Raw genomic sequence first — 55,125 nt, 5'->3', positions numbered from 1 at the left:
GCGCTGAACAGCCAGAACGCGCCGGGACTGGCTTCCACGCCATGGGCCCAACCATGGAACAGCGCGAACAGCGGCATGGCCAGGGCAAGCCACAGCTGACGGCCAGGCACCAGCAAGGCGGCGGCCGCCACCAGCAGCGAGCCAATGATCATCTGTTCCATGCCGATCACGCCGCCGAACAGGTGCCCTAGCACGGCCCCGCCGAACATCGCGCCCAGGGTCATCAGCGGCAAGGTCAAGGTGCGGCCGGTCAGCGCAGCGAGCACGCCGGTGCCCAGCAACATGAGCAGGTGGTCGAGGCCGGTAAGTGGGTGCAGCAGACCGTCCTGCAGCGGATGCGTGTCATGGCCGGGATGGGCGAAGGCAGGGACGGCGACCAGCAGGAGGATCAGGGCGAGGGACTTTTTCATGGCAGGTTCTTCTTCGGGTGGAGATCAGGAGTGAGCGTGGCCAGGGAGTCGCACGAAGGGGTGATCCTGGGCGTGATCATGGCTGTGACCGTGACCGTGTGGTGCACTCTGGTAGGCCCCGGCCTCGGGCTCGAACGGCGCCTGCTCGGTCTCGACTGCGAGACCCAGCCCGCGCAGCATGTCGTCCAGCACATGGTCGTGCTGGTAGCGCAGCAGGCCGGACTCGATCTGCAGCGGCACGTGCCGGTTCCCCAGGTGGTAGGCGGCGCGGGCCAGCAGCAGCGGGTCGGCGCAGCGTACGGTGGATACCGCTTCGTTTGCTGCGAGCACGCGGATCACGTGTACGCCCTGCTCGTCGCCGAGCAGTTCGCCGCCACGCAACAGGTGGCCACGCTCAAGCATCAGGCCAGCATCGCGGCCATCGTCTAGCTGTACGCGCAGGCGGCTCTTGATGCGCGCATCCACGCTCAGCGTGACGCTGCCGGTGGTCGCGGCACCCTCGGTGACACGACGGGTCAGAACAATCATGTAGCCTCCATCAGAACAGGAAATAACGCTGGGCCAGCGGCAACTGGGTAGCCGGTTCGCAGACCAGCAACTCGCCATCGGCGCGCACCTGGTAGGTTTGCGAGTCGACTTCGATCACCGGTTGCAGACTGTTGTGCACCATGTCTGCCTTGCGCACCTGGCGACAGCCCTTGGCCACGCCGATCAGACTGCGCAGGCCGAGCTCCGTGGCAAGCCCACGGTCCATCGCAGCCTGGGACAGGAAGGTCATGCGCGTGGCATGGCGGGCCGCGCCAAGGCTGCCGAACATGGGCCGGTAGTGGACCGGTTGGGGAGTCGGGATCGAGCCGTTGACGTCGCCCATGGGCGCCGTGGCAATCATCCCGCCCTTGATCACCAGCGCCGGTTTCACCGCGAAGAAGGCCGGTGCCCAGAGCACCAGGTCCGCCAGCTTGCCTACCTCGATCGAGCCCACTTCATGCGCGATGCCATGGGTCAGCGCCGGGTTGAGGGTGTACTTGGCGATGTAGCGCTTGACCCGGAAGTTGTCGCTGTAGTCGCTGTCGGGCTTCAACGGCCCTCGGCGCAGTTTCATCTGGTGGGCGACCTGCCAGGTGCGCAACACCACTTCGCCGACGCGGCCCATGGCCTGGGAGTCGGACGAAGTCATGGAGAACGCCCCCATGTCGTGCAGGATGTCTTCGGCGGCGATGGTCTCACGGCGGATGCGCGACTCGGCGAACGCCACGTCCTCGGGAATGCTGGGGTCCAGGTGGTGGCAGACCATGAGCATGTCCAGGTGCTCGTCGACGGTGTTGACCGTGTAGGGCAACGTCGGGTTGGTCGAGGACGGCAGCACATTGGCCTGACCTGCTGCGCGGATGATGTCCGGCGCATGGCCGCCACCCGCACCTTCGGTATGGAACGTATGGATCGTGCGGTCACCAATGGCCGCCAGCGTATCTTCGATGCAACCGGACTCGTTGAGCGTGTCGGTGTGGATCGCCACCTGCACATCCATTTCCTCGGCCACGCTCAGGCAGCAGTCGATGGCCGCCGGGGTGGAGCCCCAGTCTTCGTGCAGCTTCATGCCCACGGCACCAGCGTCGATCTGTTCGCGCAGGGCTTCAGGACGCGAGGCGTTGCCCTTGCCCAGCAGGCCGATGTTGATCGGCAGGCTGTCCGCGGCCTGGAGCATGCGCGCCAGGTACCAAGGGCCCGGTGTGCAGGTCGTGGCGTTGGTGCCGGTGGCCGGGCCCGTGCCGCCGCCGATGAACGTGGTGATGCCGCTGGTCAGCGCCTCTTCCACCTGCTGTGGGCAGATGAAGTGGATGTGCGAGTCGACTCCGCCTGCGGTGACGATCTTGCCTTCGGCGGCGATGACTTCGGTGCCCGGCCCCACTGGCACGGTCACGCCCGGCTGCACATCAGGATTGCCAGCCTTGCCGATCGCGGCGATGCGCCCGGCCTTTATGCCGATGTCCGCCTTGACGATCCCCCAGTGGTCGATGATCAAGGCGTTGGTCAACACCAGGTCCATGCACTCGGCCGAGCGCATCTGGCCCTGTCCCATGCCGTCGCGGATCACCTTGCCGCCGCCGAACTTGACCTCCTCGCCGTAGACCGTGAAGTCCTTTTCCACTTCCACCCAGAGGGCTGTGTCGGCCAGACGCACACGGTCGCCGACCGTGGGCCCGAACATGTCGGCGTAGGCTCGACGCGACAGCCGGCTCATGCCTGCTCCTCCAGCGATCCCATCACCTTGCCCTGGAAGCCGTAGACCTCTCGTTTGCCTGCATAGGCCACCAACTGCACGGTGCGAGCCTGGCCGGGCTCGAAGCGCACTGCGGTGCCGGCGGGAATGTCCAACCGGTAACCACGGGCCGCGCCGCGGTCGAACACCAGCGCGTCGTTGACCTCGAAAAAGTGATAGTGCGAGCCGACCTGCACCGGTCGGTCGCCATGGTTGGCCACGCTGACGCTGGCGGTCGGGCGACCAGCGTTGAGTTCAATGTCGCCGGCGGCGACCTGGATTTCTCCTGGGATCATGCTGCGCTCCTGCGGCTGTCAGACGATGGGGTCATGCACGGTCACGAGTTTCGTGCCGTCGGGAAATGTGGCTTCGACCTGGACGTCGTGGATCATCTCGGGGACCCCCTCCATCACTTGCTCTCGAGTGAGTACGTCGCGCCCCAGGCTCATCAGCTCGGCCACGGTACGGCCATCGCGCGCGCCCTCCAGCACCGCGGCGCTGATCAACGCCACGGCTTCGGGATAGTTGAGCTTCACGCCACGGTCGCGGCGACGCTCGGCCAGCAAGGCTGCGGTGAACAGCAGCAGCTTGTCTTTCTCTCTAGGGGTCAGCTCCATCGTGCCTCTCTCAGGTAGCCCAGATACGCGGCGGGCATGGTGCCAGGCCGATCACGGCCGGACGCAGCACATGCCACAGGCGTTGCAGGGTGTGTTGCAGATGTTGGTTGTCGTGGTCGAGCAGGCGGATCACCAGCAACTGCCCTAGCAATGTGGCGCCAGCGGGTGTCGTCACGTCTTCTAGTTCGGCGCGCACCATGTCCAGCGTCGTGCCGTCGGCGGGTCCGGCGCAGAAAGTGGCCAGCAGCGGGTGGCCGGCAAGCTTGTTCAGGTTCCCGCCCTCGATGCGCAGGCGCTCATGCAGGCCGGGGTCGCCGGGCATGTCGATGATCAGCCGGCTGTCCAGCGTGCCGTGGCTGAACGTCTCGTTCATCACCGGACGGCCCAGGCACAGGGTTTCCCAGGCCAGCAGGCGCGCACCGGGCTCCAGGGTGAAGCGGCTCTGCAGCGCGGCGCGGGCACCCGCGAAGAAGATGCTGTCCTGTGGCAGCCACTCCAGGGTGCTGTCCTGCTCCAGGTGGAAATGCTGTGCAAGGTGGGAGGTCGGCCCGGCACTGCGGTAGAACTTGCTGGCACCCGGCATCGTCAGCAACGCATGGCTGCCCTCCTCCAGATGGATATCCAGGGCCAGACGATCGCCGCCCACAATGCCTCCTGGCGGGTGAAGTACGTAGACATGGCAGGGCGCGCCCTCTGGATAAAAGGGTCGCTGCACCAAAAGAGGTCCGAAGTGCGCGCGCGCACCAATACGGGTCTCCCGCTCGCGGCGCACGAAGCGCAGCTTGAGCTCCGCGCTCCAGCCTGACTGCGCATCCTGTTGCGTGATGGTTTCCGGCAGCGACATGCCTTAAAGTCCCGGTAAACACGGCGCACTGGGCGCCATGGTTGAACAACCTGCATGCGCTCGAGAACGCATGCCTGACCAATCGATCAGCAATCGACAGTCAGGCGTTTGCAGGTTGCGGGCCAACTCGGCAAGCGCCCTGTTGCGAGGCATTCACCGCCGTTGAGCGGGTGCGCGAACGCACCGTTGCGGAGCGCTTGCCACCTCACTTGTTACTTCAAAGGATTTGAAAACATGCAATTAGCCCCTGCCATCCCGGTGCTGCGTATCTTCTGCGTCGACAAAGCCAAGGCGTTCTACCTGGAATTCCTTGGTTTCACGCTGGACTGGGAACATCGTTTTGCCGAAGACCTTCCTCTCTATGTACAGATCCACCGGGACGGTTTGATCCTGCACCTGAGCGAGCATCATGGCGATGCCACCCCAGGCTCCACGGTCTTCGCGCGGGTTGAAGACCTGGTGGCGTTCGAGCAGGAACTGCTTGCCAAGCGCTATACCTATTCCCGTCCCCAGGCACAGCGGGTGGACTGGGGGTTGCAGATGGAGATCGCCGATCCGTTCGGGAATCGGTTGCGGTTCTGTGAGCAGCAAGAGTAAGGGCAGACCCGGTTTCGAGAGCACCGGGGTCCAATTCGTTACTGGCCGTTTCCGATCGGTGGCGGATGTATTATCGTGGCGGGGTGCGCAAATAATGGCGGCCTGAGCGATCAGGTATCAGCAAGACAATCGAGGGTGTCATGAGTAACGAGATCAACTGGGACAAACTGGGCTTCGACTACATCAAGACTGACAAGCGCTACCTGTCCTACTGGCGCAATGGCGAGTGGGACCAGGGCACCCTGACCGAAGACAACCAGCTGCACATCAGTGAGGGCTCGACTGCCTTGCACTATGGCCAGCAATGCTTCGAGGGTCTCAAGGCCTATCGCTGCAAGGACGGCTCGATCAACCTGTTCCGCCCGGACCAGAACGCCGCGCGCATGCAGCGCAGCTGCGCCCGCCTGCTGATGCCCCATGTGTCCACCGAGGCATTCATCGAAGCGTGCAAACAGGTCGTCAAGGCCAACGAGCGTTTCGTCCCGCCGCACGGCAAGGGTGCCCTCTACCTGCGCCCGTTCGTCATCGGCGTCGGTGACAACATTGGCGTGCGCACTGCACCCGAGTTCATCTTCTCGATCTTCGCCATCCCGGTCGGCTCGTACTTCAAGGGCGGCATGAAGCCGCACAACTTCCAGATCTCCAGCTTCGACCGCGCTGCCCCGCAAGGCACCGGTGCCGCCAAGGTCGGTGGCAACTATGCCGCCAGCCTGCAACCAGGCGCCGAAGCGAAGAAAGCCAACTTCGCCGATGCGATCTACCTCGACCCGCTGACCCACACCAAGATCGAAGAGGTCGGCTCGGCCAACTTCTTCGGTATCACGGCCGACAACAAGTTCATCACGCCGAAGTCCGCTTCGGTACTGCCAGGGATCACCCGCCTGTCGTTGATGGAGCTGGCGCAATCGCGTCTGGGCCTGACCGTGGTCGAAGGCGACGTACTGATCGACAAGCTCGACCAGTTCAAGGAAGCCGGCGCCTGCGGTACCGCTGCAGTGATCACCCCGATCGGGGGCATCGAATTCGACGGCAAGCTGCATGTGTTCTACAGCGAAAGCGAGGTCGGGCCGGTGACCCAGAAGCTCTATACCGAGCTGACTGGCATTCAGAGCGGTGATGTCGAAGCGCCGGCTGGGTGGATCGTCAAGGTCGACTAGATTCATTCGAGCGCCAATCGCGGCGGTCCGACGCCCCGACAAGCCCGCTCCTACGGACCTGTAGGAGTGGGCTTGTCGGGGTGCCGAACCGCCGCGATGCTTTTGACACCCACATGAATTTTTCTTAAACCGGGCGCGGTCTATTCTTTGGCACAATCAGACCTCTACTCGCTGCCCAGGTATTAGCATGCCCCGCGTACTGACCATCGAAGACGACGCCGTCACCGCCCAGGAAATCGTTGCCGAGCTCACCAGCCACGGCCTGGAAGTGGACTGGGCCGACAACGGCCGCGAGGGCCTGGCCAAGGCCATTGCCGGTGGCTTCGACCTGATCACCCTGGACCGCATGCTCCCGGAGGTCGATGGCCTGACCATCGTCACTACCCTGCGTACCCTTAAAATCACCACGCCGATCCTGATGATCAGCGCGCTCTCCGATGTCGATGAGCGGGTGCGCGGCCTGCGCGCCGGTGGCGACGACTACCTGACCAAACCGTTCGCTTCCGACGAGATGGCCGCGCGCGTCGAGGTGTTGTTGCGGCGCAACAGCGTACCGACCACCCAGACCCGCCTGCAGGTCGCCGACCTCGAGCTCGACCTGATCAGCCACGAGGCGCGTCGCGGCGCGCAGACACTCAACCTGCTGCCCACCGAGTACAAGCTGCTGGAATTCCTCATGCGTCACGCCGGGCAGGTCATCACGCGGATGATGATCTTCGAGGAAGTCTGGGGTTATCACTTCGACCCGGGCACCAACCTGATCGACGTGCACATCGGCCGCTTGCGCAAGAAGATCGACGCCCCCGGCCAGACGGCACTGATTCGCACGGTGCGGGGCTCGGGCTATGCCATTGCTGAACCCGTCTAAGGGCTGGAGCTCGTCGACCAGCCGCCTGCTGGCCCTGTACAGCTTCCTGTTCGTGGCCTGGAGCAGCATCCTGATGGGCGTGCTGTATTTCGAGGTGTCAAGCTACCTCAACAAGCTCACACGGCATTCGATGCTGCAGCGCCAGCACCTGTTCGCGCACATGAGCGGCAAGCAGCTGGATGATGCGCTGATCGCCAGCCAGGCATTCGAGGACCGCAGCTTCGACGCCTACGGGCTGTTCGATGCCCAGCTCAATCCGATCGGTGGCCGTATCCGGCAGATACCAACGGAGCTGCGACTGGACGGCCAGGTACATGAGCTCAAGCGCTGCCTGGACGCCGACGATCCTCACCTGCCGCGCGATAGCTGCGACGCCGTGGCGATAAAGGCCAATGATGGCCGTTGGCTGGTGCTGGTGCGTGACAACGGCTCGTTGTTCGTGGTCACGCGGATCATCCTGCATGCCCTGCTCTGGGGCCTCTCGCTGACTATCATCCCCGGTGTCGCAGGCTGGTACCTGTTGCGCATGCGCCCGCTCAAGCGCATCCGTGCGGTGCAGGCCAGCGCCGAGCTGATCGTTGCCGGGGATCTTACCCGGCGCCTGCCACTGTCTGCCCGGCGTGACGAGCTGGACATGCTGGCCGCGATCGTCAATGTCATGCTCGACCGCATCGAGCGCCTGATGCACGAGGTCAAGGGCGTGTGTGACAACATTGCCCACGACCTGCGCACCCCGCTCACCCGCTTGCGCGCCCAGCTGTATCGGATTCGCCAGCAAGGTGGTGACGACGGGCCCCAGGCCGAGGCGCTGGAGCAAGCCATCGGAGAGACCGACACATTGATGGCGCGTTTTCGTGGGCTGCTGCGTATCAGCGAACTCGAAGACCGCCAACGCCGGGCAGGATTCGTCGACCTCGACCCGCATGCGCTGCTCACCGAACTGCATGACTTCTATCTGCCCCTGGCCGAAGACGGTCAAATCCGCCTGGAGCTTGAGCAGCCGACGCAGTTGCCAGCGCTGCATGGCGATCGTGAGTTGTTGTTCGAGGCATTGGCCAACCTGCTCGGCAATGCGATCAAGTTCACGCCAGAGGGGGGTGTGGTGCGCTTGCGTGCCAGCCAGGATGCGTCAGGCGTACACATCGCCGTGGAGGACAGCGGGCCGGGTATTCCCGAGCAAGAGCGCGAGGCGGTGCTGAAGCGCTTTTATCGTAGCGAGGAAGGCCACCGGCATGCGGGGTTCGGGCTGGGATTGTCGATCGTAGCGGCGATCGTGGATCTGCACGGATTCAAGCTCGAAGTGGGGAACAGCGAACTGGGTGGGGCGGGGTTGGTGCTGCATTGTCCGATCGGGAGTGCCAAGTAGGCCCCATCACGGCGGGTGAAACAAACCCGCCGTGATGAGGTGGGCGCCGGTCAGTCGGCCAGGCGCCAGGTAGTCCCGCCCTTGCTGTCTTCGAGCACCACGCCCATGGCCGTGAGCTGATCACGAATCCGGTCGGACTCGCCCCAGTTCTTCGCCGCGCGGGCATCCAGGCGCGCCTGGATCAAGGCTTCGACCTCGGCCGCATCGACCTTGCCTTCGGCACCGGCGCGCAGGAAGTCATCGGCATCGAGCTGCAATACGCCCAGCACGTCCGCCAATTCGCGCAGCCGCGCGGCAAGCCCTGCGGCGGCCTCTGGCTCACTCTCGCGCAGGCGGTTGATCTCGCGGACCAGGTCGAACAGCACGGCGCAGGCTTCGGGGGTGCCGAAGTCGTCGTTCATGGCGACCTTGAAGCGCTCAACGTAAGCCTCGCCACCCTGCGCAGCCACGCGCGGCAAGCCGCGCAGCGCATGATAGAAACGCTCGAGGGCGCCCTTGGCGTCGCGCAGGCTGTCCTCGGAGTAGTTGATCGCGCTGCGGTAGTGGCTGGCCACCAGCAGGTAGCGGACCACCTCGGGGTGATACTTGTCGAGCACGTCGCGGATGGTGAAGAAGTTGTTCAAGGACTTGGACATCTTCTCGCCGTTGATGCGGATCATGCCGCAGTGCATCCACGCATTGGCGTACGGCTTGCCGGTGGCGGCCTCGCTCTGGGCGATCTCGTTCTCGTGGTGCGGGAACTCAAGGTCACTGCCACCGCCATGGATGTCGAAGCTCTCGCCCAGGCAGCAGGTCGACATCACCGAGCACTCGATGTGCCAGCCAGGACGGCCCGCGCCCCACGGCGACTCCCAGCTCGGCTCGCCGGGCTTGGCGGCTTTCCAGAGGACGAAGTCGAGCGGATCCTGCTTGGCCTCGTCGACCTCGATGCGCGCACCGATGCGCAGGTCTTCGATCTTGCGCCGTGACAGCTTGCCGTAGCCGACGAACTTGCCGACGCGGTAATACACGTCGCCATTCCCCGGCGCGTAGGCGTAACCCTTGTCGATCAGCGTCTGGATCATCGCGTGCATGCCGGCGATGTGGTCGGTGGCGCGAGGCTCCTGGTCCGGCGGCAGGATGTTCAGGCGCCGCTCATCCTCGTGCATGGCATCGATCATGCGCGCGGTGAGGGCATCGAACGCCTCGCCGTTGTCGTTGGCACGATTGATGATCTTGTCGTCGATGTCGGTGATGTTGCGTACGTACGTGAGGTCGTAGCCGCTGAAACGCAACCAGCGGGTGACCAGGTCGAAGGCCACCATGCTGCGGCCGTGGCCCAGGTGGCAGTAGTCGTACACGGTCATGCCGCAGACGTACATGCGCACCTTGTTGCCTTCAAGCGGCTTGAAGACTTCCTTGGCCTTGCTCAGAGTGTTGTAGATGGTAAGCACGAAAATTCCTTAGCTGCCCCACGAGTCGCGCAGGGTCACTGTGCGGTTGAACACCGGGCGACCCGGCTGGGTGTCCTTCAGGTCGGCGCAGAAATAGCCCTCGCGCTCGAACTGGAAACGGTCTTCAGGCTGGGCATTGCCCAACGAAGGCTCGGCACGGCACCCGGTGAGCACCTGCAGCGAATCCGGGTTGATGTTGTCCAGGAAGCTGCCGCCCTCCTCGGTCTTCTCGGGGTTGGCCGAGCGGAACAGGCGGTCGTACAGGCGCACTTCGCACTCGACGCTGTCCTGGGCTGGCACCCAGTGGATCACGCCCTTGACCTTGCGACCCTCGGGGTTCTTGCCCAGGGTGTCGGGGTCGAACGAGCAGCGCAGCTCGACGATGTTGCCGTCGGCGTCCTTGATGGCCTCGTCGGCACGGATCACGTAGCTGCCACGCAAGCGTACTTCACCGGCCGGCTCCAGGCGCTTGTAGCCCTTTGGCGGCTCTTCCATGAAGTCGTCGCGATCGATGTAGATCTCGCGGGCGAAGGGCAATACACGTACGCCCATGTCTTCCTTGGGGTGGCGCGGCAGTTCGAGCTGCTCGACCTGGCCTTCGGGATAGTTGGTGATGACCACCTTGAGCGGGCGCAATACACACATGGCACGCGGCGCGGTGCGGTCGAGGTCGTCACGGATGCTGAACTCGAGCATGCCCATGTCGACCACACCGTCGGAACGGTTGGTGCCGATCATCTCGCAGAAGTTGCGGATCGAGGCCGGGGTGTAGCCGCGGCGGCGGAAGCCCGACAGGGTTGACATGCGCGGATCGTCCCAGGCATGCACGTGCTGCTCGTCGACCAGCTGCTTGAGCTTGCGCTTGCTGGTGATGGTGTAGTTCAGGTTGAGGCGGCTGAACTCGTACTGGCGCGGCTTGGCCGGCACCGGCAGGTTGTCGAGGAACCATTCGTACAGTGGGCGATGGCCCTCGAACTCCAGAGTGCAGATCGAGTGGGTGATGCCTTCGATGGCATCCGACTGACCATGGGTGAAGTCGTAGTTGGGGTAGATGCACCATGCATCACCCGTCTGGTGGTGATGGGCATGGCGGATGCGGTAGAGAATCGGGTCGCGCAGGTTCATGTTCGGCGAGGCCATGTCGATCCTCGCGCGCAACACACGCTCGCCGTCCTTGAATTCGCCTGCCTTCATGCGGGCGAACAGGTCGAGGTTGTCTTCGACGCTGCGTTCGCGGAACGGGCTGTCCTTGCCTGGCTCGGTCAGGCTGCCGCGGTACTGGCGGGCCTGCTCTGGGGTCAGGTCGCAGACATAGGCCTTGCCGGCCTTGATCAGCTCGACCGCCCAGTCGTGCAGCTGGCCGAAGTATTCGGAGGCATAGCGCACCGGGCCCGTCCATTCGAAGCCCAGCCACTTGACGTCGCTCTGGATGGCGTCGATGTATTCCTGGTCTTCCTTGGCCGGGTTGGTGTCATCGAAGCGCAGGTGGCAGGCACCGCCGAACTCCTTGGCCAGGCCGAAGTTCACGCAGATCGACTTGGCATGGCCGATGTGCAGGTAACCGTTGGGCTCAGGCGGGAAACGGGTGACGATACTGCTGTGCTTGCCCGCGTCCAGGTCGGCCTGCACGATCGGGCGCAGGAAGTTCGCAGGGACGGCTGGGGCGCCTTTGGCAGGGGCGTTGGGAGCGGTGTCGGCGGTGGGCTTGCTCATAGGATCCTTGAATACCGGTACACGGCCTGGGTAGGCCGACTGAATCAAAGCGCTTATCATAGCCGAACCAGTCAAGCTGCCGACACCTCGACGCCGACAAACTGGCGCGTTTTATTGCCGCCTGTGCAAAATATCGGTCGCGTGCGTTGTGTCGTTACTGCCCGGCTGTGCGTCAGGTGGTTGTAGGCAACGTTTTGCACACCTTTTCCAAATGCCTTGAAAGAGCGAATTTCAGCATGTCCAAAGTCAAATTGAGCACCAACCACGGCGTGATCGTCCTGCAACTGGACGCCGAAAAAGCCCCCAAGACCGTCGAGAACTTCGTTCAGTACGTCAAGGAAGGCCACTTCGACAACACCGTGTTCCACCGTGTGATCAAGGGCTTCATGATCCAGGGCGGCGGTTTCGAGCCTGGCATGAGCCAGAAGAAAACCCGCGCCAGCATCCAGAACGAAGCTGACAACGGCCTGAAGAACACCAAGTACAGCGTCGCCATGGCCCGCACCATGGAGCCGCATTCGGCCTCGGCGCAGTTCTTCATCAACGCCTCGGACAACGACTTCCTCAACCACAGCGGCAAGAACGTGCAGGGTTGGGGCTACGCCGTGTTTGGCGCGGTGACCGAAGGCCGTGAAGTGGTCGACGCCATCGAAGCCGTGCGCACTGGCTCCAAGGCCGGCCACCAGGACGTCCCGAGCGAGGACGTGATCATCGAGAAAGCAGAGATCATTGAGTGATTCTGCTGATCTCTGATCTGCACTTGCAAGAAGAGCGCCCGGATATCACCCGGGCGTTTCTTGATCTGCTCGGCGGGCGTGCGCAGCATGCCCGTGCGCTGTACATCCTCGGCGATTTTTTCGAGGCCTGGATCGGCGATGACGCCATGTCGCCCTTCCAGCAACAGATCTGCCAGGCCCTGCGCTGCCTTAGCGACAAGGGCACGGCGGTCTACCTGATGCATGGCAACCGCGATTTCATGATCGGCAAGGCCTTTTGCAAGGCGGCCGGTTGCACCTTGCTGGCCGACCCGAGCGTGGTCGAGCTGGGCGGCGAACAGGTATTGCTGATGCATGGCGACAGCCTGTGCACCCGCGACCTGGCCTACATGAAGCTACGCCGTTACCTGCGTAATCCGCTGACGCTATGGATTCTTCGGCATCTGCCCCGGGGCAGCCGCCAGAAGCTCGCGCGCAAGCTGCGCAGTGAAAGCCGCGCGCAAACGCGGATGAAGGCGACCGATATCGTTGACGTAACCCCCGAGGAAATTCCCCGGGTGATGCGCGAACATGGCGTGCGCACCCTCGTGCACGGCCATACCCATCGTCCGGCGATACACAAGCTGATGGTCGATGACCAGCCCGCCCGGCGCATCGTGCTGGGGGACTGGGACCGGGAAGGCTGGGCGTTGCAGGTGGATGAGCATGGCTTCCAGCTGGCGCCGTTTGCTTTCTGAATCACCCACCCCGTTCCTGCATGAAACGGGGGTGGTGCTCAATGACGTCTCACTTGGCTGCCACAGGCGCCTTGTCCTTTTCGCTGATCGCGTAAGCCTGATACTGCGGATCAGCCTTAATCTGCGCTTCGGTGAATGGAATCGGCTGCCACTGCTTGGCTGAGAACGCGCGGGTCTGGTCGCTGGCGTGAGTCGATCCGGCTTCGCTGGACAACGAAAACGCCAGCAAGCCCTGCGCTTGCGGCCCCTTGTCGGTAAAGCTCACCACTTGCAGGTAGCTGGTACCACTGACCACCAGGCGTTTGCCCTGGGCCTGCGGCACGCTCTGGATAGCGTTGTAGACTCCAAGCGATTGCGGACCGCCATGCACGGCGGTGCCGTCGGCCGACTGCTGGATCTGCCCCCAGCGGCTGTCAGCAGCAAGCCCCGCCTCGGCGACCATCTGCAGCGATTTCCGGGCTGCCGCTTCGAGCTGCTTGCGCACTGCCGCCTGCTCGACCGCCAGCCCGCGCGGGGTATGCTGCGGATCGGCCGGGTCGAAGGCGACGCGCCAGAAGTCAGGGTGTTGGAGCAGCGCCTGGAGGATATTCTGGAAATGCACCAGGCCGATGCCGCTGTCCACATCAGCCTTGCCGTTCCACTCCTTGAGACTGCTGCACAGTGGCTGCAGCGTGGCATCGACGCCCTTGCACCAGTCCAGCAGGTCGGGCAGTACGAGACTGGCCATGTACACTTCGTCATCCATTACCAGGCGTTGCAGTTCGTCCGTGCCGATCTTCGCCGAACCCGCCAGACGCTCCAGCGCGAAGCGACCGCGCATGCCCAACGGCTGATCGGCGCGGCTCACCACCGGCGAAAAACCGGTCAGTGGCTGCGCGGGGTTGGCCATCCAGGCCTCATCGTTGGAGTTCTGCACGAAATCGGCGCGCTCGAGAGACGGTAACTTGTGCGCCGGGAAGATGCCGGGCTGGGCGGCCTGGGGGTCATTCTTCCACTGGCACGCGCTGCGCGAACCATCCAGCACCACCATGGGCTGCCCCGCCGCTGCCGGGTCGCTGCACTGGGCCAGCAATTGCTGGTCGACGTAGGGCACGACCGACTGATTCATGTACAGCGCCTTGCCGCCAGCGTCCACCGCCAGGGTGTTGACCCATGGGATGCCCTGCAGTTGCTGCACCGACGCCTTGAGCGCATCCAGACTGCCAGCTCGGTTGATGCGATACCACTGCTCCAGCACCCGCGTGTTGTCCAGGTTGGCATCGCGCAAGCTGTAGGCGTGGCGCGCGTCCCAGTCCAGCCGACCAGGCCACTGCACCACCGGGCCGAAGCTTGAGCTATAGACTTCGCGCTCGACAGTGGTCAACTGCCCGTCTTCGCCCTTGACCTTGACTGACAGGGTCTTGCGGGCCAGCGGCAGCGACTTGCCATCGAGCAGGTAGCGGGCCGGGTCTTTCGGATCGAGCTCCAGGCGATAGAGGGTGAAGTGCCTGGAGGTGTCGACCGTATGCGTCCAGGCCATGTGCTGGTTGAAACCGATATTGATCACCGGCAGGCCCGGCAAGGCAGCGCCCATGACGTCCAGTTGGCCTGGGATGGTCAGTTGCATCTGATAGAAGCGCAGGCCGCCCATCCAGGGGAAGTGCGGGTTGGCCAGCAGCAGTCCACGGCCATTGGCGGAGCGTTGCCCACCCACCGCCACGGCGTTGCTGCCACGTTCCACGGCAAAGCCGGCTTGCCGGGCGGCAATCACGCCAAAGTCAGCGGTCGAGTGCTGCGCGGTGGCCTTTGGCGGAGTTGCCGCCACAAGTGCCTCGGCGAACTGGCCTACGCCGCCCTCGACCAGCAGCCGCCTGGTCAACTTGACCAGGTCCAGCGCGGTGATCGGCCGTGCCCAGTCGCCCTCGCCGCATTCAGGCGGAAGGCCCTTCGTCTTGCGTTCAGCCAGGGCGCGGTTGTAGCCGCTGGCGTAGCCCTCGAGCAACGCGCGCACCTCTTGAGGCTGCGCCTGCCAGAAGCCGAACACCGATGCCGGAGTGTTGAGCCAGGTAAAGAACAGGTCGCTGTCGAGGTTCTTGCGCCGTTCGAAGGTGGTCCGCGACGGACCGAAATAGCGCGAGCGCTCGCCATTGACCGTGAGCATCTCGTTGGCCAGCAGGCACAGGTTGTCCTGGGCGTACGCGTAGCCTATGCCATAGCCCAGGCCACGCTCATTCTTGGCCACGATATGGGGGACGCCAAAACTGGTGCGGCGGATCTGGGCCGAGGCCTCACCGCTGGCCTCGCGCGCGTGCGCGGCGAGGCTGCAAGCGACCAGGGCGGCCGCCAGGCCGAGGGTCGCCAGGGGACGGAAATGGGGGATCACGGGCACTCCTGCGGATTCAAGGGTCATCCCGACCAGACGAAAACCAGGAAGGAAATTTTACGCAAAAGATACGGCCCGGACGTCTTGAAAAGGGAGTGGCGAATTATTTTCACCCGGCACTGCAGTTTTCGGCTGCTCATTCGTCTTAATAAGTGAGGCCCTCACCGTTTCTTCGGGACAGTCCACGAAAAGGAGCATTCACATGTACGACTCTCAAGCCGCACCAGAGGCTGGCGAACGCCCCGCCGCGCCCAAGACACAGCAGCCCGCCAACCTTGATGAGCGGGTCGGCAACGAACAGATTCGCGAGCTGTTGCGGGTGTACGGCCTGCGCACCAGCCTGATCCGCCTGAAGGTCATCGATGCGCTGCACCACGCTGGCCGCAACGGGCGCAGCATCGGCGTGCGGGGGGTGCACACGCAACTTGAGCAACTGGACATCCCGCTTTCGTTTCTAAGCGTACGCGAGGTACTCAAGCGCCTGTGCGCCGAGGGCGTCATCACCCTGGGCAGCGACAAGTGCTACAGCCTGAACCCTCAAGCCCGGGCAGTGCTGGAGCAGCCTGCCTCGCGCTGAAAGTCTGGCCGGCGGGCGCCGGCCATGCCCTGAGGGCCTCAGGGTTTTACCTTGCGCCGCAGCAGACCGTTGATCACTACCACGATGACCGCAACGGCTATCGCGATGTACTGGAAGGTCTGTTCGCTGATTGTCCCCTGCTTTTGCAGGTGGGACAGACCAAGCATGATGCCCAGTACCACCAGGATGATCAGGATGGAGTATTTCAGGCGCTGCACGTGTGTCATCGAAGGTTCCTTGCGACATCAGGGACAATAGGCTCGTTTCGAACCGTCGCCATCATACAACGCCACCCCGTCACCGCGGAGCATTTCGCATTGCCTGGTTGCCTGTGAGCGCTGCCATCCTGAACCCCCATGAGATCAGCGGTGGGTAGGCAACCCAGCGCTAACAGGGAACATCGCCCCTCAATACATTCAAGGCTTCCAGGGTACAGGTGGTGGGAAGTCCTACGCAGACGGTACACGCTGCTCTCAAAACGCTGACCCATAGGGCTACAACTGCTGGTTCAGTTGGCCCCTAGTCACGAAAAGTGCCGCTGGTCGAGAATCGACCGAAGCCATTTCACGGCTCGAAGCGTGATGGCTTTCAACGCTCGGCACGGAAGTCCGGGCACTGCGTTGCCTTACCCTCGCCCCAGGGAGTCACCATGGAACTGCATGACCTCACCCGCATCGATGTCGCGCAACTGCCCCATTCGCTGCAGTCGCTGATCGAGTGCATCGGAATCGAGAACGCCTACCGCCTGACCTGCGCCTACGGTGGGCGGCCCAAGTACATACCCAAGCACCGCGAGCGGACCCGGCTGGTAGAGATCCTCCCGACCGACGCCCTGGACGCCTTGATCAAGCGGTTCGCTGGCATGGCGCTTGAAATTCCCAAGGCCGATCACTTCCTGCGCCAGCTGCGCAACCAGCAGATCCAGCTGGAGAGTGCCAACGGGCTGTCCCGCAGCCTGTTGGCGGACAAGTACGGATTGAGTTTGCGGCAGATAGGTAATATTCGACGGCAGGAGTAGGCTCCAGCCGTGATCAGGCCAGTGGCTTCAATGCGACGGCCTGCTCTCCATTGCAAATGGAGCCGCCCACTTGCTCGGGACCACTTCCTGCAGGTGCCGGAAATTACCTGAAATGGTGTCGATCAGTTCCGAGTCAACGATCGGGTCCATTCCCGGATAGGGCCTGCCGTTGTAGTCGCCGTCATGAGTCAGCACGGCCTCGACATTCCCATCGTTGTCCTTGTACAACTGCTTTATCACCTGGGCCTCCAGATCCTTGCTGTCGCTGCAGCGCAGCGCATAGTGAACGGCAAGGGCTGCCCCGAAGGCCAGCGCAGGCGTCTGGATGCCATGCTTGCGTGCAAGATCGATGCTGCTCAGGATGCGCTCGTGGCGCTGCATTTTGCGCAACGGATCGCGCCCTACACGAGCGCAAGGATCCTTGAAGGACGTTTTGCAGCGGTCAAGGAAGGTATCGGCAAAACTGCTGACCGCCTCTGCCATGTGGGCATTTTCAGCGATCAGTGCGGGCGCGACTTCCTGGCTGATCAAGCGCTCTGCCAGCGCACTCACACGGGCATCGCCCATGCCCTGCCCTACCCAGTCGTAGCCCAGCAGGCTCGCGTACCAGGCGATGATGGCATGAGGGCCATTCCACAGCCGGTTCTTTATGGTCTGGATCTGAGCGATGTCCGTCACCGTTTTGACCTGGCGCAGACGTTCCAGCAGGTCGCTTCCGCGCTCTACATACAGCGGCATGTCGGGCTCGCTGTTGAACAGGATCAGATGCAGCTGGCTCATCGCGCTGCTGGACTGCGCGAAGGGCCTGAACCGCCCGATCAGGCGTTCGTATTCGGGTGGCGGCGCCGACGGCTTCCTGGCCACCGCGGGTTCGTCCTCAAGGCTGTTCTGGAACATCCGGGACTTGATACGCAGTTGTCGAAGCAGAGCGTCATTGCTGATCTTGGAAACGATGCGGCTGACGACCGTTTCGGCGAAGTGGGTCTTTTGCAATATCTGCTTGCTGATATCTGGCGGGCACAGCAGCTCCAGCTCTGCCTGTACATGCAGGCGCACGAACGCCGCCCCGCCAATCTTGTTCAGCACAATCAGAATGGTCAGGTCGCGGCCCCGGCGCTCGAAGCGTCGCAGCAGGCCTCTGGCAATGACCTGGGCCTGTTTGCGGATGGCCTGCTCAGGCAGGCTCAGCCCGATGATTTCAGCGGTGTTGTACATGTCGATCACCGCGTCGGCATCGTCCATGTCGATCATGCGGACATTCTCGATCGTCTGGTCGAACGAGGTCGCCCCGTAGCGCACGCTGTAACGGCCGAGCGCCGAGACAGTCTCCCTGAGCATGCGGGAACGGGTCGCCGCAATGATTTCACACGGCCGGGTATAACCATCCCAATGGGAGAACACCTGGGTCAGGTAACCGCCACCAATGGCCCCGAAACCATGGATGCCGACACGAAACTGGTTCAGCGAGGAAGGAAACGGCTCATTCAGCTCTGGCGTGCCCAGATCAGGCACGCACTCGCTCAAGTCGGCCAGGAATCCATTCATGCTGCGGTAGGCCTTGAGCGCGCCAGCCTTGATCTCTGGCGCCGGCGGCTTGATGTCTTCGATCAGGATCGCCTGCCCTTCGGCTCGTATTGCTGACAGCATGCCGTTTTCCGAGTCTTCGACCATGAAGCATTGGCCGGGCTCGCAATTGAGCGCACGGGCTGCCCGCAGGAATATCTCGGGATGGGGTTTACCTTGGCTGACTTCATCGCCACAGACGGTGATGTCGAAATACTTGAGCACATTGGCGTTGATCAAGTACTCCTCTGCAATAGCCCGGCGACTGGAAGTGGCGACTGCCATCGTCAAGCCAGACTTGCGTAGTCGCTCCAGCACTTCCAGCAATCCGGCCTTGATCGGCACCCCGTGATTGCGGACATACTCCAGTTCCAACTCATCGGCGCGCTTTCGAATCTGCGCGTAAGGAAAGTCTTCACCGTTGTGCGCCTTGGCAAGGGCTTCGGCCTTCTTCGCGCTCAGGCCCAGCGAACCAATCAACGTCTGCTCGCTCAACGCCTTGCCGAAGATTTCCATGGAAGCTTGTTTCAACGTCTTGAAACGCAAGCGCTCGGTATCGAACATGGTTCCGTCCATGTCGAAAATAGCGCTGAAAATTCTTTTGCCCTGAAAAAAGATCATTGGATGACACCCTGTGATTTCGTGAACACTCTCGCCTTCCAAACACATACAAGCGAGCACTGCGAAACAACGACAGCATGAGCCGTCAGGTAGGGGGCATACGACTGGCAGGGCCACGCACCGGCGGCACGTAGAGGTAAGGCGGGACTGGGCGGGGAGTACAGAGGAAGTTTGCGAGCTTCGAGGCAATGCGAAAGGCATGTTGGAGTTCAACTTCACGCCCACTGTCTGCGATTTTATTTGCAGACAGTGAGCGCAAGTAGCGATGGATACGTGTGATTCCAAGCATAAGGTGCTTTGTTTCCTGTGAAGTTACCGGGATTCTTTTTTAGCCTTGCACGTATGCGCCATGGGATGCAAGCCGCGAGCATCGGCCGCTTTGACACGTCGACGCCCCTTCATGCAGCCTGCATAGGGGCGTCTGGACAACGTCAAGTTCAACGCGGCTCAGAAATCGCGCTTGTAGAAGATATCCAGCGAACTGGCCACGCCACTGGCCGCTTCCAGGTAGACCTTCTTGCTCAGCTTGTAGCGCAAGGCGATGGTATTGGCCGGCTCGAAGACTCCTACCCCGTAGCGCAGGCTGAGCTTCTCGGTCAGGTTGCCGCTGGCCACCACGCTGGTGGTGTTGCCGCTGCCTTCGGTGTCGAGCTGGAAATCCTCGATGCCCAGGTTCGTGGCCAGGCTGCCAGTGATCCCGGCGCTGCCCGCCAGGCCCAGGCCGAGCGCTGCTTGCGCGAGCATGTTGTTGTCCTCACCGGTGGTGCCCAGCGGCCTGCCCAGCACCAGGTAGGACAGCGCCTGCTCCTGGCTCATGGCCGGCTCCGAGAAGATCTGCGTGGTCGGTTGCTCGGCACTACCGCTCAGGCGGATGCCGGCGGTCACGTCATCGACCTGGCGAATCGCCTCGATGTCGAGGTACGGTTGGGCGATGGGGCCGGCGAACAACAGCCGCGCACGGCGAATGGTCAGGCGCTGGCCATAGGCACGGTAACGCCCGTCGGCCAGACGGAGTTCGCCGCGGGTATCCATGTTGTCGCCGATGTGTACCCGCCCGAGCAGGTTGGCCGTAAGGCCGAAACCACTGAACGACAGCCGCTCCTGGCCTACTTCGACGTCGATATCCATGGCCATCGCCATCGGCGGCGTGCCCTCCTCTGTCTGGTGACCGACGATCACCGTGTCCTCGGACACCTTGACCGTCGAGGGCGGCAGTTCACGCACGATGATCTTGCCCTTGGGCACCAGCACCTTGCCGGTGACCGCGAGCTTGTTGTCGATCAGGCGGATATTGAGATCGGGGGCGACCTCAAGCTCGGCGTAGGGCTCGACGGTGACCGGCAGTTGCTGGCCCCGCAAACGCAAGTCGACAGCCAGGGCCTGGCCCCAGGTGATGCTGCCGCCCAACTGGCCACGCCCGGCGGTACCGCTGCGCCAGCCACCATCCAGCTGGATCTGCTCGCCTGCGATCAGCGCCTGCAGCGAAAGGTCTTGCAGGCTGACCGGCAATTCGCCGCCGCTGACCTCGCCACCGGTGAGATTGAGGCTGCCGTTGACCTGTGGTGCCATCAAGGTACCCGACAGCTGGCCGCTACCGTTGAGCTGCCCGGTCAGGCGCTCGACCATCGGCACGAACGGTCGGGCGATGGACAGGTCGAGGCCAGCCAGGCGGAAGTCGCCGGAGATCGGCTTGCTGTCCGCCACCGGATCGATGCGCGTGTTCAGCGTCAGCTCGCCCAGGCCTTCGCCGCGGAACGCCAGCCGGGTGTCGACCCGGCGCGGGCTGAGCGTGCTGTCCACGCGCAGGGTCTGGTAGGGGAAGTCCAGCCAGCGGTCCTTGTCACGCATGCGCAAGGTGCCGCCACTGGCGTCGATCACGAAGGTACCCTTGGGGCCGCTGGCCGGAATGTCGAGGTTGACGTCGGCATTGAGCATCCCCTTCCAGGCGAAGTCCTTGGGCATCCATTGGGCCAGGCTCTCGATCGGGAACTGCTTGAGGTGATACCGCAGGCGCGGATCCGGGGCCAGGCGCTGGTCTTCGCCACAAAGGCTGGCCTGCCCCGAGCGCCAGCAATGGGCACCGAAGTCCAGCTGGCCGCTGGCCAGGCGCTGCAGCTTGGCCGGCGCCTGCAGCTGCCAGTCCTGACCACCGGCACGAATACGCCCGCTGGCCAGACGCCCACGCCAGTCGCCCTTGTCCAGGGTGCCGTCCAGGCCGAGGTCGACCTTCAACTGCGGGCCGTCCAACGCCAGGGTCACGGCCTGCTGGCGGATGTTTCCCTTGCCGGTGGCGAGCAGGTCGCCCAGGCTGGTCTCGCCCAGGCGGATGTTGCCGACTTTCAACGCGAGTACTCCCCGCTGAGCGTTGTCGAGCGCGGCGTCGAGGCTTACGTTCTGCACGCGGTTTTCGCCCTGGGCCAATTGCTGGCCCTTCAGGGTCAAGGTGCCTTCGGGCTTGTCAAGGGTACCCGCCACATCCAGGCGGCCTTTGACCTGCCCTTGCAAGCGTGGCCAGAGCTGGCCAAGGCGTGGCAGGTCGAGGTCGACACGGCCGGCCAGGCGCTGCTGCAGGCTGCCGCTGCCGGTGATCCGGTTGTCGCCCAGCTGCACCGCCAGCGTGCCAAGGGTCCAGTTCTGGCCTGCACCGTCTGCCTCGACCTTGAGCACGGCCGGTTGCCCGCGCAGGCGCCCTTTGAGATCGAGCTGGGCATCCAGGCTCAATTGTTCGTTTTTCATTTCGCCCTTGCTGCGCAGCGGCCCGGCCAGGGTGCCGGGGAGCTCGGCTACCCAGTAGGCCGGATCGAGTGCCGACAGCTGCAGGTCGACGTCCCAGGCAAGCTGGTCGGCAAAGCGCAGGGCGACACTGCCAGCGGCCTTGCCCTGCCCGGCGGTCAACGCCAGTTGCGGCAAGCGGACCTGGGTCAGGTCGCCCTCGAACGGACTCGCGACACTGAAGGCGCCCGCAGGTCCGTCGAGATCGCCCTTGAAGGTGCCCTGGTAATTGCCATCACGGTATTTCACCTGGGCATTGAAGCGCCGCAGGTTGACCTGTGGGGTTTCTTCAAGCGGATACAGTCGCAGCCAGGGGAAATCCAGCCAGTCGATCGTCGCATCAGCGCTCAGGCCTTGTTGCCAATCGGCGCTGGCCTGCAGCTTGAGCCGCTGCTGCTCGCTGGCGGTCAGGTCAAGGCCGGCGATCTGCGCACCCTTGGCGTCTACCCGGCCGGCAAGGGCCAAGGCGATCGGCGCTTGCTCGGCCGGCAGGCTGGCCGACCCCTTCAGCTCGTAGCCCTTGTCGAGGTCACCGCTGGCATTGAGCAGCAGCTTGTCGAGCTGCAGGGTATCGGGCAGCGTTCCGGCGGGCTTGAAGGTATCGGCACGGACCTGCAGGGTGGCAGGCAGGTGCTCCGCCAGGGCCTGGACTTCGCCAGCAAGTTCCGCGTTGAGGTAGCCGCTGCTGTTGCCCTTGAGGGTCAGGGTTTTCTGCAGGTCGCCCGCCAGTTGCAGATCCAGTTGCCACGGTTTGTCCTCGACCTTGGGCAGTTGTACCTGGCCACTGAGCTGCACCGGCCAGTCGCCCTCGGGTTGCAACGTGCCTTGCAGGTCAAGCTGCAGGTCATCGCGCTTGAGGTGCAGGCTATCGATGCGCATGCCCTCGCCCGTCCAGTGCGCGGCCAGTTGCAGGTCGCCCAGCAGATCGCTGCCGCCCAGGCGAAGTTGTCCGACGCGTAGCTCGCCCAGTTCAATGCCGAGCGGCAGCCGCAAGGAGGGCAGCAGCAGCGGACTGCTCTCGGTCGTCTCGGCGGACGGCGCGAAGGCCATGTCGATGCGCTCGGCTTCGAGCCTGCGGATGCACAGGGTCGAGCGCAGCAGGCACGCCGGCGTCCAGTCCAGTTGCGGGGCCAGTAACTCGATCCTGGTTTCACCTTGTGTCCAGCGCAGCTGGCCAGCCTGCCACCGGCCGCCCAGCCGGCCGCTGAAGTCGTCCACCTCGAGCCCCGGAACCATCCCGAGCACCCAGCGGCTGCCCGCCTGGGTGCCCAGCACCAGTCCAAGGGCCAGGGTCACCAGCAGCAGTACGGCCAGCAGCGTCAGCAGCAGCGGCTTGAGCGCCCGCCTCACAGTTCCGGCCCCATGGAGAAGTGCAGGCGAATCCCGCCATCGTCATCCAGCGCCTTGGCCAGATCCAGGCGCAGCGGCCCGACAGGCGAAATCCAGCGCACCCCGACGCCAACGCCCGTCTTGAGGCTGGGCAGTTCCAGCGTGTTGAAGGAGTTGCCTTGGTCAATAAAGGTCGCCACGCGCCATTTCTCTGCAATCGAATATTGATACTCGGCACTGCCGGCCACCAGGTAACGACCGCCGATGCGGTCGCCGTCGCTGTTTTCAGGGGACAGCGTCTGGTAGTCGTAACCGCGCACGCTCTGGTCACCCCCCGCGAAGAAGCGCAACGAGGGCGGAATGTTGTTCTTGTATCCATTGGTGGCGCTGCCACCAAACTGCAGGCGCCCGAGAATGCGATGGTTCTGTCCCAAGGTTTTCAGCCCCTTGAGCAGGACATTGGCATGCAGCAGGTTGGTATCCGAGACCAGTCCTTCCTTGGCCACCCGCACGTCGAACTGCAGGCGGTAGCCATTGTGCGGGTCAATGCGATTGTCGCTGCGCAGGTAGGAATAGCTCACCCCGGGCATCAGCAGGTTGCTCAGTCCAGAGTCGTCGCCCAGGCGATATTCTTCACGCTGGTACTTGAGCGAGATTACCCGCTGCCAGCCGCTGGGCAACTTGCTGTGCCACTCGGGGCCGACGGTCAGCAACTTGCTGAGGGTATCGGTGCCGGCGATCTCTTCATACTGGTAGCCGCCAGCGAAACGCAGCTTGTCGGTCAGCGGCGGATCGAGGGGGATGTCATACCACAGGCCGACGTTCTGGCGCGGCGCCGACAGTTCGGTTTCCCAGCCGTAGCTGTGCCCTTGAGGATTGACCCAGTGCCGCGTCCAGTTGGCCTTGCCGCGCGGGCCGACGTCGGTCGAATAGCCCAGGCCGAGCCCCATGGTGCGCGGCTTGCGGGTCTCCAGCTGGACGGCGACCGGGATCTGCTCGCTGACCGCGGCGGTAGGCGCGGCATCGACCCGCACGCCTTCGAAGTAGCCGCTGGACTGCAGGTCGTTGTTGAGTTCGGCGATGAGCTCGGAATCGTAGGGAGTGCCCGCCTTGAACGGCACCATGCGTTGCAGAAGGTCGTTGTCCAGCGGCGTGTCGCCGCCAAAGGTGACAGCGCCCAGGCGGTAGCGCGGCCCGCTCTGGTAGACCAGTTCGATGTCTGCCACCCCGGCCTGGGGATCGACCGCCAGGCGTTGCTGCGCAAAACGCCCGCCGAAAAAGCCATAGCGCGAGGCCTGGTTCTGGATCATCCGCTTGGCGTCTTCGTAGCTCCCGTGGTTCAGCACGGCGCCCGAGCGCAGGGCCTTGCTGTCGGGCACACGAAACGACTTGAGTTCGCTGGCCTCACCTTCGATGCGCACGCTGACATTGCGCAGGCGTATCGGCTCGCCCGGGTCGATGCGAATGATCAGTTGAGCCGGCTGGTCGGCGCGAGCAGAGGGCTTGACCTCGGTATCGATCTGCGCCTGGTAGTAACCCAGCGCCTGGGCGGCCTTGCGCGCCTGCTCCTCGGCGCCGCGGCTGAAACGCAGCAGCGCGTCTTCATCGCGGTCGCCAAGGCTACCGATATACCCTTCGACATTGGCCCTGAGCGCCTTGTTGGCGGGTTTGACCCGCACGACCAGTTCGCTCTGAGCCCAACCTGCGGTGCTGGCGACCATGAAAACAAGGCCCCAGGCAAATCTTCCTGAATACGTCATGCGGCGCATGCTACCAGAGCTTGACGCCCCGACACACCGCGCATCAAGCCAGCGCTGCCACAGAGGGCGCTGGAGCGGGATGGAAAAACACCCGCTCGCGAATCGGCCCCACGGCAACTTCGCCGATTTCCTCGTAACCCTGGCGTTGATAGAACGCAAGATACTGCTCGTTGCCAGTGTCCAGGACCACGCCTTGGGTATGCGGGTCTTCGGCGCACCAGTCATGCACGGCTTGCAGCAGCTGTTCGCCGTACTGTTGCCCCTGGAACTGCGGGTGAATGCCCAGCAGTGGCAGCACATGCACCTGGTCCGTGGGCAGGCAGCTCGCCAGCGCGGCCTGATAGCCCAGGTAACGCCGAGTGCCACGCACGCCGACCCCGAGAATCATCCGCAGGCGCCAGGCCCAGCTGTCGGTCACGCCCAGGCGCCGCTGCGGCGGTACGATCAGCGCGATGCCGACCAGGCGGTCATCAACCAGCAGGCCAATGGCTGGCAATTGCATGAAGAAATGCTGGCGCACGCGTTCGCGCACTACCGCCCGCAGGCGGCGCTCGTAGCCTGGGCGCTGGGCATCGAACAGGTACTCGAACGTCGGTTCGTGGCGGTAGGCTTCATAGAGCAGGGCGCGCGCCTCTCGCCGATAGCCGTCATCGAGCTGGCAGATGCGGGCCGGGCTTGCGGTGGGTTCGGACATGGTTGGCAGACCTCCTGGAATGAGCGTTCATGGGGGTTTGAGGCCGGGCGCGGCGCAACGTTCCCGGCACTGTGCTGGTGGCGAAGGCCGATGTCGGCTAGCATCCTGGCTTTTACCAGGATTGTGTTTCCAATGAAGATCGTCTCGTTCAACATCAATGGCCTGCGCGCCCGACCTCACCAGCTCGCGGCGGTGATCGAAAAGCACCAGCCCGATGTGATCGGCCTGCAGGAAACCAAGGTCAGCGACGATCAGTTCCCGCTGGCCGACATCCAGGCCTTGGGTTATCACGTTCATTACCATGGCCAGAAAGGCCACTACGGCGTCGCCCTGTTGTCACGCCAGGCGCCGCTGACGCTCCACAAGGGCTTTGCCAGCGATGAAGAGGATGCCCAGCGGCGCTTCATCTGGGGCACCTTCGCCGACGCCGACGGCTCGCCGGTCACCATCATGAACGGCTACTTCCCCCAGGGTGAAAGCCGCGACCACCCCACCAAGTTCCCGGCCAAGCAGCGCTTCTACAGTGACCTGCAAGTCCTGCTCGAGGGCCAGTTCAGCAACGACCAACCGCTGGTGGTGATGGGCGACGTGAACATCTCGCCGGAAGACTGTGACATCGGCATCGGCCCCGACAACGCCAAACGGTGGCTCAAGACCGGCAAATGCAGCTTCCTGCCCGAAGAGCGCGAGTGGATGGCACGCCTGAAGAACTGGGGCCTGACCGACAGCTTCCGTCACCTTTCCCCTGATGTCAGCGACCGTTTCAGCTGGTTCGACTACCGCAGCCGCGGCTTCGAGGACGAACCCAAGCGCGGCCTGCGCATCGACGTGATCCTTGCTTCCCACGGCTTGCTGCCTCGGGTGAAGGCGGCTGGGGTCGACTATGACCTGCGTGCGATGGAGAAACCGTCCGATCACGCACCGATCTGGCTTGAGTTGGGCGACTGAATCAAAGACTGACCCCCAGCGCCTGTCGCACCCCCTCCCCGCGCTCATCCCCCGCGGCGCTCACCAAGGCAAAGTTGTACGCACCATGGGACCAGTAGCGGGCCTGCAACTGCCCCTCGGTCCGCTGCCCGCTCGGCATGCGCGCATATCGCTCGCCGGGTGAGCGCAGGAACAGGCTGATCCGCTGCCCATCGCGGTCCTGGAACACCAACAGGGCCGCTGGACCTTGCTCGTTGCTGAGCAGGCGCGCGCCCACCGGCTCGAAACCATAACGGCCGAGGTCCGGCAACTGGCCTACCTGGCTGAAATGCCGCCCCAGCCAGGCCTGCAGCTGCGCGGGGACACTGGCGGTAAGGTCGAGGGCGGTGGCATCGGCAAACAATCGGTGTGCCTGAACCGCATCGGCCATCGGGGCGTTGTCGGCGAGCCAGGTGGCCTGCCGCGCCTGCCAGCCGCCGAGACCACCCACACCCAGCGTCAGCAGCAGCACCGCTGCGCTGGCGAGTCGCCGATGACGCCGCTGGCGCAGCCGTTGGCGGATATGGCTGAGGTCGAGTTGTGGGCTGCCTGGTGGCTCGTCGAGCCCCGCCAGGGCCACCCGCAGGCGACGGGCATCGCTGCGCCAGGCTTCGACCCGCACGGCGTCCTCGGGGTGTGCCGCCAGCCAGGCCTGCACTTCTGCCCGGCGACGGCTCTCCAGGCGATCATCGACATAGGCGTGCAGCTCTTGCTCGGTAGGTATCAGGCGCGTCATTTCAATCTCCGCAAGGCCGGTGGCGTCGGGCTGCCCTCGGTCAGTTCACGCAGGGCGCCGCGGGCGCGCGACAGGCGCGACATCACGGTGCCGATAGGCACATCCAGGGCCAAGGCGGCCTCCTTGTAGCTCAGGCCTTCAACGCTGACCAGCAGCAATAGCGCACGCTGCTCGGCCGGCAGCCGGGCGAAGGCTTCGAGCCCGGCCTGCGCCTGAACGATGGCTTCGGTTTCAGCGCCGGCCTCCTCCGCACGCCCGAACCAGGCCAGCCAGCGCGCGTGACGACGCTCACGCCGTTTGCCATCGATAAAGAGGCGGTAAAGGATGGCAAACAGCCAAGGGCGCAGGCTATCCCCGTCGCGCCGCTGCCCACTGCGGCTCAGCGCACGCTCGACCGTGGCCTGGACCAGGTCGTCGGCGCTGCTCGCCTCGCGGGTCAGCCACAGGGCAAAGCGGCGCAGGCGCTGGAGCATTTCGCGCCATTGGTGGTCGTCTAGTTCGTGCATGGCCGGGGTCCGGTTGGTCGGCAATCAGTGTACGAAGCTGACGCGTCCCCAGCGAATTTATTCCACAGCGTGGGAATAAAAACCTGTGGATTACGTCGTACCCGCTCATTCACCGACCGGATTCAATCATGAGCACTCCGTTAAACCGCTCTTCCAAGGCCCTGCGTCTTGTAGGCATCGGCCTCGGCCTGACCGGCCTGGGTGCGCTCTTCGTCTATGCCGGCGGAGGCTTCGGCAGCGCGGAGCTGACCCCGCAGCGCATCATCGATACCTTCGAGGCGCAGGCAGGGCACCATCCCGGCTACCGCAAGAATCATGCGAAGGGCCTGTGCGTCAGCGGCTATTTCCAGAGCAGTGGCCTGGCCGAACCCCTGTCCACTGCGCGGGTATTCAGCCAGACCAGGGTGCCGGTGATCGGCCGCTTCGCCATCGGCGGCGCCAACCCGCACAGCCCTGATACCGCAGTGCCTACCCGCAGCATGGCCATCGAATGGCGCAGCGACGATGGCCAGGTGTGGCGTTCCGGGATGAACAATCCCCCAGTGCTGGCGGTGAGTACGCCGCAGGCTTTCTACGAGCAGGTGCTGGCCTCGACGCCGGACCCAGCCACTGGCAAACCCGATCCTGCGCGGCAACAGGCGTTCTTCGCGGCCCATCCGGAAAGCACGGCCTTTCGCCAATGGGCCGCGGCCTACAAGCCCAGCGACAGCTTCGCCAACACCGACTACAACAGCATCAATGCCTTCAAGCTGACCGACGCCGCCGGCACCACTCATCCGGTGCGTTGGCGGATGGTGGCGCAGACGCCTTTTGCCCCCCTGCCCGGCCAGGTCGATGACAAGCAATACCTGCAGCACGACCTGGCCAAGCGCCTCGAGCAGGGTCCCTTGCGCTGGACCTTGCGCCTGACCCTGGCCGAACCCGGTGATCCCATCGACGACCCGGCGCACGCCTGGCCTGGCGAACGGCGCAGCATCGATGCCGGCACCCTGGTGATCGAACAGGTCGACGCCCCCGAGCAAGGCGCCTGCCGCGACCTCAATTTCGACCCGCTGATACTGCCCCAGGGCATCGAGCCCTCCGGCGACCCGATTCTTGCCGCCCGCTCTGCCGCCTACGCAGACTCCTTCAACCGTCGCAGCCGCGAGTCGCTGCAGTCGCAGGTACAGCCATGAAATCCGCCCCCTCCGTGTTCCATCCCCTTGCACGCCTGCTGCACTGGGGCATGGCCGTGCTGATCCTGGCCATGCTGTTCATCGGCGTGAGCATGGTCGGCGACCTGTCGCCGCGCCATACCCTGTTCATCCAGTTGCACAAGGCAACTGGCCTGGCACTGCTGGTCCTGGTGCTGATCCGCATCGGCGTGCGCCTGAGCGTGCCGCATCCGCCCCTGCCGCGCGACATTCCCGCACTGCAGCGCCTCGCCGCTGGCGCCTCCCACCTGCTGCTGTATGGCCTGATGCTGGGCATGCCATTGCTGGGTTGGGCCATGCAATCCGCCGGTGGCTACCCTCTGCCGCTGCAACTGCCGGCCATCGCACCGCATGATCTTCGGCTCTATTCAGTGCTGCGCCAGGCTCACGGGGCGTTGGGCTACCTGCTGTTCGCGACGATCCTTCTGCACCTCGGCGCTGCCTTGATGCACGCGCTCGTGCGCAGGGATGGCGTATTGCGAACCATGTGGCCAACACCGGCACCGCGCCCCGACCAGCGTCGCTGAGAAGCACAGCGCCACGCCGCACGGAGTGTGTTTTAATGCGTCGCTCATTATTTTTGACACCTCCTCTTCTTTGATAAAAAGGCGGCTATGGACACCGGGACACGACTCAAGCTGGTGCGTGAACGCAACAACCTCTCGCAACGGGAACTGGCCCGTCGTAGTGGCCTGACCAATTCGACGATCTCGCAGATCGAACAGAACCGCGTCAGCCCCTCGGTCAGTTCCCTGAAAAAGCTGCTTGAAGGCATTCCCATGAGCCTGGCGGAGTTTTTCAGCTTCGACGCGCCACCCCGTGAAGAGCGATACGTGTTCCGCGCTGGCGAACAGCCCGACCTGGGCAGCAACGGCCTGCGCATGCTGCTGGTCGGCGCCGATGTCGAAGGCCGGCAGATGCGCATGCTGCGCGAGCTGTACGCACCGGGCGCCGATTCCGGCGAGCCAATCGTGCATGCAGAGGGCGAGGAATGCGGCCTGGTAACCCGTGGCACCATCGAGCTCTGGGTGGATGGCCAGGTGAGCGTGCTCAGTTCCGGCGACGGCTACTACTTCCCCACCACCCTGCCCCACAGCTTCAAGAACATCGGCCAGGACGAGGCCGAGATCATCAGCGCCAACACCCCGGCGAACTTCTGATCCTCGACTGACCTGCCGCCGCTGAACGGCCGCGAGAGTGAGCGGCCGTCAGCGCGTTGGACTCAGGAAACCACTGCGCCCCGCTCCTGCTCCTCGACACGCGCTGCATACCGCTGCGCCAGTACCGCGCATACCATCAGCTGGATCTGGTGGAACAGCATCAGCGGCAGGATCATCGCGCCGATCCCCGTACCCACGAACAGCACCTGGGCCATAGGCACACCCGTCGCCAGGCTCTTCTTTGAACCCGCGAACAGAATGGTGATCCGGTCTTCAAGGCTGAAGCCCAGCCAGCGCCCCAGCAGCCGCGTGGCGACCAGCACCACGGCAAGCAGGATGCCGCACACGGCGAACAATCCAGCGAGGTGCTGCGGCGAAACACTGTTCCACAGGCCGCTGACAACGGCATCGCTGAACGCGGTGTAGACCACCAGCAGGATCGAGCCCTGGTCGACGATCTTCAGCCAGCGGGCGTTGCGCTTGACCCAGGCGCCGATCCAGCGGCGGGCGATCTGCCCAGCGACGAAGGGCACCAACAGCTGCAGGATGATCTTGAGCACTGCATCGAGGCCAGAACCGGTCTCGCCATCCGCACCAAGCAGCAGCATGACCAGCAGTGGGGTCAGGAAGATACCGATCAGGCTGGAGGCCGCCGCGCTGCAGATGGCCGCCGGAACATTGCCGCGGGCCAGCGATGTGAAGGCGATCGCCGATTGCACCGTGGCCGGCAAGGCGCAGAGGTACAGCACCCCCAGGTACAGCTCATTGCCTACCAGTGGCAGGAACAAGGGTTTGAACGCCAGCCCCAGCAGAGGGAACATCACGAAGGTGCAGCAGAACACCAGCAGGTGCAGGCGCCAGTGCCCTGCCCCGGCGATGATCGCCTCGCGCGACAGCTTGGCGCCGTGGAGAAAGAACAGCAGGCCGATGGCCAGGTTGGTTGCCCAGCCAAACAGCAGGGCGCCGTTGCCTTCGCAAGGCAGCAGGGTGGCGATCAACACGACCCCGAGCAGCATCAAGGTGAACTTGTCGAAGAGCATTCGCAGGTACTTCATGGCACGTTCCGGCTTGTCATTTGTGTAGGGGCAGACAATACCGGTTAGTTGCCTGTCTTGCTAACGTTCGACCTCCTCCCTGGGTCGATGAACGACATCTCATCAGCTGTTGCAAGGGCCTCGGGCAGGATTGTCCGACAATATGTAGTGACCAAAAATATTCACTACAAAACGGTTGACGATGTTAATTGCCCTTCGGCATGATGAGGCCGTCTCCCTGATCGGGAGCGGTGGCACGGGTATTCCAGACGGCCTGCGCGGTAACGCAGGCTGTTCGTGGAGAGGGAACTGTCCAAAAGACAGCGTGAAGAAAGCCCCTGTTGCGATGCTGATGTAGCAGCTTTGGTGGTGCGCTACATGATGGTGGCGCCAAACGTGAAATGACCAACCAATGGGTAATAGGGGGCTTTATGATGAACTTGAACAACCAACCCACGATCGACCAGCTGGCCGAGCTGTTCGCCGCGCGCAAGGACAGCCTCGATGACCACCTGCTGTGGGTCAACCAGACCGGCGAGGTCCGCCTCGACCGGCTGCCGCCCAATGTGATCGAGGCAGAATTCGAAGAGCACATGCCCAGCATGCGCGCCCGCTTCAAGGTCTACCGCCGTGGCCAGGGCTACGTTGGCAAGAAGGCCGCCGCCGACACCGAGTTCGTCGGCCGCGTGCTCCAGACCCTGCAACAGGAATGGCCAACTGCCCGAGAGCAGCAGGCCGTTACGGTGATCGACCCGCTCCACTGAGCCGCTCACCGTCCAGTTCGCCCGGCCCGCAAGGCCGGGCTTTTTCATGCCCGCGCCCGGGACCTCTGGCGCTCATGCCGCTGGATAGGCAAGGCGCCGGTAGCCAACGCCCTCGCCCGGTCCACGCCCCAGACCAGCGCGCGGGTCATGCTTTCGCCTGGGCGCGTGGGGTAGTACTCCTCCACCAATGCGGCGCCTTTGCGGGCATACAGCCCAAGGAACAGCTGCGTGGCGCCAACCCGCGACAGCCGCACCTGCACATCGATGCTGGTGCCGTCGCACAGCTCTTCATCATGGCAACGGCTGTGCAACTGGGCATCGGCCCACCGCCAATAAGTTTCTTCCCTGATACGCATGGAATCCAATCCTCCTGTGATTTGCCCTGACAGTAAGGCACGGCCACGCCGATTCGGCGAGCGCTACCCGCCGATACCCTGAGTGAGATCAATCAAGACGAAAAAAACCCCGCCGTCGGGCGGGGCGTCGGGCTTGGGCGACTCAGCGCTTGACGGGCACACGAGGGGTGAACCGGCCTTTCTTGATGCGCTGCAGGTGACCAGGCTTGAGCTGCTCCGATTCATCCAGGGTCATGTTGGCAAACCCCAGGCGCATCGCGGTCTGGCCGCAGCGCACCTGGCTATTGATCGGATACTCCTCGCTCAGGTCTTCGAAAAAGGATTCGCTCATGCCCTGTCTCCCTCCGGTGCGAACTCGTGCCGGCAAGCAGATGGTTTGCCAAGGAAACACGGGTTTCATAAAACGGAGACTAGCCGGTCATTTGCGGACCAGCCGGACAAAAACCCAGGACCCGACCAGTGGCCTAGTAGTGGCAATCCTGTCCCGGCCTTGTCCGTAAGAGGCTCGCCTGTCAACTCCTGCACCCTCCTTGTGCACAACCGCACCCGCCGCTCCTACAAGGGTGATTAGGGATGGCACGCAATGTGCTTTAGGTACCCCTTGCGCTTTCGCAGGACATAAGTTTTTTAAGGTTTATGGGTACATATTTACTAATTTATTCTTCCCCGCCCACTGCTCAAGATCTCTCCAACAAGAAGGCGTCGTCCCTGGCCGACGCTCATCGAAGTACGACCCCGTACTCACCCTTGCCTTGGAGTTCGTCATGACCCGTGCAACAACATCGGCACCCCTCATAGAAAAACACACGATCGGATACGTGCCGCCCGAAGACCGCCACGGAAAGGTGAGGGATCTGTTCACGCTCTGGTTCGGTGGCAACATCGCGCCATTGCCCATCGTCACCGGCGCCTTGGGCGTGCAGCTGTTTCACCTGAACCTGGTCTGGGGCATCGTCGCCATTCTGGTCGGTCATCTGGTCGGTGGGGTGCTGATGGCGCTGCACTCGGCCCAGGGCCCACAGATGGGCATTCCGCAGATGATCCAGAGCCGAGCCCAGTTCGGCTCGCTTGGCGCACTGCTGGTAGTGGTGATCGCCGGGGTGATGTATATCGGTTTCTTCGCCTCCAACATCGTGCTGGCCGGCAAGTCGCTGCACGGTGTGGTCGACAGCGTGCCGGTACCGGTGGGCATTGTCGTCGGTGCGCTGGGCTCGGGCATCATCGGCATTATCGGCTACCGCTTCATCCACGTGCTCAACCGCATCGGCACCTGGGTGCTCGGAGTGGGCATCGTGCTAGGCTTCGGCTACATCCTCACGCACATCCAGACCGATGATTTCCTCACTCGCGGAAGCTTCAACATCTCTGGGTGGCTCGCCACCGTATCGCTTGCAGCGCTGTGGCAGATCGCCTTTGCGCCCTATGTATCGGACTATTCGCGCTACCTGCCGGCAGACGTGAAAGTCTCGTCGACTTTCTGGACCACCTACCTGGGTTCGGCGCTGGGTTCGAGCCTGTCGTTTGCATTCGGCGCCGTCGCCGTGCTGGCTACTCCGGTCGGCATGGACACCATGGACGCGGTCAAGCTCGCTACCGGTGCTATCGGTCCACTGATGCTGGTGCTGTTCCTGCTGAGCGTCATCAGCCACAACGCGCTCAACCTGTATGGCGCAGTGCTGTCGATAATCACCCTGGCACAGACCTTCGCCTACCGCTGGATCCCCACCGCGCGCAGCCGCGCCGTGCTCTCGCTGGTCGTGCTGCTGGGTTGCTCGGTGGTAGCGGTGTTCGCCTCGGCGGATTTCATCGGGCACTTCGTCGACATGGTGCTGGTACTGCTGGTAGTGCTGGTGCCCTGGACGGCGATCAACCTGATCGACTTCTATGCCATCCACAAGGGTGACTACGACATCGGCTCGATCTTCAAGGTCGATGGCGGCATCTACGGTCGCTACAACCCGCAGGCCTTGCTTGCGTATGCAATCGGCATCGCGGTGCAGATCCCGTTCATGAACACCCCGCTGTATGTGGGCCCGGTGGCCGAGCACATCAACGGTGCGGACCTGTCGTGGCTGGTCGGTTTGCTGGTGACTTCGCCGCTGTATTTCTGGCTGGCGAGCCGGGACAGTGCGTATCGCCGTCGCCAGACCAGCGCCAGGCTGGCTGTTGCCCACTGATCCACGTCCGCCCCGTGGCAAGACCGCCGGCTCCGTGCCGGCGGTTCCCCTTCTCAATACTGCACTTGCCCCGGCACCCACTGGGTCCCAGCCAACGGCACGCGCGCCATTGCCGCCGCCTCTACCGTCAGCGCCACCAGATCCTCCGGGTCCAGGTTATGCAGGTGCGACTTGCCACACGCCCGCGCCATGGTCTGGGCTTCGAGCACCAGCACGCGCAGGTAGTTGGCCAGGCGGCGTCCCGCATCCTGCGGATCGAGACGCTTGGACAACTCCGGATCCTGCGTGGTGATACCCGCCGGGTCTCGCCCGTTTTGCCAATCGTCATAGAAGCCGGCCGCCGAACCGATCTTCTTCAGTTTCTCATCGAGCCGCGGGTGGTTGTCGCCCAGGGCGATCAACGCGGCCGTACCAATGGCCACGGCGTCAGCGCCCAGCGCCATGGCCTTGGCCACATCGGCGCCATTGCGGATACCCCCCGAGACGATCAGCTGGACCTTGCGGTGCATGCCCATTTCCTGCAGCGCCTGCACTGCCTGGGGAATGGCCGGCAGGATCGGAATACCCACGTGCTCGATGAACACTTCCTGCGTCGCGGCGGTGCCGCCCTGCATGCCGTCGAGCACGATCACATCCGCCCCGGCCTTGACCGCCAGCTTGACGTCGTAATACGGGCGGCTGGCGCCAATCTTCACGTAGATGGGCTTTTCCCAGTCGGTGATCTCGCGCAGCTCGGCAATCTTGATCGCCAGGTCGTCCGGACCGGTCCAGTCCGGATGACGACAGGCGCTGCGCTGGTCGACGCCGATCGGCAAGGTGCGCATGCCGGCGACCCGCTCGGTGACTTTCATGCCCAGCAGCATTCCGCCGCCGCCTGGCTTGGCGCCCTGCCCCAGGACGATCTCGATGGCATCGGCCTTGCGCAGATCATCCGGGTTCATGCCGTAGCGCGACGGCAGGTATTGGTATACCAGGTGCTGCGACTGGCCACGCTCTTCCGGGGTCATGCCGCCGTCACCGGTAGTGGTGCTGGTACCGGCGATGGTTGCGCCACGGCCCAGGGCTTCCTTGGCGTTGGCCGAGAGCGCGCCGAAGCTCATGCCGGCGATCGTCACCGGGATCTTCAGGTGGATGGGGTTCTTGGCGAAGCGGTTGCCCAGCACCACGTCGGTGCCGCACTTCTCGCGGTAGCCTTCGAGAGGGTAACGCGACACGCTGGCACCGAGCAGCAGCAGGTCGTCGAAGTGCGGGATGCGGCGCTTGGTGCCGCCGCCGCGGATGTCGTAGATGCCGGTTTCGGCCGCGCGCTGGATTTCCTGGATGGTCAGGCGGTCGAAGGTGGCGGACTCACGCAGTACCGGTGGGGTTTTCTCGCTCATGGTGCAGTTCCTCGAATTCGGGGGCGGTTCAGTACGCCGAAGCGTTGTCGACCTTGAAGTTGTAGAGCTCGCGGGCCGAGCCGTAGCGCTTGAAAGCAGCCGGATCCTCGTCGAACCCTGCGCGGTTGAGCAGTTCCTTGAGCTCATCCAGGTGCTCGCCGCGCATCTCTTTCTCGATGCAGTCCGAGCCGAGCGACTGCACAGTGCCCTTGACGTAGATGCGCACCTCGTAGAGCGAATCGCCCAGGGCATCCCCGGCATCGCCGCAGACCACAAGCCGCCCCGCCTGGCCCATGAAGCAGCTCATGTGGCCGATGCTGCCGCCGACGACGATGTCGACGCCCTTCATCGAAATACCGCAACGTGCCCCGGCGTCACCCTCGATCACCAGCAGCCCGCCATGGGCGGTGGCGCCGGCGGCCTGGGAAGCGCTGCCCTTGATGCGCACCGCGCCAGACATCATGTTCTCCGCCACGCCCACGCCGGCGTTGCCGTGCACGGTTACGCTGGCCTGCTGGTTCATCCCGGCGCAGTAATACCCTGCGTGCCCCTGGATATCCACGGACACCGCCTGGTTGATGCCCACGGCCAGGTTGTGCTTGCCGTCGGGGTGAGTGACCAGCCACTCGCGATCCTGCATCTCGCCATGCAGGGCCTGGTTGAGCTCGCGCACCGAGGCGCTGGAAAGGTCGATGGTTTTCATGAAGTTCTCCAGTAGTTCGGTCGGCAGGTCAGGCGCTTTCGCGCTCCCAGACGTACAGGGTGGCGGGCTGCGGTTCCCAGACCTTGGCCTTGTCGATGCCCGGCAGGCCAGCCAGGGCTTGATATTCCGAGGCCATGGCCACGTAGTCGTCGGTCTCGGCCAGCACTGCGGGCTTGCAGGCGATCGGGTCACGGATCACGGCAAAACCGTTGCGGGTGCCGATGGCGAAGGTGAAGAAGCCGTCGAGATCTTCCAGCGCGCCATCCAGGGCCTTGGCCAGGGTGTCGCCCTGCTGCAGGCGCCAGGTCAGGTAACCGGCGGCCACTTCGGTATCGTTGTCGGTCTCGAAACTGATGCCTTCGCGCTTGAGTTCCTGGCGCAGGCGGAAGTGGTTCGACAGCGAACCGTTATGCACCAGGCAGAGGTCGGCGCCGGTCGAGAACGGATGGCTGCCTTCCATGGTCACTGCGCTTTCGGTGGCCATGCGGGTGTGACCGATGATATGGCTGCCTTTCATGCCCGCCAGGCCGAAGCGCTGGGAGATCTCGACGGGCAAGCCCATGCCCTTGAGGATCTCGATGCTCTGGCCTGCGCTCATGATGCGCACGCCCGGCGCGAGGTCAGCCAGCGCGGTACGTGCAGCGGCTTCTGCGCAATGAGCCTTGAGCACTGCGGCGCTGGCGTTCTGGAACCAGTCGAGCGAGCAGCCCAGGCGGGCTTCCAGCGCGCCCATCAGCTCGCTCCACGGATAGGCGGCGTCGCTCGCCTGCAAGGTCAGCTTGACCCACCCATCGGCCACTTCGTCGCCATAGATGGCAAAGCCGGCGCTGTCAGGGCCACGGTCTGTCATGGCCTGGAGCATGGGTTCGAAGAGTGCGCCCAGTTGGCTTTCCAGCGCCTGGTTCTTCAGGTACAGACCTACGATTCCACACATAAGGGGCCTCACTTTGTTCGGCAGCTGTGAGCGGCAAGCCACGAGCTGCAAGTTGTCCGTGTTGAACGGAAATTCTGTTTTCACCGCAAGCCGTTTTCACTTGCAGCTTGCGGCTCTGAACATGCTGCTCAGAAAAATTCGGTGTAGCGCTGGATTTCCCAGTCGGAGACATGGCGGGAGTACTCCACCCATTCCATGCGCTTGAGCTTGATGAACTCGTCGACGATCCCGGCGCCCAGCACCTCGCGGAACAGCGGGTCGGCTTCCAGGGCGTCGGCGGCTTCCTTGAGCGACTGGGGCAGCGTCTTGATGCCGCGCGCGGCGATTTCCTCAAGGCTCAGGTTGTAGAGGTTCTCGTTGCACATCTCGCCTGGCTCCAGCTGGCGGTCGATGCCGTCCATGCCAGCGGCGATGATCGCGGCGGTGACCAGGTAGGGATTGCAGCCGGCATCGGGCAGGCGGAATTCCAGGCGCCCGTAGGGAATGCGCACCATCGCGGAGCGGTTGTTGGCGCCGTAGGCAACGAACGCCGGGGCCCAGGTCGAGCCAGAGAGGGAGCGGCCAACCACCAGGCGCTTGTAGGAGTTGACCGTGGGCGCCGCGAAGGCACACAGCGCCGGGCCATGGGCCATCAGGCCGGCGGCGAAGTGATAGGCCAGCTTCGACAGCCCCATGCCGCTGCTGTCGGACGGGTCATGGAACAGGTTCTTGTTGGTGGCGCTGGCCAGCGACAGGTGGAAGTGCATACCGTTGCCGGCGCGCTTGGGGTCCGGCTTGGGCATGAACGAGCAGATCATGCCCAGGTCATTGGCGATTTCACCGGCGGCCATGCGGAAGAAGGTAAAGCGGTCAGCCGACTCGAGGGCATCGCTGTAGGTATAGTTGATCTCGAACTGGCCGTTGGCGTCCTCATGGTCGATCTGGTAGATGTCGAAGCCGACCGGCTGCAGCGCCTCGGTGAGACGCTCGAGAAACTCGCGGGAGCGGGACAGACCTTTATAGTCGTAGCAGGGCTTGTCGAGGTTGTCCGAGGCATCCACCAGTTGCAGCTTGCCCCCGGCATCACGGCGAAACAGGCTGAACTCGGGTTCAAGCCCAGTGTTCAAGGTCCAGCCCTTGTCCGCCAGGCGCTGCACCTGCCGTTGCAGGACATGGCGGCTGTCATAGGGCCAAGGCTCGCCGTTGACGTGACCCACGCATACCACTCGCCCGTAGCCGGGCTGCCAAGGCACCGGAATCAGTGTGGAGAGATCGCCGCGGGCCATGAAGTCAGGACCGTGCGGCTCCATCCCCATGCCGCAGATCGCGAATCCGGCAAAGCCGGCGCCCTCCTCGGCCACCATCTTGAGGCCCGACACGGGTACCGACTTGGTCTTCGCCGAACCGTGGATATCGACGAACTGCGCCAGCACGTACTTGATGCCGTGTTGGTCAATGGCGCGCTGGGTTTCTGCTGGCAACATGGGTGATCACTCCTGGGAAAAGGGACAAGGCAGGGTGGGACCGGTGTTAAATTCCATTGAGGAAACTTATTTTCCTATCAGGAATGCAACTGCCTTGCCAACTTGCCTTGATCGCTCCAGAAGTGGTCAGAAGGCGATTTTGTTCTGTATATATGGGAAACTTGCTTTCGTAGCAGGAAAGTAGAAGGCACACAGATGCCGTATCGCACTTTCTCGGTGCGAAACGCTTATTCTTGAACTGAAACCGTGCAGGATACCGCCCGATGTCGACCGTCACCGAACCGCGCCTTCGTCTGGAGCAATACCTGGGCTTGCAGATCAAGCGCCAGCGTCTGGCCCAGGCCCTCAAGCTCGCCGACGTGGCGCGCATTGCCGGCATCAGCCAAGGCATGCTGAGCAAGATCGAGAACGCCCAGGTCTCGACAAGCCTCGACACCTTGAGCCGGCTCTGCGATGTGCTTGGCATGCCCATGTCCAAGCTGTTCAGCCAGTACGACCAGGCCGATGGCAATGCGCTGCTGGTCAAGGCCGGCGACGGCCTTGAAGTGGTAAGGCGCGGTACCGAGAAAGGCCACACCTATCACCTGCTGAACCACACCCGGGGGCCGAAGAAGAGTTTCGAGGCGTACATGGTGAGCATGGACGACGCCAGCGAAGAGTTCCCCACATTTGCCCATCCGGGCACCGAGTTCCTGCATCTGCTCGAAGGCGAACTGGTGTACCGGCACGGCAACCAGCTGTATCACATGGAGGCTGGCGACAGCTTGACCTTCGACGGCGAGACCCCGCATGGGCCGGAACAGCTGGTGCAAGTGCCGATCAGGTTGTTGTCGATCATGAACTACGGGGTGGAGTGAGGTCCGTCGAGCCTCGGTACTCCCGGAAGCCGCTCTAAATTTTCCTGCCAAGATAAAAATTTTCCCTCGGGTATAGACCCGCTCTCCAACTTCGCCTATAAAAGCGCAAAAGGAAATTAATATTCCTACCAAGAAATAACTCTTCGCGATCTGCCGCCACTGACCCAGAGGCCCCCATATGCACCACGCCCCCAGCCACTTCATCATTCGCGTCAGTTGCCCGGCGGTGTCCGGCATCGTCTCGGCGGTGAGCACCTTTCTGGCCGAGCAAGGTTGCTACATCAGCGAGATGGCGCAGTTCGACGACGAGGATACCGGCCGCTTCTTCATGCGCGCAGTGTTCCGTTTCAACGAGGGCCTGGCCGGCGATATCGGTCAGGTGGAAGCAGGCTTCGCCGATGTGGCGCAGCGCTTCACCATGGATTGGAGCCTGCACGGCAGCGCCCGGCCGATGCGCGTCTTGCTGATGGTGAGCAAGTTCGACCATTGCCTGACCGACCTCCTGTACCGCCACGCCAAGGGCGAGCTGGACATGCAGATCACCGCCATCGTGTCCAACCACCTCGACCTGCGCCATATGGCAGAACGCCAGGGCATCCGTTTCGTCTACCTGCCCGTCAGCAAGGACACCAAGGCTGAGCAGGAAGCGGCGCTGATGCGCATCGTCGACGAGACCGAGACCGGCCTCGTGGTGCTGGCGCGCTACATGCAGATCCTCTCCGATGACCTGTGCAAGCAACTCTCGGGCCGCGCAATCAATATCCACCACTCGTTCCTGCCGGGCTTCAAGGGCGCGAAGCCCTACCACCAGGCCTACCAGCGCGGCGTCAAGCTGATCGGCGCCACCGCCCACTACGTCACCAGCGACCTGGACGAAGGTCCGATCATCGAGCAGGAGGTCCAGCGGGTCGATCACGCCTGCGCCCCTGATGACCTGGTCGCCATCGGCCGTGATACCGAGACCATCGCCCTGTCGCGCGCCTTGAAATATCACCTCGAGCATCGGGTATTCATCAATGGCGAGCGCACGGTGATCTTCAAATGAATGCCCACCAGAACATCAAGCTGATCGACGGCAAGGCCGCCTCGGCGCGGGTGCTGGCCGAGGTGCGCGAGCAGGTCCTGGCATTGCGCGAAGGCGGCATCCAGCCGGGTCTGGCCGTGGTGCTGGTGGGCACCGATGCGGCCAGCCAGGTGTATGTGCGCAACAAGGTGCTGCGTGCGGAAGAAGTCGGCATCCGCTCGCTGGAGCATCGCCTCGACGCCAATACCACGGAGGCAACCCTGCTCGCGCTGGTCCAGCGCCTCAACTCAGATCCTTCGGTCAACGGCATCCTCGTGCAACTGCCGCTGCCTCCGCACATCGATGAACACCGGGTACTGCAGGCCGTCAATCCGCTCAAGGATGTCGACGGTTTCCACAGTGCCAACGTCGGTGGCCTGGCCCAGGGCCGGGATGTGCTAACCCCCTGCACGCCCAGCGGCTGCATGCGCCTGCTGCGTGATGCCTGTGGTGACCTGCGCGGCAAGCATGCGGTGGTGGTCGGCCGCTCGAACATCGTTGGCAAGCCGATGGCTGCGTTGCTGCTGCACGCCGATTGCACGGTCACCGTGGTGCACTCGCGCAGCCGCGACTTGCCCGCGCTGTGCCGCCAGGCCGACATACTGGTCGCCGCGGTCGGCAAGCCCCGTCTGATCGGTGCCGACTGGCTCAAGCCCGGCGCGGTGGTGATCGACGTGGGTATCAACCGCATCGACGAAGACGGCCGCAGCCGTCTGGTCGGCGACGTCGACTTCGCCGCCGCCCTGCCCCAGGCCGCAGCCATCACCCCGGTTCCTGGCGGTGTCGGCCCCATGACCATCGCCTACCTGATGAAGAACACCTTGCTCGCCCTCGACCTGCAGCAACAGGCCGCCCAGGCCCGCGCATCACAGGAGCACGCCCCATGCCTTTCGCTCTGCTGAAACACGGCCTGAGCGCCGACTATCCGGCCGAAGTCGACCTGCCGCCGCCCTGCGAGCTCAAGCCGCGCTATGACGTGGTGATCATCGGCGGCGGCGGCCACGGCCTGGCGATCGCCTACTACCTGGCCAGGTATCATGGCGTGACCAACGTCGCGGTGCTCGAGAAGGCGTACCTGGGCGGCGGCAATACCGCCCGCAACACCGCGGTGATCCGCTCCAACTACCTGACCAGCGAGGGCGTGCGCTTCTACGCCGAATCGGTGCGGATGTTCCAGAACCTCTCCAACGAATTCGATTTCAACATCATGTATTCCGAGCGGGGGCAACTGACCCTGGCGCACACCGACGCCACCGTCCGCGCCTTCCGCCAACGCGCCGAGGTCAACAAGCACTTCGGCGGACGTACCGAGATGATCGACCGCCAGCAGATCCGCGAGCTGGTGCCAACGCTCAACCTCGATCCTGGCCATCTGCCGGTGATCGCCGGGCTGTGGCACATTGACGGCGCCACCGCCCGCCATGATGCCGTAGCCTGGGGCTACGCCAAGCAGGCAGCCAAGCGCGGCGTCGAGATCCACCAGCTCACCGAAGTCCAGGACCTGGTCATCCGCAACGGCCGCATCGAGGCGGTCAAGACCAACCGCGGCACCGTGCAGTGCGGCTGCGTGGTCCAGGCCATCGCCGGGGCCAGCTCGCTGCTGATGGCCAAGGCCGGTATCCGCGCGCCGATCCATACCTATCCGTTGCAGGCCATGGTCACGCAACCCTTCAAGCCGTTTCTCGACCCTTTGGTGAGCTCATCGGCACTGCACTGCTACGTGCAGCAGACCAGCCGAGGCGAGATCGTCTTCGGTGGCGGCTCGGACCCCTACCCGCTGTACAACACCCGCTCGACCCTGGACCTCAAGGAAAGCCTGCTGGCCCATGCCATCGAGATGTTCCCTTTCATGGCCAACGCCAAGCTGATGCGCCAGTGGGCCGGCATCACTGACATGACCCCGGACTACAGCCCGATCATGGGCTTGTCACCGGTAGAGAACTACTACCTCGATGCCGGCTGGGGGACCTGGGGCTTCAAGTCGACGCCGATCTGCGGCAAGACCATGGCCGAGCTGGTCGCCAGCGGCGGCAAGGTCCCGGCGCTGATCGCCCCGTTTGCCCTGGAGCGCTTCAGCCGCTTCCAGCAGGTCAACGAGATGGGCGCCACCGCGGCCAGCCACTGAGGAGAATGCGATGAAGATCCTGACCTGCCCCTTGAACGGCCCCCGCAACATCAGCGAGTTCACCTACGGCGGCGAATTCAAGCGCATGCCCGACCCTGCCACGTGCAGCGACCTGGAATGGGCCGACTATGTCTTCAACTGCGACAACAGCGCAGGTGTCGTCGTCGAATGGTGGCTGCACAACGCCTCCAGCTACTGGTTCCTGGCCGAGCGCCATACCGTGACCGACCACGTGCTGCGCACCTTCGATCCCAAGACCGTCTTCGACCAACGCATTGACTTCGCGCTGCCCACCAGCGCCCCGGAGAACGCCGGATGAACACCGTCAACCGCCTTCCCAGCCCCATGGGGCTGCTCATCGACCGTGAGCGCCCGTTGCACTTTTCATTCGACGGCCAGCAATACCAGGGCTTCGAAGGCGACAGCATCGCCTCGGCCCTGCTGGGCAACGGCCGCTGGTTGCTGTCGCGCTCGTTCAAGTACCACCGCCCCCGCGGCCCGCTGAGCCTCGCGGGCCAGGACGCCAACAGCCTGGTGCAACTGCCCGACGAACCCAACGTGCTGGCCGACATGCAGCCCGCACGCCAGGGTCTGGTGGTGGACGGCCAGAACTACGCCGGGAGCCTGGACCAGGACCGTGATGCCTACCTCGGCAAGTTCTCGCGCTTCATGCCGGTGGGCTTCTATTACCGAGCCTTCTACAAGCCCAAAGGCATGTGGAAGGTCTGGGAGCCACTGATCCGCAAGAAGGCCGGCCTGGGCGTACTGAACCTCGAGTTCAGGCCGCAGTACTACGACAAGGCGTATCTGTTTGTCGATCTTGCAGTGATTGGCGCAGGTCCCGCCGGCCTGCGGGCGGCCCTCGACGCCGCCAATGCAGGCGCCAAGGTACTGCTGATCGAGCAGCAGCCGGTGCTCGGCGGCTCGCTCAACTATGCCCGCTTCGACGTTGCCGGCACCCGCGCCGCGCAACTGCGCAGTGGTCTGGTGGCGGCTGTTGAAGGCCATGCCAATATCCAGGTACTGACGCAGGCCACCTGCAATGCCTGGTTCACCGACAACTACCTGCCGGTGATCCAGCACAGACGCATGTACAAGGTGCGCGCCACGCGCTGTCTGGTCACTGCAGGCTCGTTCGACCAGCCAGTGGTGTTTCGCAACAACGACCTGCCCGGCATCATGCTCACCAGCGCCGCCCAGCGGCTGATGAAACTGTACGCAGTCAAGCCTGGCCAGCGCGCCGTGGTGCTGACCGGCAACGACGACGGATACCTGGCGGCCCTCGACCTGCAGGAGCAAGGCGTGGCCGTGGCAGCCGTGGTCGACATGCGCCTGGCACCCGCCGATCCCGCGCTGACCGCCGAGCTCAAGCGCCGCAACATTGCGCTGCACCTGGGCAGCACCGTGTTCGAAGCCCTGCACGAAGCCGGCATGCGCCACGTCAGCGGCGCCGAGATCCGCCGCATCACGGCACAGGGCGAGGTCGCCGAGGAAGGCATGCGCCTGGGCTGCGACCTGCTGTGCATGTCCGCAGGCTACATGCCGGTCTACCAGTTGCTCTGCCAGGCCGGCGGCAAGCTGGCCTACGAAGAGGCCCGCGCCGAGTTCGCCATCAGCAATCTGCCGGCGGGGCTGGATATCGCAGGCTCGGTCAACGGCTGCCATCGACTGGACAACGTGCTGGCCGACGCCACCCGCGCCGCCGCCGAGGCACTTGCCGCACTGGGCTTCGAAGTGCCGGCGCCGGGCGCCTTTGGCGAAGAGACCAAGGTCAACTTCCCGTGGCCGATCTTCCCGCACCCCAAGGGCAAGGATTTCGTCGATTTCGATGAAGACTTGCAAGTGCGCGACATCGTCAACGCCACCCGCAGTGGCTATCGCGACGTGCAACTGGTCAAGCGCTTCTCGACTGTCGGCATGGGCCCGTCCCAAGGCCGCCATTCGGCGCTGCCCACCGCGCGCCTGGTCGCCCAGGCCACAGGGCGCAGCATCGGCGAGACCGGGGTGACCACCGCGCGCCCCCCTTTCGAGGCGGAAAAACTCGCCCATGTCGCCGGCCGCGCCTTCGACCCCTATCGGCTGACGCCCATGCACCGCCGCCACCTGGAGGCCGGGGCCAGGATGATGCCCGCTGGCATCTGGCTGCGTCCGGCCTATTACGGCAAGCCCGAGGATCGCGAGCGCTGCATGCAGGAAGAAGCTCGCCATGTGCGCGAAAAAGTCGGCCTGATCGATGTCTCGACCCTGGGCGGTCTGGACGTGCGCGGCCCCGACGCCGCCGAGCTGCTCGAACGCGTGTACACCTTCGGCTTCGCCAAGCTGCCGATCGGCCGGACCCGTTATGCGCTGATGACCAACGAGCACGGCGTGGTGATCGACGATGGCGTGTGCGCCCGCCTCGGCGAGCGACATTACTACGTCAGCGCCACCACCAGCGGTGTCGACCGGATCTACCAGCAGATGCTGAAGTGGAATGCCCAGTGGCGCCTGGACGTGGATATCACCAACGTCACCGCCGCGCTGGCTGCGGTCAATCTGGCTGGCCCGCTGTCGCGCCAGGTGCTGGCCAAGGTCTGTGACGACGTCGATCTGTCTGGCGAAGCATTCCCGTACCTCGGCGTGCGCCTGGGCAAGGTTGCCGGTATCTCCGCGCGCATCCTGCGGGTCGGCTTCGTCGGCGAACTGGGTTACGAGATCCACGTACCGGCGCGGCATGCCGAGCGGCTGTGGGACGTACTGATGGAAGCCGGCGCGCCGGTGGGCATTCGCCCATTCGGGGTCGAGACCCAGCGCCTGCTAAGGCTGGAAAAAGGTCACGTGATCATCAGCCAGGACACCGACGGCATGACTCACCCTGCGGAAATCGACATGCAATGGGCCATCGGGCGCAAGAAACCCTTCTTCGTCGGCAAGCGCTCCATCGAGATCCTCGAGGCCCAGCCGCTCAAGCGCAAGCTCGTCGGCTTCATCCTGCCAGGCGGCAGCACCCAGCCGCTGGAAGGCCATCTGGTGCTGGACGGTCCCGACATCAGCGGCAACGTTACCTCCTGCGAGTACTCCCAGACCCTCGGCCTGATCATCGGCCTGGCCTATGCCGGGGCCCACCAGGCCGCGCCCGGCCAGCACATCCCGATCCGCGTCGAAGGCGGCGAGGTCGTGCAGGCCGAAGTCGTCACCCTGCCCTTCCATGACCCACGCAACCTGCGCCAGGAACTCTGAGCCATGTCCAGCCTGAAAGCCGAAAACCTCGTCGACCGCAGCGTTGTTTACCCGCTGCAGCACTGCGCGCTGACTGACCTGACCCACCTGCCCCGCATGGGTTTTCGCGGTACCGACAGCCCTGCCTGGCTGCAAGCGCGAGGCTATCGTCTGCCCGCGCAGCCCAACCAGGCTGTGCGCCAGGACGACGGCAGCCTGGCTGCACGCTTGTCGCAAACCGAATACCTGCTGCTAGGCAGCCTGCATGACATGGGCGCCCGCATCGCGGACGACGAAGCTTCCTGGGAGCTCGACGACAGCCGCAACTATCTGCTGCCCCGCCACGACAGCCACGCCTGGTTGCGGTTGAGCGGGCGCTGCTGTGCCGAGGTCATGGCCAAGCTTTGCGGCGTCGACCTGAGGCCCCAGTCATTCGGCCCAGGCGCAGTCGCGCAGACGTCCGCCGCGCGGATCAACGTGATCGTGATCAATGCCGGCAGCGCCCGGCTGCCGGCACTGGAGATCCTTTGCGACCGCGCCTCGGTTGAGTATTTCCAGGGGGCGCTGCTCGATGCCATGGAGGAGTTCGATGGAGGGTTGGTCGGAATCGATGCCCTGATCTCTGCCTGACAGTCCTCAAGGGTCCTGACCCTGGTCATCCCCAAGGGAGCGGACGGAGCCCGCTCCCTTATTGATCACTTGCGGTCGTTCGACGTAAGAAAATGGCAGGAGGTATACCGGGCAAAAGCAGCCGACCTACAGGGGTGGTATAGAATTCCTACCCCGGTGATGGAGACCGGCTACTCAGCGATACCGCTCCAGCCAATGCGCATACGGCGCCGGCAAGGTCCAGGAGGCCTTGTCCACGCCCAGTTCCTTGGCCGCGAAATACGCCCAGTGCGGATCCGCCAGGTGCGCACGTCCTACCGACACCAGGTCCAGGTGGCCAGCCTTCAGGGCGCCTTCCGCCAATTGCGGCGTACCAAAGCCCCAGGCCGAGGTCACCGGGATATCCGCTTCGCGGCGCACACGCTCGGCGATCTCGCCCATGAACGCCGGGCCCCACGGGATGTTGGTCTCGGGGATGGTGAAGCCCACGCTGACGCTCAGCAGATCCAGGCCACCGGCCTTGAACCGCCGCGCCAGCTCAATGGACTCGGCCAGGGTCTGCTCGTCGCGGCCGTCATACTCCAGCACGCCGAAACGCGCCGTCAGTGGCAGATGCTCAGGCCAGACTTCGCGCACGGCCGCCAGGGTTTCCAGCAAGAAGCGGCTACGGTTGTCGAAACTGCCACCGTAGGCGTCGGTGCGCTGGTTGGAATGCTCGGAGAAAAAGCTCTGGCCCAGATAGCCATGGGCAAAATGCAGCTCGATCCACTCAAAACCTGCATCACGTGCGCGGCGAGCCGCGTCGACGAAGTTCTGCTGGACCCGGGCAATGTCCTCCAGGGTCATGGCGCGCGGGACCTTGGGCAGGTTGGCGCCAAAAGCGATGGCCGACGGGGCGATGGTTTCCCAGCCACGTGGGTCGTTCTCGGCGATGTGATCGTCCCCTTCCCATGGGCGATTGGCACTTGCCTTGCGGCCCGCGTGGGCGATCTGGATGCCTGGGACCGAGCCCGCCGCCTTGATGGCCTTGACCATGGGCACGAAGGCCTGGGCCTGCTCGTCATTCCATAGACCGGCGCAGCCGGGGGTGATACGGCCTTCAGGGGCAACTGCGGTCGCCTCGACCACCAGCAGGCCTGCCCCGCCACGGGCCAGGCCGGCCAGATGCACATGGTGCCAGTCGTTGACCACGCCATCTTGCGCCAGGTACTGGCACATGGGCGGGATGGCGATGCGATTGCGCAGGGTAACGTCTTTGAGGGTATAGGGTTGGAACAGGGCTGACATGACAATCTCCGGTAGCAGATACTTACGATAGTTCGATCATAATCGAACTATGGCAATTTATGAAACCCCCGCTATCATGTCGGCCATGCGAGCCTATACCCATCCCAGCTCTGAAGACCTGAATCTTGAACGCGTGCTGTACGCCTTGAGCGACCCAGTGCGCCTGGAAATCGTGCGCTGCCTGGCCAACGTCAGTGAAGCCACCTGTGGTGAGCTGGACGGCGGCCGGCCCAAATCGAGCATGTCCCATCACTTCCGGGTACTGCGCGATGCGGGCCTGGTACACACCCGCAACGTGGGCACCACTCACATGAACTCGTTGCGCACAGCCGAGCTCGACGGCCGCTTCCCCGGTTTGCTGGGCAGCATTCTCTCGCAGGTATAGACACGGTCGCCCCCACTTCAGCTGCCACGCTGCTGGGCGCGCGACGCTTAGCGGTTACGCCTGGCGCACTCGCTCTCGGCGTCCGCCCGTGTCGGGTAGCTGGGTTTGAGGCGGTACTTCTCCAGCGTGTCGTAGATATCGAACCCCCCAAACGCAGCGCTCGAATACATGCGCACAGTCGTATGAACCTTTTCCTTCTCAACAGGCACAGCCGGAACGATCACGAATCGTGGTTGCATTTCAGAGCCTCCCCAGGCAATCCATTAACTATTAGTCTGCTGCATGAAAGGTAGCAAGCAGCCTAATGCTGGGGCGACAGACGGCAGTGGCTCATTGCCAGTGCCAGACGGCAAGGCGCCGATAAGGTGTCGTTATGAAATAAAGACTCGCCGCAGGCTACAACGACCAGCGCGAAAACTTGGAAAGCACCCAGTCCCGCACCCGCCGACAGGCATCTTCGTATTCCGTGGTTTCCTTGCAGGCCAGGTAGTGCAGGCTGTTGCGCAGGGTCACCTGCTGATCGACCGGGCGCACCAGCACCCCCTTTTCGACCATGGCGTTGACCAGCTGATTCCAGCCCAGCGCGATGCCCTGGTGAGTCAGGACCATGTTGATGATCAGGTTGTAGTCGTTGGCATGGAAGATCGGCGGGCTTTGCGCAGGGCGCTCGTCGATGTCGACATTCTGGAAGGCCAGCCAGACGCCCCAGTCGACATGTTCCGCCACGCCCGAACGCCCGAATGGGCTCAGATCAAGCAACGCGGCGTCGCGCATGCCCACGAGCGAAGCGACGCCTGGGTTTCTCTCCAGGTAAGTGGGTGAACAGACCGGGTAGATGATGTCGTGACACAGCGGATAGCTCTTGTACCCCTCGCCGACCCGCGTGAACTTCGAAATGATGATGTCGGGCTCGACACCGGGCTCCATGTTGACGAAGTTCTGCGTGGTAATCAGGTTGAGTTCGATATCCGGATTATTGGCGCGAAACTCGGGCAAGTGCTGGGATAGCCACAGCGATGAAAATGCCGGGGAACAACAAATTGTCAGCAGGTGTTTTTGCGTGGGACTGGCGCGGATTCTATCGGCGGCTTGCGCGATATTGACGAATGACAGCTGCGCCGCTTCGAAAAATACCGCCCCCGCAGCGGTCAGTTCAACCGTGCGCCCAGCGCGGGTAAACAGCTGGGCGCCCAGATAGATCTCGAGCTCGCGTATCTGTCGGCTGATGGCCGCTTGCGAGACGCAGAGCGCCTCGGCCGCGCGGGTGAAGCTTTCATACTTCGCCGCGGCCACGAACGCCTTCACAGCCCTCAAGGACGGCATTCTGAGCAACAGGGTGTCTGGATCGGCGTGTCTGCTCAGCATGATGAACACCTCAAGATCGAGTGAGGCGACGGAGGGTATCCCAAAGAAATGGCCCGGGGCCACACAGGAGTCGCAAATGCGCGCTGCCCGTCGTTTCAGCGTCTTTCGATAACGTTAGGTTATCCACCAAGCCCTGTAAATGTTGTTGGATTTGCCGGGGATATGCTTATAGATTTTAGTGAAAGCCCTGCTCTGCGGGCCAAGAATAAAAACAGGAACCTCGTCATGTATAGATATCCCTCTTGGTACTGCCCATCCGTATCACCAGCGCTCGTTATCAATTCGACGTGGAGCGCGTGCAGCGTTGCATGTACAGGAGGGACGCAATGACCAGTCCAGATGAAATCATCTGTGTGAAAAATATCTTCAAGGTATTTGGCGCCCAGCCCGATGTCGCGATGAAGATGCTCAGGGATGGCGCCACCAAGAGTGAAGTCTTCGAGAAGACCGGTCAGGTGATCGGTGTCTTCGATGCCAGCTTCAGCGTCAAGCGGGGCGAGATTTTCGTCATCATGGGGCTCTCGGGCTCCGGCAAGTCCACCATGGTGCGGTTGTTCAACCGCCTTATAGAACCCACTTCCGGCAGCATCTTCCTCAATGGCAAGGAGATCACCGGCCTGTCCGATAAAGCCCTGCTGGACGTGCGCCGCAAGGAAATGGGCATGGTGTTCCAGTCCTTCGCGCTGATGCCGCACATGAGCGTGCTGGAGAACACTGCCTTCGGCCTGGAGATTTCCGGGGTCAGTGAAACCGAGCGGCATAATCGCGCCCGGGAAGCCCTCAGCCAGGTGGGCCTCGCAGGCCAGGAACACAGCTACCCGCACCAGCTTTCCGGGGGCATGCAGCAGCGTGTCGGCCTCGCCCGGGCACTGGCGAACGACCCGGCGATCCTGCTGATGGACGAGGCTTTCTCCGCGCTCGACCCGCTGATCCGCAGCGAGATGCAGGGCGAACTGATCCGCCTGCAGGCCGAGCAGAAACGTACCATCATCTTCATTTCCCACGACATCGAGGAAGCCATCCGCATCGGCCATCGCATCGCGATCATGGAAGGGGGCCGCGTGGTGCAGATCGGTACGCCGCAGGAGCTGCTCAACCAGCCGGCCAACGACTACGTGCGCAACTTCTTCAAGGGCTTCGACAGCTCACGGGTGCTGATGGCAGGTGATGTGGCCTCGTTCGATCCCGAGGTGGTCTGCAAGCTCAATGGCAAGGCGCCGCGTTTCAAGCCTGGCACTCCCTTTGGCTACCTTGTCGATGACCGTGGGCAACTGCTCGGTGTGGTCGATGCCGACGAAACCGGCATGGCCGCCACCGACCGCTATAACCTGCACGAGCAGCAGCCGGTGTATATCGACACCCCGCTGCACGAAGTGCTCGACATTGCCGCCACCCTGCCCTACCCGGTGCCGGTGCTCGACCGGGACGGTGCCCTAAAGGGCACGCTCTCGAAGAATCAGCTGCTGCAGACCCTGAGCCGCCACTGAGCGCCCGCGACCTTCACAGAGGCAAGCCAACATGTCCGAGTTCAGCCTTCTCGACCCGTTCCAGTCAATGACCATCCCCTTGGGCGACTGGGTCACCAGCACCCTGAATTTTCTGGTGCACAACTTCCGCGATGTATTCCGCGCCATTCGCTGGCCGATCGACCAGGTCCTCAACGGCATCGAGTTCATCCTGCAAAGCATTCCGCCGAGCATCGGCATCATCCTTTCATCGCTGCTGGGCTGGCAGCTGGCAGGCAAGCGCATGGCTGCGCTGTGCTTTGTCACCCTGACGCTGCTGGGGCTGATCGGCGTGTGGTCCGAATCGATGACGACCCTCGCGCTGGTGCTGACATCGGTGTTCTTCTGCGCTGTGATCGGCATTCCGCTCGGGATCTTCTGCGCCCGCAGCGACCGGCTCGAGCAGGTGGTACGGCCGATCCTGGATGCCATGCAGACCTTGCCCGCCTTCGTCTACCTGGTGCCGGTGGTGATGCTGTTCGGTATCGGTAACGTGCCCGGCGTACTGGTAACCATCGTCTTTGCCCTGCCGCCGCTGGTGCGCCTGACCAACCTGGGCATCCGCCAGGTGCCCGAGGACAAGATCGAGGCCGCCCGCGCCTTTGGCTGCACCCCCCGGCAGATGCTCACACGCGTGCAATTGCCGCTGGCCGCGTCGACCATCATGGCCGGCCTCAACCAGTCGCTGATGCTGTCGCTGTCGATGGTGGTGATCGCCTCGATGATCTCGGTTGGCGGCCTTGGCCAGATGGTACTGCGCGGCATCGGCCGCCTGGACATGGGCCTGGCCACGGTCGGCGGCGTCGGCCTGGTGCTGCTCGCCATCTTCCTCGATCGCCTGACCCAGGCCATGGGCGCGCGCACCAGCGCCGACCCGAGCCTGCGCTGGTACCAGACCGGCCCCGTAGGCGGCGTGATGCGCCTGTTTGGCGCCGCACGGGCAGAAGGGCGGCGCAAGACTGCCTGACACATACCTCATTCGATCTGCCGCACTTTTCCAGATAAAAAACAGAAGAAGGTACGCGACCATGTCCGAATTCAAGCTCACCCGCAGCATGCTCAAGTGCGCCACCGCCCTGACCCTGACGGCGGCCGCCCTGTGCGCCCACGCCTCGGCGGAAAAACCTGGCGAAGGCGTGAAGGTCACGCCGATCTTCCCTTCCATCGCTGAAGAGCGCTTCCGTGGCGAGGTCGCCATGGAAGGCCTGCGCGAGCTGGGCTACAAGGTCCAGGAGCCGAAGGAGACCGAATACGGCGTGATGATGGTCGCCCTGGCCAACGGTGATGCGGACTTCACCGTGCACTTGTGGGACAAACTGCACGACAAGTTCTACCAGCAGGCCGGTGGCGACGATGTGATGATCAAGGCCGGCGACATCATGCCCGGCGTACTGCAGGGCTACCTGATCGACAAGAAGACCGCCGAAGCCCACAACATCAGGTACATCACCGACCTCAAGAAGCCCGAGATCGCCAAGCTGTTCGACACCGATGGCGATGGCAAGGCCGACCTGACCGGTTGCAACCCAGGCTGGGGCTGCGAGCTGGTCATCGACCACCACATGAAGGCCTACGACCTGGGCAAGTCGGTCAAGGTCAACCAGGGCTCGTACTTCGCCCTGATGGCCGACACCATCACCCGCTACAAGGAAGGCAAGCCGATCCTCTACTTCACCTGGGTGCCGCAGTGGATCTCCACCGTACTGGTCGAGGACAAGGACGTGGTGTGGCTCGAAGTGCCCAAGACCGATCTGCCTGACGGCAACAACGATGCCGATACCATGTACAAGGGCAAGAACCTCGGATTTGCCGTGGACAAGGTCGAGGCTGTCGTGAACAAGGAGTTCGCCGAGGAGAACCCCGCCGCCCTGAAGTTCCTGTCGGTCATGCAGATCACCACCGCTGATGAGAGCGCGCAGAACCTGAAGATGCAGCAGGGTGAGAAAAAGCCCGCCGATATCACCCGTCATGCCAAGGAATGGGTGGCCGCGCATCGCCAGCAGTTCGACGTCTGGCTTCAGGCCGCCCGCGCTGCGGCGACCCAGGCCAGCAACTGATCGATCATGTCTGAAGCGCCGAGGCAGGCCGTTGAGCTGCCTTGGCGCGACTTTCAAGTTGACTGCCTGCGCCCTGCATGACCAAGCGCGGTTTCGCAGCGCGGGAACCAGGACTGAACAATGACAAGAATTTCCTCCCTGCCTGCAGACGATTCCACCTGCGGCTGGTATCACCTGAGCAAGGCGCGCCAGGCCAGGCCCGCCCATCGCGGCCAGACCAGCGCCCGATGGGTGATCGTCGGTGCGGGCTATACCGGTCTCGCCACGGCGCGGCAACTGGCGCTGCATTTTCCCGATCAGGAAATCGTGCTCATCGAGGCCCAGGAGGTCGGCTTCGGCACATCAGGGCGCAACGCCGGCTTTGTCATCGATCTTCCTCACGACATCGGTGCCCCTGACTATATCGGCGACATCACCACGGCCAAGACGGTCATGAAGCTCAACCTCAGTGGTCAGGACTACCTGAAGGCGCTGGTCGAACGCTTCGGCATCGAGTGCCAGATGAAGCACTGCGGCAAGTACCAGGCGGCAGTCGAGCCACGCGGTATTGCGGTGCTCGATGCCTATCGCAGCGGCCTGGACAAACTGGGCCAGCCGTACCAGATGGTCGAAGGCAATGAGCTGCCCGAGCACATCGGCACGCATTTCTACCGCAAGGCGTTGTTTACCCCAGGCACCTCGCTCATTCAGCCCGCGGCGCTGGTCAAGGGCCTGGCCGACAGCCTGCCGGCCAACGTGACCCTGTACGAGAACACGCCGGTCACCGAGGTGGAGTACGGCGAGAAGACCGTGCTCAGGCATGCCAATGGCTCGATCACGGCCGACAAGCTGATCCTCACCAACAACGCCTTCGGCATGAGCTTCGGTTTTCTCAAGGGCCGCATGCTGCCCGTGTTCACCTACGCCAGCCTGACCCGGCCAATGACCACCGAGGAGCAGGCCCGGTTGGGAGGCAAACCTTACTGGGGCGTTATCCCCGCCGACCCGTTCGGCACCACCGTGCGGCGGACGCCGGACAACCGGCTGCTGATTCGCAACAGCTTCAGCTACAACCCCGACGGGCGCAGCAATCCCAAGTACCTGGAGCGTTTCGTCAGCCGCCACCGGGCCTCGTTCGAGCGGCGCTTTCCCATGCTGCCGGGCCTGGAGTTCGAGTACACCTGGGGCGGCGCGTTGGCGCTTTCGCGCAACCATGCAGGCTACTTCGGCGAGCTGCGCCAGAACGTCTACGGAGCACTGTGCTGCAACGGCCTGGGCGTCACCCGCGGTACTGCCACTGGCAAGCTGATGGCCGACTGGCTGGCCGGTGAGCGCTCCGAACTGATCGACTTCGTGCTCAACTCACCCGGCCCCTGCCCCAACCCTCCGGCGCCTATCGTCGCCCTGGGCGTCAACTTCAACCTGTTGTGGGGACAGTATCGCGCCGGCCAGGAAAGCTGACCGGCAACGACTCTCATCTGGAGCGACAACCATGAAATTCGAAGGCATCTACACCCCGGCGATCACCCCACTGGGCGCCGACGGCAGCATCGACAAGGCAGCCTTTGCCGAGGTCCTGGACTACCTGGTCGAGTCCGGTATCCATGGCGTGATCATCGGCGGCTCCACTGGCGAGTACTACGCCCACACGACTCAAGAGCGCCTCGACCTCGCCGCCCAGGCGAAGGATGTGCTGAACGGCCGCCTGCCGCTGATCGTCGGCACCGGTGGCATCCGCACCGAAGATGCCGTGGCCTTCGCCAGGCACGCCAGGGAAATCAAGGCCGATGCGCTGCTGGTCGGCACCCCGCCGTACGCGCTGCCGACCCAGCAGGAAATCGCCATTCACGTCAAAGCCGTGGACCAGGCCGCCGGCCTGCCGATCATGCTCTACAACTACCCCGGCCGCA

At 63.6% G+C, this 55,125-nt stretch carries 53 protein-coding genes (1 of these 53 only partly in view); 27 read left to right on the top strand and 26 right to left on the bottom strand.

Annotated elements, in window-relative coordinates:
• The 6 genes in view from AC0ZZU_RS17675 to AC0ZZU_RS17650 are tightly spaced (at most 24 nt apart) and all read right to left on the bottom strand, a layout consistent with a single transcriptional unit that may run on beyond the window.
• Positions 1–410, bottom strand: partial view of a HupE/UreJ family protein gene (locus tag AC0ZZU_RS17675; protein WP_476342432.1) — the 5' portion only. It extends 136 nt beyond the left edge of the window; 410 of the gene's 546 nt are visible here — the first part of the coding sequence; the start codon lies at positions 408–410; its stop codon lies beyond the left edge, outside the window.
• Positions 411–434: 24 nt separating this feature from the next.
• Positions 435–938 (bottom strand): urease accessory protein UreE, encoded by a 504-nt coding sequence (gene ureE / locus AC0ZZU_RS17670; RefSeq protein ID WP_476342431.1) that lies wholly within the window; start codon positions 936–938, stop codon positions 435–437.
• 10 nt (positions 939–948) lie between these two features.
• Positions 949–2,652 (bottom strand): urease subunit alpha, encoded by a 1,704-nt coding sequence (gene ureC, locus AC0ZZU_RS17665; protein ID WP_476342430.1) that lies wholly within the window; start codon positions 2,650–2,652, stop codon positions 949–951.
• On the bottom strand, positions 2,649–2,966 hold the full coding sequence (locus tag AC0ZZU_RS17660) for an urease subunit beta (protein ID WP_476342429.1): 318 nt from the start codon (positions 2,964–2,966) through the stop codon (positions 2,649–2,651). Before AC0ZZU_RS17660 ends, ureC begins: the two co-directional genes overlap by 4 nt.
• Positions 2,967–2,984: 18 nt before the next feature.
• Positions 2,985–3,287, bottom strand: a complete 303-nt coding sequence (locus tag AC0ZZU_RS17655; RefSeq protein WP_158458328.1) for an urease subunit gamma — start codon at positions 3,285–3,287, stop codon at positions 2,985–2,987.
• A 10-nt stretch (positions 3,288–3,297) separates the two neighbouring features.
• The gene (locus AC0ZZU_RS17650; RefSeq protein WP_476342428.1) at positions 3,298–4,131 is read right to left on the bottom strand and encodes an urease accessory protein UreD; all 834 of its coding nucleotides are present in this window, start codon (positions 4,129–4,131) and stop codon (positions 3,298–3,300) included.
• A 234-nt stretch (positions 4,132–4,365) separates the two neighbouring features.
• On the opposite strand from AC0ZZU_RS17650, the gene AC0ZZU_RS17645 reads away from it, so the two are divergent.
• The 4 genes from AC0ZZU_RS17645 to AC0ZZU_RS17630 all read left to right on the top strand — a co-directional run bounded on the left by AC0ZZU_RS17645 (position 4,366) and on the right by AC0ZZU_RS17630 (position 8,119).
• On the top strand, positions 4,366–4,728 hold the full coding sequence (locus tag AC0ZZU_RS17645) for a glyoxalase superfamily protein (protein ID WP_476342426.1): 363 nt from the start codon (positions 4,366–4,368) through the stop codon (positions 4,726–4,728).
• Between the two features lie 140 nt (positions 4,729–4,868).
• Positions 4,869–5,885 carry a branched-chain amino acid aminotransferase gene (locus AC0ZZU_RS17640; protein WP_476342425.1) on the top strand — a complete coding sequence of 339 codons (1,017 nt, stop codon included), beginning with the start codon at positions 4,869–4,871 and terminating at the stop codon, positions 5,883–5,885.
• 187 nt (positions 5,886–6,072) lie between these two features.
• Complete coding sequence (locus AC0ZZU_RS17635) at positions 6,073–6,753, top strand: response regulator transcription factor (protein WP_476342423.1); 681 nt, start codon at positions 6,073–6,075, stop codon at positions 6,751–6,753.
• Positions 6,731–8,119 (top strand): sensor histidine kinase, encoded by a 1,389-nt coding sequence (locus AC0ZZU_RS17630; RefSeq protein WP_476342422.1) that lies wholly within the window; start codon positions 6,731–6,733, stop codon positions 8,117–8,119. The genes AC0ZZU_RS17635 and AC0ZZU_RS17630 overlap by 23 nt, the downstream gene beginning before the upstream one ends.
• A 50-nt stretch (positions 8,120–8,169) precedes the next feature.
• On the opposite strand, the gene cysS is transcribed toward AC0ZZU_RS17630, so the two are convergent.
• Both cysS and AC0ZZU_RS17620 read right to left on the bottom strand, forming a co-directional pair.
• Positions 8,170–9,552: a cysteine--tRNA ligase gene (gene cysS, locus AC0ZZU_RS17625; RefSeq protein WP_476342421.1), complete on the bottom strand. Its 1,383-nt coding sequence runs from the start codon at positions 9,550–9,552 to the stop codon at positions 8,170–8,172.
• A gap of 9 nt (positions 9,553–9,561) precedes the next feature.
• Complete coding sequence (locus AC0ZZU_RS17620) at positions 9,562–11,265, bottom strand: glutamine--tRNA ligase/YqeY domain fusion protein (protein WP_476342419.1); 1,704 nt, start codon at positions 11,263–11,265, stop codon at positions 9,562–9,564.
• 236 nt (positions 11,266–11,501) lie between these two features.
• Here AC0ZZU_RS17620 and AC0ZZU_RS17615 point away from each other — a divergent pair, with 236 nt between their 5' ends.
• Together AC0ZZU_RS17615 and lpxH are read left to right on the top strand one after the other, a co-directional pair.
• Positions 11,502–12,002 (top strand): peptidylprolyl isomerase, encoded by a 501-nt coding sequence (locus AC0ZZU_RS17615; RefSeq protein ID WP_476342418.1) that lies wholly within the window; start codon positions 11,502–11,504, stop codon positions 12,000–12,002.
• Positions 11,999–12,718: a UDP-2,3-diacylglucosamine diphosphatase gene (gene lpxH / locus AC0ZZU_RS17610; RefSeq protein WP_476342416.1), complete on the top strand. Its 720-nt coding sequence runs from the start codon at positions 11,999–12,001 to the stop codon at positions 12,716–12,718. The genes AC0ZZU_RS17615 and lpxH overlap by 4 nt, the downstream gene beginning before the upstream one ends.
• Before the next feature lie 49 nt (positions 12,719–12,767).
• Here the strand turns inward: lpxH and pvdQ are convergent, their stop codons facing one another.
• Entirely contained in the window at positions 12,768–15,107 is a 2,340-nt protein-coding gene (pvdQ, locus tag AC0ZZU_RS17605; RefSeq protein WP_476342415.1) for a bifunctional acylase PvdQ, read from the bottom strand.
• A gap of 175 nt (positions 15,108–15,282) precedes the next feature.
• Between pvdQ and AC0ZZU_RS17600 the strand changes: the two genes are divergently transcribed.
• Positions 15,283–15,657 carry an RNA-binding protein gene (locus AC0ZZU_RS17600; RefSeq protein WP_476342414.1) on the top strand — a complete coding sequence of 125 codons (375 nt, stop codon included), beginning with the start codon at positions 15,283–15,285 and terminating at the stop codon, positions 15,655–15,657.
• Between the two features lie 38 nt (positions 15,658–15,695).
• Here the strand turns inward: AC0ZZU_RS17600 and AC0ZZU_RS17595 are convergent, their stop codons facing one another.
• On the bottom strand, positions 15,696–15,884 hold the full coding sequence (locus AC0ZZU_RS17595) for a hypothetical protein (protein WP_324120719.1): 189 nt from the start codon (positions 15,882–15,884) through the stop codon (positions 15,696–15,698).
• A gap of 422 nt (positions 15,885–16,306) precedes the next feature.
• On the opposite strand from AC0ZZU_RS17595, the gene AC0ZZU_RS17590 reads away from it, so the two are divergent.
• Positions 16,307–16,675, top strand: a complete 369-nt coding sequence (locus tag AC0ZZU_RS17590; protein WP_476342412.1) for a Mor transcription activator family protein — start codon at positions 16,307–16,309, stop codon at positions 16,673–16,675.
• A 27-nt stretch (positions 16,676–16,702) separates the two neighbouring features.
• Here the strand turns inward: AC0ZZU_RS17590 and mtlD are convergent, their stop codons facing one another.
• From mtlD to AC0ZZU_RS17570, 4 genes are all read right to left on the bottom strand, one after another.
• A complete protein-coding gene (gene mtlD, locus AC0ZZU_RS17585) occupies positions 16,703–18,859 on the bottom strand; it encodes a bifunctional mannitol-1-phosphate dehydrogenase/phosphatase (protein WP_476342411.1) in 2,157 nt (718 codons plus the stop codon).
• Positions 18,860–19,306: 447 nt separating this feature from the next.
• Positions 19,307–22,981 carry a translocation/assembly module TamB domain-containing protein gene (locus tag AC0ZZU_RS17580; RefSeq protein WP_476342410.1) on the bottom strand — a complete coding sequence of 1,225 codons (3,675 nt, stop codon included), beginning with the start codon at positions 22,979–22,981 and terminating at the stop codon, positions 19,307–19,309.
• The gene (locus AC0ZZU_RS17575) at positions 22,978–24,720 is read right to left on the bottom strand and encodes an autotransporter assembly complex protein TamA (RefSeq protein WP_476342409.1); all 1,743 of its coding nucleotides are present in this window, start codon (positions 24,718–24,720) and stop codon (positions 22,978–22,980) included. The genes AC0ZZU_RS17580 and AC0ZZU_RS17575 overlap by 4 nt, the downstream gene beginning before the upstream one ends.
• 43 nt (positions 24,721–24,763) lie before the next feature.
• Positions 24,764–25,414 carry a GNAT family N-acetyltransferase gene (locus AC0ZZU_RS17570; RefSeq protein ID WP_476342408.1) on the bottom strand — a complete coding sequence of 217 codons (651 nt, stop codon included), beginning with the start codon at positions 25,412–25,414 and terminating at the stop codon, positions 24,764–24,766.
• 132 nt (positions 25,415–25,546) lie between these two features.
• Here AC0ZZU_RS17570 and xthA point away from each other — a divergent pair, with 132 nt between their 5' ends.
• Positions 25,547–26,362 (top strand): exodeoxyribonuclease III, encoded by an 816-nt coding sequence (gene xthA / locus AC0ZZU_RS17565; protein WP_476342406.1) that lies wholly within the window; start codon positions 25,547–25,549, stop codon positions 26,360–26,362.
• A gap of 1 nt (position 26,363) precedes the next feature.
• Here xthA and AC0ZZU_RS17560 read toward each other — a convergent pair whose 3' ends face one another.
• On the bottom strand, positions 26,364–27,116 hold the full coding sequence (locus AC0ZZU_RS17560; protein WP_476342405.1) for an anti-sigma factor family protein: 753 nt from the start codon (positions 27,114–27,116) through the stop codon (positions 26,364–26,366).
• Positions 27,113–27,622, bottom strand: a complete 510-nt coding sequence (locus AC0ZZU_RS17555; RefSeq protein ID WP_476342403.1) for a sigma-70 family RNA polymerase sigma factor — start codon at positions 27,620–27,622, stop codon at positions 27,113–27,115. The genes AC0ZZU_RS17560 and AC0ZZU_RS17555 overlap by 4 nt, the downstream gene beginning before the upstream one ends.
• 128 nt (positions 27,623–27,750) lie before the next feature.
• On the opposite strand from AC0ZZU_RS17555, the gene AC0ZZU_RS17550 reads away from it, so the two are divergent.
• The 3 genes from AC0ZZU_RS17550 (at position 27,751) to AC0ZZU_RS17540 (ending at position 29,975) form a co-directional block, all read left to right on the top strand.
• Entirely contained in the window at positions 27,751–28,797 is a 1,047-nt protein-coding gene (locus tag AC0ZZU_RS17550) for a catalase family peroxidase (RefSeq protein WP_476342401.1), read from the top strand.
• Positions 28,794–29,342 carry a cytochrome b gene (locus AC0ZZU_RS17545; RefSeq protein ID WP_476342400.1) on the top strand — a complete coding sequence of 183 codons (549 nt, stop codon included), beginning with the start codon at positions 28,794–28,796 and terminating at the stop codon, positions 29,340–29,342. Before AC0ZZU_RS17550 ends, AC0ZZU_RS17545 begins: the two co-directional genes overlap by 4 nt.
• A gap of 87 nt (positions 29,343–29,429) precedes the next feature.
• Positions 29,430–29,975 (top strand): cupin domain-containing protein, encoded by a 546-nt coding sequence (locus AC0ZZU_RS17540; RefSeq protein ID WP_158458351.1) that lies wholly within the window; start codon positions 29,430–29,432, stop codon positions 29,973–29,975.
• Between the two features lie 62 nt (positions 29,976–30,037).
• Here the strand turns inward: AC0ZZU_RS17540 and AC0ZZU_RS17535 are convergent, their stop codons facing one another.
• Positions 30,038–31,030: a bile acid:sodium symporter family protein gene (locus tag AC0ZZU_RS17535; protein ID WP_476342398.1), complete on the bottom strand. Its 993-nt coding sequence runs from the start codon at positions 31,028–31,030 to the stop codon at positions 30,038–30,040.
• 410 nt (positions 31,031–31,440) lie between these two features.
• On the opposite strand from AC0ZZU_RS17535, the gene AC0ZZU_RS17530 reads away from it, so the two are divergent.
• Positions 31,441–31,773: a hypothetical protein gene (locus AC0ZZU_RS17530; RefSeq protein ID WP_476342397.1), complete on the top strand. Its 333-nt coding sequence runs from the start codon at positions 31,441–31,443 to the stop codon at positions 31,771–31,773.
• 44 nt (positions 31,774–31,817) lie between these two features.
• Here AC0ZZU_RS17530 and AC0ZZU_RS17525 read toward each other — a convergent pair whose 3' ends face one another.
• Entirely contained in the window at positions 31,818–32,129 is a 312-nt protein-coding gene (locus tag AC0ZZU_RS17525) for a hypothetical protein (protein WP_476342395.1), read from the bottom strand.
• 142 nt (positions 32,130–32,271) lie between these two features.
• The gene (locus tag AC0ZZU_RS17520; RefSeq protein WP_476342393.1) at positions 32,272–32,460 is read right to left on the bottom strand and encodes a hypothetical protein; all 189 of its coding nucleotides are present in this window, start codon (positions 32,458–32,460) and stop codon (positions 32,272–32,274) included.
• A gap of 433 nt (positions 32,461–32,893) precedes the next feature.
• Here AC0ZZU_RS17520 and AC0ZZU_RS17515 point away from each other — a divergent pair, with 433 nt between their 5' ends.
• Complete coding sequence (locus AC0ZZU_RS17515; protein WP_476342392.1) at positions 32,894–34,306, top strand: purine-cytosine permease family protein; 1,413 nt, start codon at positions 32,894–32,896, stop codon at positions 34,304–34,306.
• Between the two features lie 53 nt (positions 34,307–34,359).
• Here AC0ZZU_RS17515 and AC0ZZU_RS17510 read toward each other — a convergent pair whose 3' ends face one another.
• The 4 genes from AC0ZZU_RS17510 to glnT all read right to left on the bottom strand — a co-directional run bounded on the left by AC0ZZU_RS17510 (position 34,360) and on the right by glnT (position 38,785).
• A complete protein-coding gene (locus AC0ZZU_RS17510; protein ID WP_476342391.1) occupies positions 34,360–35,685 on the bottom strand; it encodes an FMN-binding glutamate synthase family protein in 1,326 nt (441 codons plus the stop codon).
• A 28-nt stretch (positions 35,686–35,713) separates the two neighbouring features.
• Positions 35,714–36,388 carry a protein glxC gene (locus tag AC0ZZU_RS17505; protein ID WP_476342390.1) on the bottom strand — a complete coding sequence of 225 codons (675 nt, stop codon included), beginning with the start codon at positions 36,386–36,388 and terminating at the stop codon, positions 35,714–35,716.
• Positions 36,389–36,416: 28 nt separating this feature from the next.
• Complete coding sequence (locus AC0ZZU_RS17500) at positions 36,417–37,322, bottom strand: class II glutamine amidotransferase (protein WP_476342388.1); 906 nt, start codon at positions 37,320–37,322, stop codon at positions 36,417–36,419.
• Positions 37,323–37,450: 128 nt separating this feature from the next.
• Positions 37,451–38,785: a type III glutamate--ammonia ligase gene (gene glnT / locus AC0ZZU_RS17495; protein WP_476342386.1), complete on the bottom strand. Its 1,335-nt coding sequence runs from the start codon at positions 38,783–38,785 to the stop codon at positions 37,451–37,453.
• Between the two features lie 263 nt (positions 38,786–39,048).
• Between glnT and AC0ZZU_RS17490 the strand changes: the two genes are divergently transcribed.
• The 7 genes from AC0ZZU_RS17490 to AC0ZZU_RS17460 all read left to right on the top strand — a co-directional run bounded on the left by AC0ZZU_RS17490 (position 39,049) and on the right by AC0ZZU_RS17460 (position 46,658).
• Positions 39,049–39,642, top strand: a complete 594-nt coding sequence (locus tag AC0ZZU_RS17490; RefSeq protein ID WP_476342385.1) for a helix-turn-helix domain-containing protein — start codon at positions 39,049–39,051, stop codon at positions 39,640–39,642.
• A 178-nt stretch (positions 39,643–39,820) separates the two neighbouring features.
• Positions 39,821–40,687 (top strand): formyltetrahydrofolate deformylase, encoded by an 867-nt coding sequence (gene purU / locus AC0ZZU_RS17485; RefSeq protein WP_476342384.1) that lies wholly within the window; start codon positions 39,821–39,823, stop codon positions 40,685–40,687.
• The gene (gene folD, locus AC0ZZU_RS17480) at positions 40,684–41,607 is read left to right on the top strand and encodes a bifunctional methylenetetrahydrofolate dehydrogenase/methenyltetrahydrofolate cyclohydrolase FolD (protein WP_476342383.1); all 924 of its coding nucleotides are present in this window, start codon (positions 40,684–40,686) and stop codon (positions 41,605–41,607) included. Before purU ends, folD begins: the two co-directional genes overlap by 4 nt.
• The gene (locus AC0ZZU_RS17475; protein WP_476342381.1) at positions 41,589–42,830 is read left to right on the top strand and encodes an FAD-dependent oxidoreductase; all 1,242 of its coding nucleotides are present in this window, start codon (positions 41,589–41,591) and stop codon (positions 42,828–42,830) included. Before folD ends, AC0ZZU_RS17475 begins: the two co-directional genes overlap by 19 nt.
• A 10-nt stretch (positions 42,831–42,840) precedes the next feature.
• On the top strand, positions 42,841–43,149 hold the full coding sequence (locus tag AC0ZZU_RS17470; protein ID WP_476342379.1) for a sarcosine oxidase subunit delta: 309 nt from the start codon (positions 42,841–42,843) through the stop codon (positions 43,147–43,149).
• On the top strand, positions 43,146–46,049 hold the full coding sequence (locus AC0ZZU_RS17465; RefSeq protein ID WP_476342378.1) for a 2Fe-2S iron-sulfur cluster-binding protein: 2,904 nt from the start codon (positions 43,146–43,148) through the stop codon (positions 46,047–46,049). Before AC0ZZU_RS17470 ends, AC0ZZU_RS17465 begins: the two co-directional genes overlap by 4 nt.
• A gap of 3 nt (positions 46,050–46,052) precedes the next feature.
• Positions 46,053–46,658 carry a sarcosine oxidase subunit gamma gene (locus AC0ZZU_RS17460; RefSeq protein ID WP_476342376.1) on the top strand — a complete coding sequence of 202 codons (606 nt, stop codon included), beginning with the start codon at positions 46,053–46,055 and terminating at the stop codon, positions 46,656–46,658.
• Positions 46,659–46,832: 174 nt separating this feature from the next.
• Here AC0ZZU_RS17460 and AC0ZZU_RS17455 read toward each other — a convergent pair whose 3' ends face one another.
• Positions 46,833–47,924 (bottom strand): NADH:flavin oxidoreductase/NADH oxidase, encoded by a 1,092-nt coding sequence (locus tag AC0ZZU_RS17455; protein WP_476342375.1) that lies wholly within the window; start codon positions 47,922–47,924, stop codon positions 46,833–46,835.
• Positions 47,925–47,973: 49 nt separating this feature from the next.
• Between AC0ZZU_RS17455 and AC0ZZU_RS17450 the strand changes: the two genes are divergently transcribed.
• Positions 47,974–48,309: an ArsR/SmtB family transcription factor gene (locus AC0ZZU_RS17450; RefSeq protein WP_476342374.1), complete on the top strand. Its 336-nt coding sequence runs from the start codon at positions 47,974–47,976 to the stop codon at positions 48,307–48,309.
• Between the two features lie 47 nt (positions 48,310–48,356).
• Here AC0ZZU_RS17450 and AC0ZZU_RS17445 read toward each other — a convergent pair whose 3' ends face one another.
• Positions 48,357–48,548 carry a hypothetical protein gene (locus AC0ZZU_RS17445; RefSeq protein WP_476342373.1) on the bottom strand — a complete coding sequence of 64 codons (192 nt, stop codon included), beginning with the start codon at positions 48,546–48,548 and terminating at the stop codon, positions 48,357–48,359.
• A gap of 157 nt (positions 48,549–48,705) precedes the next feature.
• On the bottom strand, positions 48,706–49,671 hold the full coding sequence (locus AC0ZZU_RS17440) for a LysR family transcriptional regulator (RefSeq protein WP_476342585.1): 966 nt from the start codon (positions 49,669–49,671) through the stop codon (positions 48,706–48,708).
• A 329-nt stretch (positions 49,672–50,000) separates the two neighbouring features.
• Between AC0ZZU_RS17440 and AC0ZZU_RS17435 the strand changes: the two genes are divergently transcribed.
• The 5 genes from AC0ZZU_RS17435 to AC0ZZU_RS17415 form a co-directional block, all read left to right on the top strand.
• Positions 50,001–51,161 (top strand): quaternary amine ABC transporter ATP-binding protein, encoded by a 1,161-nt coding sequence (locus AC0ZZU_RS17435; protein WP_476342372.1) that lies wholly within the window; start codon positions 50,001–50,003, stop codon positions 51,159–51,161.
• A gap of 31 nt (positions 51,162–51,192) precedes the next feature.
• Positions 51,193–52,146: a glycine betaine/L-proline ABC transporter permease ProW gene (gene proW / locus AC0ZZU_RS17430; RefSeq protein ID WP_476342371.1), complete on the top strand. Its 954-nt coding sequence runs from the start codon at positions 51,193–51,195 to the stop codon at positions 52,144–52,146.
• A 61-nt stretch (positions 52,147–52,207) separates the two neighbouring features.
• On the top strand, positions 52,208–53,236 hold the full coding sequence (gene proX / locus AC0ZZU_RS17425; protein WP_476342370.1) for a glycine betaine/L-proline ABC transporter substrate-binding protein ProX: 1,029 nt from the start codon (positions 52,208–52,210) through the stop codon (positions 53,234–53,236).
• A gap of 120 nt (positions 53,237–53,356) precedes the next feature.
• The gene (locus AC0ZZU_RS17420) at positions 53,357–54,676 is read left to right on the top strand and encodes an NAD(P)/FAD-dependent oxidoreductase (RefSeq protein ID WP_476342369.1); all 1,320 of its coding nucleotides are present in this window, start codon (positions 53,357–53,359) and stop codon (positions 54,674–54,676) included.
• A 31-nt stretch (positions 54,677–54,707) separates the two neighbouring features.
• Positions 54,708–55,125 (top strand): dihydrodipicolinate synthase family protein (locus AC0ZZU_RS17415; RefSeq protein ID WP_476342368.1); only part of this gene is annotated, 418 nt, incomplete at its 3' end.

Source organism: Pseudomonas sp. JE3303 (assembly GCF_056312565.1).
The sequence above is the reverse complement of the archived record's forward strand: the minus strand, read 5'-3'. Positions and strand labels throughout refer to the sequence as shown.

Excerpts from the sequence above, each read along its gene's own strand:
- ureE (WP_476342431.1), bottom strand. The coding sequence starts at position 938 with ATGATTGTTCTGACCCGTCGTGTCACCGAGGGTGCCGCGACCACCGGC.
- ureC (WP_476342430.1), bottom strand. The coding sequence starts at position 2,652 with ATGAGCCGGCTGTCGCGTCGAGCCTACGCCGACATGTTCGGGCCCACG.
- AC0ZZU_RS17660 (WP_476342429.1), bottom strand. The coding sequence starts at position 2,966 with ATGATCCCAGGAGAAATCCAGGTCGCCGCCGGCGACATTGAACTCAAC.
- AC0ZZU_RS17655 (WP_158458328.1), bottom strand. The coding sequence starts at position 3,287 with ATGGAGCTGACCCCTAGAGAGAAAGACAAGCTGCTGCTGTTCACCGCA.
- AC0ZZU_RS17650 (WP_476342428.1), bottom strand. The coding sequence starts at position 4,131 with ATGTCGCTGCCGGAAACCATCACGCAACAGGATGCGCAGTCAGGCTGG.
- AC0ZZU_RS17645 (WP_476342426.1), top strand. The coding sequence starts at position 4,366 with ATGCAATTAGCCCCTGCCATCCCGGTGCTGCGTATCTTCTGCGTCGAC.
- AC0ZZU_RS17640 (WP_476342425.1), top strand. The coding sequence starts at position 4,869 with ATGAGTAACGAGATCAACTGGGACAAACTGGGCTTCGACTACATCAAG.
- AC0ZZU_RS17635 (WP_476342423.1), top strand. The coding sequence starts at position 6,073 with ATGCCCCGCGTACTGACCATCGAAGACGACGCCGTCACCGCCCAGGAA.
- AC0ZZU_RS17630 (WP_476342422.1), top strand. The coding sequence starts at position 6,731 with ATGCCATTGCTGAACCCGTCTAAGGGCTGGAGCTCGTCGACCAGCCGC.
- AC0ZZU_RS17620 (WP_476342419.1), bottom strand. The coding sequence starts at position 11,265 with ATGAGCAAGCCCACCGCCGACACCGCTCCCAACGCCCCTGCCAAAGGC.
- AC0ZZU_RS17615 (WP_476342418.1), top strand. The coding sequence starts at position 11,502 with ATGTCCAAAGTCAAATTGAGCACCAACCACGGCGTGATCGTCCTGCAA.
- pvdQ (WP_476342415.1), bottom strand. The coding sequence starts at position 15,107 with ATGACCCTTGAATCCGCAGGAGTGCCCGTGATCCCCCATTTCCGTCCC.
- AC0ZZU_RS17600 (WP_476342414.1), top strand. The coding sequence starts at position 15,283 with ATGTACGACTCTCAAGCCGCACCAGAGGCTGGCGAACGCCCCGCCGCG.
- AC0ZZU_RS17595 (WP_324120719.1), bottom strand. The coding sequence starts at position 15,884 with ATGACACACGTGCAGCGCCTGAAATACTCCATCCTGATCATCCTGGTG.
- AC0ZZU_RS17590 (WP_476342412.1), top strand. The coding sequence starts at position 16,307 with ATGGAACTGCATGACCTCACCCGCATCGATGTCGCGCAACTGCCCCAT.
- mtlD (WP_476342411.1), bottom strand. The coding sequence starts at position 18,859 with ATGATCTTTTTTCAGGGCAAAAGAATTTTCAGCGCTATTTTCGACATG.
- AC0ZZU_RS17575 (WP_476342409.1), bottom strand. The coding sequence starts at position 24,720 with ATGACGTATTCAGGAAGATTTGCCTGGGGCCTTGTTTTCATGGTCGCC.
- AC0ZZU_RS17570 (WP_476342408.1), bottom strand. The coding sequence starts at position 25,414 with ATGTCCGAACCCACCGCAAGCCCGGCCCGCATCTGCCAGCTCGATGAC.
- xthA (WP_476342406.1), top strand. The coding sequence starts at position 25,547 with ATGAAGATCGTCTCGTTCAACATCAATGGCCTGCGCGCCCGACCTCAC.
- AC0ZZU_RS17560 (WP_476342405.1), bottom strand. The coding sequence starts at position 27,116 with ATGACGCGCCTGATACCTACCGAGCAAGAGCTGCACGCCTATGTCGAT.
- AC0ZZU_RS17555 (WP_476342403.1), bottom strand. The coding sequence starts at position 27,622 with ATGCACGAACTAGACGACCACCAATGGCGCGAAATGCTCCAGCGCCTG.
- AC0ZZU_RS17550 (WP_476342401.1), top strand. The coding sequence starts at position 27,751 with ATGAGCACTCCGTTAAACCGCTCTTCCAAGGCCCTGCGTCTTGTAGGC.
- AC0ZZU_RS17545 (WP_476342400.1), top strand. The coding sequence starts at position 28,794 with ATGAAATCCGCCCCCTCCGTGTTCCATCCCCTTGCACGCCTGCTGCAC.
- AC0ZZU_RS17540 (WP_158458351.1), top strand. The coding sequence starts at position 29,430 with ATGGACACCGGGACACGACTCAAGCTGGTGCGTGAACGCAACAACCTC.
- AC0ZZU_RS17535 (WP_476342398.1), bottom strand. The coding sequence starts at position 31,030 with ATGAAGTACCTGCGAATGCTCTTCGACAAGTTCACCTTGATGCTGCTC.
- AC0ZZU_RS17530 (WP_476342397.1), top strand. The coding sequence starts at position 31,441 with ATGATGAACTTGAACAACCAACCCACGATCGACCAGCTGGCCGAGCTG.
- AC0ZZU_RS17525 (WP_476342395.1), bottom strand. The coding sequence starts at position 32,129 with ATGCGTATCAGGGAAGAAACTTATTGGCGGTGGGCCGATGCCCAGTTG.
- AC0ZZU_RS17520 (WP_476342393.1), bottom strand. The coding sequence starts at position 32,460 with ATGAGCGAATCCTTTTTCGAAGACCTGAGCGAGGAGTATCCGATCAAT.
- AC0ZZU_RS17515 (WP_476342392.1), top strand. The coding sequence starts at position 32,894 with ATGACCCGTGCAACAACATCGGCACCCCTCATAGAAAAACACACGATC.
- AC0ZZU_RS17510 (WP_476342391.1), bottom strand. The coding sequence starts at position 35,685 with ATGAGCGAGAAAACCCCACCGGTACTGCGTGAGTCCGCCACCTTCGAC.
- AC0ZZU_RS17505 (WP_476342390.1), bottom strand. The coding sequence starts at position 36,388 with ATGAAAACCATCGACCTTTCCAGCGCCTCGGTGCGCGAGCTCAACCAG.
- AC0ZZU_RS17500 (WP_476342388.1), bottom strand. The coding sequence starts at position 37,322 with ATGTGTGGAATCGTAGGTCTGTACCTGAAGAACCAGGCGCTGGAAAGC.
- glnT (WP_476342386.1), bottom strand. The coding sequence starts at position 38,785 with ATGTTGCCAGCAGAAACCCAGCGCGCCATTGACCAACACGGCATCAAG.
- AC0ZZU_RS17490 (WP_476342385.1), top strand. The coding sequence starts at position 39,049 with ATGTCGACCGTCACCGAACCGCGCCTTCGTCTGGAGCAATACCTGGGC.
- purU (WP_476342384.1), top strand. The coding sequence starts at position 39,821 with ATGCACCACGCCCCCAGCCACTTCATCATTCGCGTCAGTTGCCCGGCG.
- folD (WP_476342383.1), top strand. The coding sequence starts at position 40,684 with ATGAATGCCCACCAGAACATCAAGCTGATCGACGGCAAGGCCGCCTCG.
- AC0ZZU_RS17475 (WP_476342381.1), top strand. The coding sequence starts at position 41,589 with ATGCCTTTCGCTCTGCTGAAACACGGCCTGAGCGCCGACTATCCGGCC.
- AC0ZZU_RS17470 (WP_476342379.1), top strand. The coding sequence starts at position 42,841 with ATGAAGATCCTGACCTGCCCCTTGAACGGCCCCCGCAACATCAGCGAG.
- AC0ZZU_RS17465 (WP_476342378.1), top strand. The coding sequence starts at position 43,146 with ATGAACACCGTCAACCGCCTTCCCAGCCCCATGGGGCTGCTCATCGAC.
- AC0ZZU_RS17460 (WP_476342376.1), top strand. The coding sequence starts at position 46,053 with ATGTCCAGCCTGAAAGCCGAAAACCTCGTCGACCGCAGCGTTGTTTAC.
- AC0ZZU_RS17455 (WP_476342375.1), bottom strand. The coding sequence starts at position 47,924 with ATGTCAGCCCTGTTCCAACCCTATACCCTCAAAGACGTTACCCTGCGC.
- AC0ZZU_RS17450 (WP_476342374.1), top strand. The coding sequence starts at position 47,974 with ATGGCAATTTATGAAACCCCCGCTATCATGTCGGCCATGCGAGCCTAT.
- AC0ZZU_RS17445 (WP_476342373.1), bottom strand. The coding sequence starts at position 48,548 with ATGCAACCACGATTCGTGATCGTTCCGGCTGTGCCTGTTGAGAAGGAA.
- AC0ZZU_RS17435 (WP_476342372.1), top strand. The coding sequence starts at position 50,001 with ATGACCAGTCCAGATGAAATCATCTGTGTGAAAAATATCTTCAAGGTA.
- proW (WP_476342371.1), top strand. The coding sequence starts at position 51,193 with ATGTCCGAGTTCAGCCTTCTCGACCCGTTCCAGTCAATGACCATCCCC.
- proX (WP_476342370.1), top strand. The coding sequence starts at position 52,208 with ATGTCCGAATTCAAGCTCACCCGCAGCATGCTCAAGTGCGCCACCGCC.
- AC0ZZU_RS17420 (WP_476342369.1), top strand. The coding sequence starts at position 53,357 with ATGACAAGAATTTCCTCCCTGCCTGCAGACGATTCCACCTGCGGCTGG.